We start from the raw sequence: 57671 nt of genomic DNA, 5'->3' as shown, positions 1-57671 counted from the left end.
CCCAGAAGAAGATGATGTCATAGCCCGTGACCAGGACGCTGGTCGGGAAGAACTGCTGGAGATCCGGCGTCTTATCAGGCCAGCCCATTGTCGAGAAAGGCCAGAGGGCCGAGCTGAACCACGTATCGAGGACGTCCGGGTCGCGGTGGATATGTTTGCTGTGGCAGTGCTGACATTCCGTAATGTCTTCACGGCTGACAGACGACTTGCCGCAGTCGTCGCAGTACCAGACAGGGATCTGATGGCCCCACCAGAGCTGGCGGCTGATGCACCAGTCGTGGACATCTTCCAGCCAATGGTTGTAAATCTTGACGAAACGATCCGGGATGAATTTCGTGTGGCCATCTTCGACGGCTTTGAGGGCTGCTTCGGTCAGCGGTTTCATCTTGACGAACCACTGCTTGGTGACGAAGGGTTCGACCGTCGTCTTGCAGCGCGAGCAATGGCCGACGGCATGGGTCAATTCTTCGATATGATCGAGGAGGCCCAATTCTTTCAAGTCAGCGACGACGGCTTTACGGCAATCTTCACGGGTCATGCCGTTGTATTTCGCACCGGCTTTTTCGTTCATCGTACCGTCGAGGTTCATAATCATGATGGATTCCAGGTTGTGGCGCTGGCCCATTTCAAAGTCGTTCGGGTCGTGAGCCGGCGTAATCTTGACGGCGCCAGTACCAAAGCCGATATCGACGTAATCGTCAGCAATGACTTCGACTTCGCGGTCGACGAGGGGGACGACGACTTTCTTGCCGATGTACTTCTTCATGCGATCATCAGCCGGGTTGACGGCAACAGCCGTATCGCCCATGATTGTTTCCGGACGAGTCGTGGCAATCATGATATAGTCGTCTTCACCGACAACGGGGTATTTGATGTACCACAAATGGCCTTGCACGTCGGAATGGTCAACTTCGATGTCCGACAGGGCCGTATGGCAGTGCGGGCACCAGTTGGTAATGCGCTGGCCCTGATAGATGAGGCCTTTTTCATAAAGCGTGACGAAGACTTCGCGGACGGCGCGGGCACAGGTATCATCCATGGTGAAGCGCTTGCGGCTCCAGTCGCAGGAAGAACCGAGGCGGCGGACCTGTTTTTCGATGCGGCTGCCGTACTGTTCCTTCCAGGCCCAGACGCGTTTGAGAAATTCTTCACGGCCGATGTCATAGCGGCTCTTGCCTTCTTCCTTGGCCAGCTGCTGTTCGACCTTTACCTGCGTAGCGATGCCGGCATGGTCTGTGCCAGGGATCCAGGCGACGTTATAGCCTTCCATGCGCTTGAAGCGGACGAGGATATCCTGCAGGGTATTGTCCAGGGCATGGCCCATGTGAAGCTGGCCCGTGACGTTCGGCGGCGGCATGACGATGCTGAACGGTTCTTTGCTCGGATCCGGATCCTGATGGAAGTAGCCATTCTTTTCCCAAAAATCATACCAGGACATTTCAATGTCGTTCGGTGCGTAAGCGCCTAACTGTTCCTTATTCCATTTCATCTGTGTTTTCCCTCCAAAACAAAAAAAGAGCATTCCCTCGCCTAAGGGTATTCCTTAGGACGAAAGAATGCTGAATCTTCCGCGGTACCACCTAATTTGCCGCTTGCGCGACCGCTTCATGGCACAGGTAACGTCTGCTGGACGGGCAGGCCTTTCCTCCTGCCGGCTCCCGGGTGACGCGCCCTACCCTCTTTGGATGCCCTCGCACCATTTCTGGCATCTCGCTGACAAAAAGAAGTAAAGCTTCTTCCGCTCATCGCCTTTATGTGATAAACATTGTAGCAATTTTACCTGGGCCTGTCAAGGTATCTCCGCGTAAAATCAATAGACCCCTTGTTTGAATAAAGTCATCATTTCCATGGTCAGGCTGGCTTTTTCCGTGTCTTCCGGAATGTCCTGGCGATCGATCCAGCTGGCCGTGGCCAGTTCACCGTGGTCGACTTTCAACGTATCATCGCCGTCGAGGTCGCAGAAGAAGCCAAAGAGGAGCGTATCCGTAAAGCACCAGGGCTGGCTCTTGTAGAACTGCAGATTCTTGACCTTGATGCCCACTTCTTCCATGACTTCCCGATGAACCGTCTCTTCGATGGTTTCGCCGACTTCGGCAAAGCCAGCCAGCAAGGCGATATTCTTATATTCCCGGCCGGCGTACTTCGAGACCAGGAGTTTATCGCCGTGACGGACGGCGACGATGACGGCCGGGCAGATGCGGGGATAGATCATGGTATGGCAATGGTCGCAGTGCACCATGCGTTCACTCTCGCTGTGTGCCATGGGACGGCCGCAGTGGCCGCAGAAAATGTGGTTGCTGTACCAGTTATGCAGGGATAACCCGGCGATGCCGGCAAAGGCCAGGTAACGCGGCCGGGCAGCGCGCATGAAATTGATAGAGACGTAAGCAAAGCCATCCCGTTCCGGCAGGGCTTCCTTAGCCAGGTAGAACTGGGCCTTGTCTTCGGCAAAAAGCCAGCGGAACTGGTCTGTATCCACGTCGGCATAATCGCGATAGACCGGGTAGGTAAACTCTTTTTCCCCAGTAATCCGGACCAGGACCTTGCGGCCCTGATAAGACAGAAGAATACCATCCTGCGCCAGTGGCACAGGGTGGTATTCGACATGGTACGTGTGATTTCCAATGTCTTGTATCATTCGACGAGTTTCGCTCCTTCATTGCTGCATTTCAGGATGTGGCCCGTAGCGGCGATGCCGTGGTCGTTGAAGCAATCGATCATGGCATCCATGATCTGTACTTCCTGATTCGTGGCAAAGGCGATGAGTGTCGAGCCGGACCCGCTGATGGTGGCGCCCAGGGCACCGGCTTCGACAGCCTTCTGGATGACCCGGTCACCACTGGGGATGAGGCGGATGCGGTAGGGCACATGCAGTTTATCCTGCAGGCCGTAGGCGATGCGGTCATACTGTTTCGTGAACAGCGAAGATACGAGGAAGCTGACGCGGCTGACATTGAAGACAGCGCTCTGGTAGTCGATGGTCTTAGGCAGGGCCTTGCGGGCTTCTTCCGTCGAAACTTCGACTTCCGGACTGACTGCGATAAAAGACAGGTCATTGTCGATGGGAATGGAATTGGTCAAGGTCTTGCCGTCGACCATAATAGAAACGGACAAGCCGCCGTAAATGGCAGGAGCCACGTTATCGGGATGGCCTTCGAGGACCGTCGCCATGGTCAGCATATCTTCGCGGGTCATCTTATTACCTGTCAGAGCATTGCCGATGAGGATGCCGCCGACGAGGGCTGCCGAACTGCTGCCCAGGCCGCGGGACGGCGGGATGGCATTGACCAGGCGCAGCGTACCTCCTTTGGGCAAAGGCTGGCGGTTCTTGATGGCCACGGCCTTCATGGCCTGGCCGACCATGTTGTCATTGAAGTCGCGCGGCAGGGTATTGACTCCCAGGCCTTCGACTTCAACGGTAATCGTATCTTTATCCGGTTCTTCCGTAAAATAAATGTCATTGTACAAAGTCAGCGCAATCCCGACGGCATCAAAGCCGGAGCCGACGTTGGCCGACGTGGCCGGGATCTGTGCGTGCAGCGTTTTTGTCATTTCTTACACCTCGATTACACGAATGGCATTCGCAATCTTGCGAACGCACGATAACTCTTCGATCTTCTGGAGCGAAGCCTGGACCAGACCGGCTGCCGATTTGTCGATGAGGATGACGATTTCAGCGATTTCTGCCGTTTCGTCTTTCTGGATGAGGGAACGGATGCTGATATTGTTCTCTGCCAGGACCTTGGAGACGGCTGCCAAAACGCCGGGAGCGTTGTTGACAATCATGCGGATGTAGTACGGCGAAGCGATGTCGGCCTGAGGCTTCAATTTTGCTTCGTGCCAGACATAGCCCCGTTTGCCGGTCATCTGCAGGTTACGGTGAAGGATGACGTTCATGACATCGCTGACAACGGCGCTGGCCGTCGGCAGGGAACCGGCCCCCTGGCCGTAGAACATGACGTCGCCGACACAGTTGCCGCGGACGCAGACGGCGTTGTAGGCACCGTCGACGTTGGCCAGCGGATGGCCTTTGCGGATAAAGGACGGATGGACGTTGAGGGAAATGCCGTCTTCATCCTGGCGGGCAATGGCCAGGAGCTTGATGACATAGCCCATTTCCGTGGCATGTTCAATATCTTCTTTGGCAATGTTTTCAATGCCTTCTACGTGGACATCGTTGAAGGTCACAGCCGAATGGAAGCCCAGCGTGGCCAGGATAGCGATCTTGCGGGCTGCATCGTAACCGCTGACATCGTTCGTCGGGTCCGCTTCGGCATAGCCTTTTTCCTGGGCTTCTTTGAGGACGTCTTCATAGGACGAGCCGTGGGCCGTCATGTTGGACAAGATGAAGTTCGTCGTGCCGTTCATGATACCGATGATTTCTTCGATACGGTTGCTGTTGAGCGACGAATACATGGGACGGACGATAGGGATACCGCCGGCGACGCTGGCTTCGAACTGGAAGTCCACGTTGTGCTGCTGGGACAATTTCAGCAGCGGAATACCGTAATCGGCGATGAGGTCCTTATTGGCGCTGATGACGCTCTTGCCGCGCAGGAAGCACTGTTCGATGCAGTCCTTGGCAAAGTCGGCACTGCCCATGACTTCGACGACGATTTCGATTTCATCGTCGTCGATGATGTCGTTGAAATCCGTCGTGAGCTGGATGGAATCGGGTAAGTCTTCCATCTGTTCATACTTATTCAAATCGCGGATGAGGACCCGCTTGATGTTGATTTTCGTATCGAGCTGTTCTTCAATGAGCGGACCATTCATGGCCAGTAAGTCGACGACCCCTTTCCCGACCGTACCGCATCCTAACAAGGCAATGGAAACATTTTTCATGAGCCTACTCCCCCTTTTTTATCTTACGCTTGTCCGATGATATCTACTTTGCTGACACCGGACAGCTTTTCCAACGTTTTGATCAATTCATCGACAGGAACGGTCATATCCTTAGTTTCGATGGATAAGCTGACATCAGCCATTCCCTGCAAGGGAATCCCCTGGTTGATGGTCAGGATACTGCCGTTATTGGCAGCGACCGTGTTGAGTACTTGCGACAATTCCCCGGGCCGGTCGAAGATCATGACCGACAGGGTAACGATTTTCCCCTGCGTAACATCGTAAAAAGGAAAGACATAGTCCTTATATTTATAGTACGCACTGCGGCTCAAATCCATCATGCGGACGGCTTCGTTGATCGTGCGCGTCTGATGATGCTTGAGGATTTCTTTGACCTTGATGGTCTTCTTAATTGCCTCAGGCAAAATGTCTTCGCGGACCAGGTAAAATTTATGGTTGCTGTCTTCTTTCACTCGGCTTCCTCCCTTTCGAGAAAATATTGATACGTCGCCATAAGGCCTGGCATGAGTTTCATCTTCGGCCGCCAGCGAAGCGTTTCGATGGCCTTGCCATTAGCCAGGGACGACCGGAAAATATCACCCTTCCGGGCTTCTCCATAAGAAACGGCCACACCGGCATGAGAGAAATACAAGAGGATTTCTTTCAGCGCATTGATAGTCGTCTCGATTTGCGTGCTGATGTTATAAATCCCTGACGGCACTTTGCCGTCCATAGCGGCGATATTAGCGCGGGCTACGTCTTTGACGTAGACAAAGTCGCGGGACTGTTCGCCGTCGCCGAAAATCGTCAAGTCTTCGCCACGGGCCAAGGCTCTGGCAAAGAGACCGACGACGCCGCCTTCACCGCCATTGCCTTGGCGTTCGCCATATACGTTGGCATAGCGCAGGATAGCATAGGGCAGGCCGAACAGGCTGCCATAGAGCTGGATATACTTTTCTGCAGCCACTTTGGTCAGGCCGTAGAACGACGCCGGTGCCAGCGGTTCCGATTCGCCCAAGGGCACTTTGGGATTATCACCGTAGACGGCAGCTGACGACGAATAGATGAATTTCTGCACGCCCTGACGGCGGCACTGTTCCAGGACGTTGATCAGGCCGAGGACATTCAGTTCCGCATCTTCCCGGGGATGGGCCAGGGAGTACGAGACCTGCGTCTGGGCGGCTTCATGGAAGACGACGTCGAAATGGCCTTCTCCAAAGAGGACCTTCAATGCCGCTTCATCGCGGATATCGCCTTGAACGAACCGGGCCTGTTCCGGGACCTGGTCCCGGCAGCCCGTACTCAGGTTGTCGAAGACCGTCACGTCGTGGCCGGCTTCCAGCAAGGCATCGACGAGGTGGGAACCGATGAAACCGGCCCCACCGGTAACTAAGATATGCAAAGATAAGACCTCCAATCCCTACGGCAGGTCACCGTAAGTAATGAGTTCAATCTGTTTGGCTTCCAGCTGACGGCGGATTTCCGGCGACAGCAGGGCCTGAAATTCATCCTGCCAATGATAGCCCCAGGCAAAGGACTGGCTGAGGACAGCCGTACTCCGTCCTGGATGCATCATGATTTCATGAGTCCCAAAAGGCAGCCTGTCGATGAGATAGTGCAGATTGCTTTCTGTCATATGGCCACCGTCGACCATACCCCAGAAAAAATCGGTCGTCGTGAAGTGCAGGCGCCGGACCGAAGTCATGGCCTTCCGGGACAGATAGGTCAGGCCGTCGCGGCCGGCAATGCGCACGGGATTGGCCGACAGTACCTTATAGGAATACGCTTCCCTGGGGATGCGCAGGCGGTGGATGCCGTATTTCATCATCAGTGACTGGACAATGGACCAGATCTGCGGCAGGACGTGCAGGTGCTGGTGACTGTCCAGGTGGTCGATGGGAAGGCCCGTCGCCATGATCTTTTCCATCTGGGCATCGAGCTCCCGGTAGACCTGGCCGTAATCGAGTTTCCCCTGGCAGGCCCGCTTGATGACTTCCGTATAACTTTCCGGCAGCAGGCCGTCGGACTGGACCAGGGTCGGTACTTCCTTGGCCGACAAGACCGTCGGCAGGGACCCGACCAGGCTGAGATGGATGCCGATGCCCAGTTTCGGACACTTCCGGGCCAGGTCGACGGCCTGGTCAAAAGCCGGGCCGTTGGCCAGCAGGGATGTACTGGTCAGGACACCCTGTCCGCAGGCTTCGATGACGGCCTGATTGACTTCTGTATGGATGCCGAAATCATCGGCATTAATGATGACTCTATTCATCTTGCAAACTCCCCGTCCTTCCAGGACGTACTACATAATGAGCTTAATGACTATTATACATGGACAATCGTATTTTGACAATATCCTTTGCCCATTCTATTCCCTAAATTGCCGGTACGCCGCTTCCTTCACTTTACGCTGCCACTCCTTCAAGGGCGTCCCTGTTTCAGTGGCAGCGGCCCGGCAATCATCGTATTCAGCGGAAATGTTGACGACCTTGCCGCCATAGCGGCAGACCTTGCAGTGCAGGTCGCGGCCGTCGACGCGGACCGTCGTGATGAGCCGGTCACAGGCCAGGCGGGTCACAGGGAAAAAGCGGACGCCGATGGACGTCGTCTCCCTGACGATGACGCCGATGAGGGGGTCGATGAGTTCCTGCCGGCACAAGACGCAGAGCATGGACGCCATGCGCCCTTTCTTCATCATCATGGGCATGGCCCAGACGTCGTTGGCTCCCTGTTCCAGGATGAGGGAAAAGACGTATTCCATATTCTGCGGATTCATGTCGTCGATATTGGCTTCCAGCTGCCATAACGTTTCCATCATCTCACCTCAATCGATTCATCGTATCGGCCAGGCGGCCGGCGCCAAACCCGTTATCGATATTGACGACGGACACGCCGGCAGCACAGCTGTTGAGCATAGCCAGCAGGGCCGACAGGCCGTGGAAATTGGCGCCATAGCCGATACTGGTCGGCACGGCGATGACCGGCTTATCGACCAGGCCGCCGACGACACTGGCCAGGGCCCCTTCCATGCCAGCGACGACGATGTTGACATTGGCCCGGCGGATATCATCAACGCGAGCCAGAAGGCGGTGGATGCCGGCGACACCGACGTCGTAAATGCGTTCGACGCGGTTGCCCATGATTTCTGCCGTCAGTGCCGCTTCTTCGGCAATGGGGATATCACTCGTCCCAGCGGTGATGACCGAAATGAGGCGGTCGCCATTGACGACGTTCTTGTCCTTATGCTGATAGACCATACGGGCCAATTCGTCATATTGGGCAGCAGGATGGCGTCCGACCAGGGCATCGTAAACGGCCTTATCAGCCCGCGTGCCGATGACATTATCATACTTATCCATGAGGACGTCCAGAATCTGTACCGACTGGCCGACGGTCTTGCCGGCACAGTAGACGACTTCCGGGAAGCCGCAGCGCGCTTCACGCTGCAAGTCCAGTTTTGCAAAACCCAAATCGAGGGTCTCTTTCTTGTCTTCCATGATTACTCCTTAAAACCATTCTTTTCCCATGCCTTATACAAGACGATGCCGACCGACATGGACAAGTTCAGCGATTCCGTATCCAGCCGCATGGGAATGGTCAGTACGTCATCACAGCAGGCCAGGAACGGTTCCGGCAGGCCGTTGCCTTCATTGCCGAAGGCCAGGATGACGGGCTGGCTGTAATCGGCATCGACATAAGAGATACTGCCTTCCGGCGCCGTGCCGTAGACCTGGCGGTCTTCATCGGCACAGAACTGGTCCAGCTGTTCGTCTGTCACATCCTGGACAACAGGGACCTTGAAGATGGCCCCCATGGCACTGCGGATCGTCTTATCGTTGTAGACGTCAACACTGCCTTCACTGAGCAGGACGGCACCGGCGTTGGCAGCGGCAGCCGTGCGCAGGATCGTCCCCAGATTGCCCGGATCCTGGATGGAACGCAGGTAAAGGACGGCTTTTTCCGGCGCAATGGCCGGCAGGCTGTCGAAAGTATAGGCAAAGAAAGGCAGCATGGCCGCCAGTCCCTGCGGCGTCTTCGTGTCTTTCAGTTTATCATAGACGCTGTCGGTGACGGCATAAAACGTCCAGCCCAGTTCGATGCCTTTGGCATAGAGGGCTTCAAATCCATCCAGGCCCCGCCCCTTTTCCGAGACGAAGCAGATGGCATCGGGAATGTTCATGGCCGCCGCGTCGGCGATGACCCGCAGGCCTTCGACAAAGACGCGCTGATGGGCCTGACGGCCTTTCTTTTGCTTCAGGGAACAGGCCATCTTGACCCACTGGTTGTCGCGGGACGTAATTTCGTTCATAGTTCCTCCTATCTACCCGCCGTGCGGATAAAAAAAGGGACCTCGCATGATAGTCAAAGCTTTCATGCGACAGTCCCTCTCGTATAAGCCATGGTTACTGCTGATCCGGCTTGTCATCCTGGTGTCCGTTGTTCTTGAGCAGGCTTTCGCGGTTCTGCTGGATGCTGGACAAGGTCTTTTCCAATGTCGATTCAACGTATTTAAGGACATCGCCGGCATAGGTAATGGAGCTGTTCTTCAGCTGTTCCGACGAATCGTTAGCGTTCTGGATGATCTGGTTGGCATGTTCCTGTGCCTGGCGGACCAGTTCACTTTCTTCTGTCAATTTGGCAATATAATCCTTGGCCTGGGCGACCATGCTTTCGGCATGATGCTGGGCATCGGAAATAATCTTATCTTTTTCAGCCAAAACCTTCTTGGCCTGTTCCAATTCGGCCGGCATGGATTCTTTCAAGTCATCGATGATCTGAAGGATTTCTTCTTCTTCGACCATCTTTTTATTGGAAAAGGGCATCTTCGATGCGTTCATTACCAAGCTTTCCAAATCTTCTAACAGTTTATCCGAATTCATGTATTCTCCACTCCTAAGCATTGTACTTGTCTGCAAACTTCTCTTTCAGTTTCTTTTCGACATAATCGGGAACCATGTCATCGAGCTTGCCGCCGAAGCAGGCCAGTTCACGGATACCCGTCGAGCTGATATAGGAATACTGGGTACTCGTCATGATAAATACCGTTTCGATACGCGGTTCTACCTTCTTCATGAGCAGGGCCCGCTGGAATTCGTATTCAAAATCGCTCAGGGCCCGCAGGCCGCGGATGATGATAGTCGCACCGTGTTCAATGGCATATTGGTTGAGCAGGCCATGGAAGCTGACGACTTCGATGTTCGGGATGTGTTTCGTCGTTTCCCGCAACATTTCCTCCCGCTCTGCCATCGAGAACAAGGGTTTCTTCGACGGATTCTCAAAGACAGCGACGATGAGCTTGTCGACAAGCTGGCTCCCCCGTTCAAAAATATCAATGTGTCCATTGGTGACAGGATCAAAACTGCCGGGACAAATACCGATTCGCACTTTTTAGACTCCTTCCTGACGACGGCGGATAAAAGCGATCCGCGTGTCTTTCCCATAGGATTTTTCTCTGATGACCTCATACAATGGGCTCTCCGTTATACCTTCGTTCCGGCTGTATTCCATCAGGATCAGTCCTCCCGGAGCCAGCAAATCGTATTCACCTATCAACGCGATTGTATCGTTCACCAAATTTTTATTATACGGCGGGTCCGCAAAGATGTAATCAAATTTGCGCCCCTGCAGCCGTGCCAGGGCTTTCGCCGAATTAAGGCGCAGCACTTCGACGCAGTCTGCAAAGCCGCAGAGGGCTGCATTCTGACGGATGAGCTGCTGTGTGTAGTGGTCGATAAAGACGGCCGACGCCGCACCGCGGCTCAGCGCTTCCAGCCCCAAGGCACCCGTACCGGCAAAGATATCGAGGACAGCGGCACCACGCAAGCCGCCGCTGCTTTCCAGGATGTTGAAAAGACTTTCCCGTGTACGGTCCAGTGTCGGCCGGGTCAGCATGCCCTTCGGGGACTTCAGGACCCGCCCTCTGGCACTGCCAGATATGATTCTCATAGGATCACCTGCTCGTACATAGTTAATTATACACGTTTTTTAGTACATATCAATCTATTTTTTCTTAATTCGTTCGACCTTCAGTTCCTTGCCGTGCAGGAGGCGGATGATATTATCTTTATGGCGCACGACGACCAGCAGAGCTGCCAGCAGGCCGAAAATCGTCAGCGGCAGGGGTTCGTTGAAAAAGTACATGGTAATGGGGACCAAGATGGCCGCTACGATGGAACCGAGGGAGACGATGCGCGTCAAGGCGACGATGACAGCCCAGACGCAGAAGACGATGAGCGTTTCCCACGGAGCCAGGAACAAGATGATGCCCAGGCCGGTGGCGACGCCCTTTCCGCCTTTGAACTTGAGGAAAATCGAACATGAATGGCCGATGATGGCCAGCAGGCCGCCGACAATCATGAAGTAAATCTGCGTATCTGCACTGCCAAGGCCCATCTGGCTGGCGACCTGGCCGAGGTAGACGCCGAGCATCCCCTTGGCGACATCGCAGATGAGGACCAGCAGGCCGCCGACAGCGCCGAAGACGCGGTAGGCATTGGTCGCCCCCGTATTATGGCTGCCGTATTCCCTGGGGTCCGTATGATACAAGGTCTTGCCGATGACCAGGCCGCTCGGGAAAGACCCGGCGATATAGGCCAGCACCAGGCAGAGGATGCCGAGCATCATAAGCTTTCACCGTCCTTTTTCCCGCGCAGGATGAGCCGGATCGGTGTCCCTTCGAAGCCGAAGGTTTCACGCAGGCGGTTTTCCAGGAAGCGCAGGTACGAAAAATGCATGAGCTGCGGTTCATTGACGAAGAGGATGAACGTCGGCGGCTGGACCGAAGCCTGGGTCATGTAGTAAATCTTGAGCAGCTTGCCGCCCTTGGCCGGCGGCGGATTGGTCAGCTGAGCATCTTCGATGAGTTCGTTGAGGACGCTCGTCGACACGCGCATGTGCTGCTGTTCCGATACGAACTTGACCATATCGGCCAGGCGGTTGATGCGCTGCTTGGTCAGGGCCGAGGCGAAGAGGATGGGCGCATACTGGAGGAAGGCCAGTTCGCGGCGGATATCTTCTTCGAATTTATGGCTTGTCTTGCTATCCTTTTCGATGAGGTCCCATTTATTGACGACGATGATGCAGCCCTTGCCTGCTTCATGGACGTAGCCGGCGATCTTCGTGTCCTGTTCGGTCACGCCTTCTGTAGCATCGATGACCAGGACGGCGATGTCCGACCGGTCGACGGCGCGCAGGGCCCGGACGACACTATAGCGTTCGACAGGCAAGTCGATCTTGGCTTTGCGGCGCATGCCGGCCGTATCGATGAGGACGAAATCCGTCCCTTCATAGGACCAGTGGGTGTCGATGGAATCGCGCGTCGTCCCGGGGACGTTGCTGACGATGACCCGGTCCTGCCCTAAGAGGGCATTGGTCAGGGACGACTTGCCGACATTCGGCCGGCCGACGAGGGCGATGTGGATGGCTTCATCGTCATCGTCTATAGCCGGGACTTTCTTGATATACTTCAGGACTTCATCGAGGAGGTCGCCGAGGTTCATCAAGTTGACAGCCGAGACGCCGATAGGGTCGCCTAAACCGAGGCTGTAAAATTCGTAGATGTTCATTTCTTGTTCGACGCTGTCGATTTTGTTGACGACGAGGATGACCGGCTTGCCGCACGAGCGGAGGATGTGGGCAATTTCTTCATCCTGAGGCTGGACACCGACTTTACCGTCGACAACGTAGAGGATGACGTCGGCTTCGCGGATGGCCAGTTCAGCCTGATACCGCATGCTGGTGAAGATATGGTTATCCGAATCGACAAATTCGATGCCGCCCGTATCGATCATGGTAAATTCCTGGCCGAGCCATTCGGCGTCGAAATAAATGCGGTCGCGTGTTACGCCGGGGATGTCTTCGACGATAGAAATGCGCTTCTTGACGATGGCATTGAAAAGCGTCGATTTACCGACGTTCGGGCGCCCGACGACAGCGACTAGGGGTTTGTACATGGCAGAATCCTTTCTATAGACGAAAAAAGGATAACCGGTACAGCCCGGCTATCCCCTTTTTGTGAAACCTTAGTTGTTTTCTTCTTCTTTATCCTGGTTATCGAGGTAGTTGCGAACTTCCTGTTCTTCTTCATCTTTCTGAATGGCCAAGACGCTGAGAGAAATCTTTTTCTTATCCGTATCGATGCCGATGATCTTGACGTTCATGACATCACCGATGTTGACCAGGTCTTTGACAGCGACGCCGCGTTTTTCCGTCAATTCGGAAATGTGGAGCAGGCCCTGCAATTCCGGATCGATGGCCAGGATAGCGCCGAAGGGCAGGAGCTTCTTGACTTCGCCTTTGACGATATCGCCGACTTCAAATTTTTCGATAGCAGCGATCCAGGGGTTCTTCTGGAGAGCTTTCAAGGACAAGGAAATGCGGTTCCGTTCCTGGTCGAATTTCTGAACGAGGACCTGGAGTTTTTCACCCGTATGGAGAACGGCATCGACAGAGCTGATGCGTTTCCAGGAAATGTCGGAAATATGGAGCAGGCCTTCTACGCCGCCGAGGTCGATGAATGCACCGTAGGGCATGATCTTAACGACAGTGCCTTCGAGGACAGCGCCTTCTTCAATGTGCTTGAGGGCTTCTTCGCGTTTTGCTTCGCGTTCTGCTTCAAGAACAGCTTTGCGGGAAAGGACGAGGCGGTTCTTGTGTTCGTCGATGTCGATGACTTTGACCTGGAAGGTCTGGCCTACGAGATAGTCCAAAGATTTAACGAATTTGATATCGCCCTGGGAAAGGGGAATGAAACCACGCAGGGATTTGATGGAAACGACAAGACCAGCCTTGTTCGTTTCTTTACCTGTACATTCGACGAGCTGGTCGTTTTCAAAAGCTTCGCGGACTTCTTTCCAGTCTTCGACTTTTTTCATCTTGACGAGGGAAACGACGATAGCTCCTTCTTCTTTAATGTTGTTGGCGATTTCGACAGTCAGTTCGTCGCCGACTTTGACAAAGTCACTTGCTTTTTCCGGAGCGGGAACAGCCATTTCCTTTTTCGGCAGGATTGCTTCTGCTTTCGTACCGATGGAAACATAGGCAGCATCATCATTCACAGAAATAACCGTGCCTTTGACCACGTCACCTTTCTTTGGATTTTCTTCATAGTCATACTTGTCCAACAATTCTTCACTCATTACTTCTGTGCCTTCAGCTTGCAAATTTTCCATAATCTTAACAACCTCCTGTATTATCCAATCCGGCGTGGAAGCGCCGGCTGTAATGCCTATATGATTCATACCACGGAACCAGGCCGTATCCAATTCGGCTGCTGTTTCGATGTGGTATGTCGGGCAATCCTGTTCACGGCATACCTGCGCGAGGCGGCCTGTGTTGGCGCTGTTCTTTCCGCCAATGACGATCATGGCGTCCACATGGCCTGCCAGTTCTATCGCTGCCTGCTGACGCTGCTGCGTCGCCGTGCATATGGTCATATGCACATCGAGATGATTGGTCTTTCGTTGCAGGATAGCGGCGATACGCTTGAATTGCTCTTGAGAGAACGTCGTCTGGACGACGACTCCCATAGAATCGCAAAAGGGAATTTTTTCAGCTTCTTCTTCCCTATCTATTATAATAGCACGATTTGCCCCCCATTGTGAAATGCTAATTACTTCAGGATGGGATTTTTCTCCTACTATTATGAGATTTTCGCCCTTTTCGACGATATTTTTAGCGTCTTGTTGGGCTTTTTTGACGTGTGGACACGTCGCATCTATGACTTTTAGTTCTTTTTGAACGGCCTGGTCATAGACATCCGGGCCGACACCGTGGGAGCGGATCAGGACGACAGCCCCCTTGTCGACCTCATCCAACGAGTCGACCGGCGACACGCCATGGGCGGCTAAACGCCCGACAACTTGCGGATTGTGGATGATGGGTCCCAGAGTATGAGTCCCCTTTTCCGCCTTGCCTGCCAGCTCGACAGCCCGGCGTACGCCATAACAAAAGCCACAGGCCGCAGCGAGAGTTACTTTCATTTAGTATCCCCTTTATACTGATTTTGCATAGATATGATAATATCGCGGATTTTGTCGGAAAAACCTTTGACTAAATCGCGATCCGATGCCTTTCCTGCCGGTGCCGGCACGGGTTTTCCAAAGATGACCCGGACGGGACCGGTTTTTTTCGGCAAAAATTCCGAATTGACGATCGCCGCCGGCAGGACCGGAACGCCGGCCTTGATGGCGATACCGGCAAAGCCTTCATGGAAAGGGCCGACTTTGCCGCCCCGCGTCCGCTTCCCTTCCGGGAAAATCCCCAGGACCTCGCCGCTCTTCAAGACCCGGAAGGACTCGATGACGGCTTTGCGGTCGATGTGACCGCGATGGACCGGGAAGGTATGGACATAGCGCAGGAACCAGCCCATGAGAGGATTGCGGAACAATTCCTCTTTGGCCATGAAATGGATCAAGTGACGGCGCATGGCCGTCCCCAGCAGGGGCGGATCAAAATTGCTGGCATGATTGCAGACGACGATGAATGGCCCTTTTTCCGGGATATTCTCTTCGCCGATGACTTCCATGCCCAAGGCGCCATACGTAGCGAGGTTGAAAATCTTGCGGATCATGCCGTATGTAAAGGTATGCATCAGCCTCGCTCCTTCATCAGGCCGAGGATGACGTCGGCGGTCTGCTCTAAATCGAGGTCGCTGTTATCGACGACGATGGCATCGTCGGCCTTCTTCAGCGGCGACACGGCCCGGTGCGAGTCCATATCGTCGCGGGCAGCGATGCTGGCAGCGATGTCTTCATACGTTTCGCTGCCGCCCTTGGCCTGGACTTCCAGGTAGCGGCGGCGGGCCCGGGAATCGACAGAAGCCGTCAGGAAAATCTTGAGGTCCGCCTGGGGCAGGACGACTGTCCCGATATCGCGGCCGTCGAGGATGACACCACCCTCTTGGGCCATGGCCTGTTGTAATTTTACCAGTTTTTCCCGTACTACGGCAAGGGCTGCGACGGCAGAAACATGAGAAGATACGCGCTGGGTCCGGATGGCTTCGGTCACTTCCGTCGAACCGACGTAGACGCGGCACAGATCAGCCTGCGGTTCCAGGCGGATATCAATAGTATCGACCAGGTCGCGGACCGCTTTTTCGTCCGAAAGGTCGATGCCTTTTTCCAGGACAGCCCAGGTAAAGGCGCGGTACATAGCCCCTGTATCGATATACAAATAGTGGACCCGATTGGCCAGGACCTTGGCGACACTGCTTTTCCCGGCTCCGGCCGGCCCATCGATGGCAACCGTTAATTTTCGCATGGTATGCACTCCTTTGTAGCAGCCGCCGTTCCGGCTACGAAGCCCGTCGAAAAGGCTGCTTGCAGATTATAGCCGCCTGTAAAGGCGTCGATGTCGATGACTTCTCCGGCAAAATAGAGATGGGGGACAAGTTTCGACTCCATCGTCTTGGGATTGATCTCCTTGACCGATATGCCGCCGGCCGTGACGATGGCTTCCTCAATAGGACGCGTGCCCGTCACCGTCAGAGACAAGGCCTTGAGAGTATCGGCCAGATCCTGCCGCTGTTCCCGGGAAATCTGATTGACCGGACAGTCCCGGGCGATGCCGGCCTGGTCGAGGACGATGGGGATGAGCCGCTGTGGCAGGAGATCCTTCAAGGCGTTCGCTGCTTCCTTGCGGATGTACTTCTCAAAGTCCCGCCGCAGCCGGGCATCGAGCTTTTCCTTTGACAAGGCCGGCTTGAGGTCGAGGCGCAGCTGCATGGGGAAGGTGCAGGCCTTCTTATGGGCCGCGGCCATACTGAGCATGAGGATGATCGGCCCGGATACGCCGAAATGGGTAAAGAGCATTTCTCCGAAATACGAAGCCATCTTCTTGCCCCGCTTCCACAGCGAGCCTTCCACATTGCGCAGGGACAGCCCCGACAAGGTATGCGGCCAGGTTTCAGCCGTCGTAAAGGGGATGAGGGCCGGCTTCAGTTCCGTCACGCTATGGCCCAGGCTGCGGGCAAAGTCATAGCCGTCGCCCGTCGAGCCGGTGACGGGATAGGACATGCCGCCTGTCGTGATGATACAGGCGTCGCCTTCATAATTTCCGGAGGCGGCGCTGACGACCATGCGGCTGCCCCAGGCCTTGACGGCGTGGACGGCATCGCTCAGATGGAGGTCGACGCCTTTATGGCATAGCTTACGGTATAAGAGCTTGCGCACTTCGATGGCACTGTCGGACTGGGGGAAAATACGGCCGCCCCGTTCTTCCTTGGTGGCCAGTCCCCAGGCATTCAGCTTGTCGAGCAGGTCCTGGTTGGTGAACTGTTCATAAGCGCTGTAGAGGAACTTGCCGTGTCCCGGCGTATGGGCGATGAAATCGGCCATGGTGCAGGAATTGGTCAGATTGCAGCGGCCCTTGCCGGTAATGCCCAGCTTTTTGCCAACAATATCATTTTTTTCAAATAAATGTACCCTGGCCCCTGCTTCTGCCGCGGCCAGCGCAGCCATGATGCCGGCCGCGCCAGCACCAATGACGAGTATTTCCTTCATAGGCACTCCTGTTTATTTATATTTATAGAGTTCAGCCACTTCTTCGCGGGTCAGCTTGCGATAGGCCCCGCGCTTGACGCCGCTCAGGGTCAGGAACGCATACTGGACGCGGCGCAGGTTGTGGACCTGGTAACCGAAAAATTCAAACATGCGGCGGACCTGGCGGTTGCGGCCTTCGTGGATGGTGATTTCCACACTGGTCAGATTGGTCTTCGGGTCATAGCCGATGTAATAGACATCGGCCGGTGCCGTCATGCCGTCCTTCAGTTCGACGCCGTCAGCCAGGTGCTGCAGGACCGAATCGGCAATGCGCCCTTTGACCTTGACTTCATACGTCTTGTCGACGAGGCGGCTGGGATGCATGAGGATATTGGCCAGTTCGCCATCATTGGTCATGATCAGCAGGCCTTCCGTGTTCTGGTCCAGGCGGCCGACGGCATAGATGCGGTCCTTTTCTTTCCTGAAATAATCCATGACCGTCGCCCGCCCCTGGTCGTCGCTCGAAGTCGTAATGACGCCCTTGGGCTTATTGAACAGGTAATAATGCTTCGGCTGCGCTTCCAGGGTCTTGCCGTCGACGGCAATGCGGTCCTTATCGGGATCGACTTTCGTCCCCAGTTCGCGGACGATGACGCCGTTCACGCGGACGCGCCCTTCTAATATCATCTTTTCCGAAGCGCGCCGTGAAGCGACACCGCAGTTACTCATCACTTTCTGTAACCGTTCTTCCATCAGTTGCATCCTCCGTAATATCTGCCGGCATGTGGCCGGCTAAATCGGCCAGGGAATCCATGCCGATACATTCTAAAAAATAAGCGGACGTACCGTATAAAATCGGCCGGCCCGGACTGTCCTTGCGCCCCAGTTCCACGACCAGTCCCTGCTGGACCAGCGACGTCAGGACCCGTTCCGACGAAACGCCGCGCAGCTTTTCGATTTCAGCCCGCGTAATGGGCTGCTTGAAGGCTACGATGGACAGGACTTCCAAAGCCATGGAAGACAATTCCGTCGTCCCTGTCCGCACCCATTGCAGGGCCTCATGGAGGTCCGGCCGCGTGACCAGTTGATAGCCGCCGGCTACACGGATGAGGACCAGGCCCCGCCGCTGGCTGCTGAGCAGATGCTGCAGGCGGCTGGCTGTTTCTTCCGTTTCGGCCTGGGTCCAGCCCGTATGGGCACAGATGGCTGTCACCGTCATGGGGTCGCCGCTCAGAAAGAGCAGGGCTTCCAGCAGAGCCGTCGGCTCTAGGGTATCAGTTTGGCGTGTATCGTAAGGCAACGGTATTCCCATCCTCTCCTTCAGCAACAGTAGCGCATTGACCGACCTTCAGCAATTCCAGGACGGCCAGGAAGGTGACGACCAGTTCGACCCGGGACCGGCAGGTCCGGAAAAGGCCTTCGACGGTCATCGTCCCCTGATTCCGCCGCAGGGCAAAGGTGACGCGGCGCATACATTCTTCGACGCTGTAGATTTCCTTCTGTATCCGGATCTCTACGGCCTCCGGCTCAGGCAGGGCCTGGCAGACTTTATGGAAAGCCTGGTAGAGGGCCTCTGTGTCGATGTGGCCGGCAAAACGGGCCTCATAGGGCATGGCCGTCGGCAAGCGTCCCAGCATCAGGCTGCGGACGTCCCACAAATGTCCCATAGCCTGGGACAAGGCTTTCATCTTCTTGTATTCGACGAGCTGCCGGACCAGCGCTTCCTGCGGGTCTTCTTCTTCCTCTTCCGTCAGTTTCGGCTGTTTGGGCAGGAGAAGGCGCGACTTGATCTGTAAGAGCGTCGCTGCCATGACGAAGAACTTGCTGGCGTAATCGACATCAAACGTGTCGATGTCTGCGACGTAGGCATTGAACTGGTCCGTGATCTCGACGATCGGTATGTTATAAATATCGACTTTGTTCTTTTCGATGAGATAGAGCAACAGGTCCAGGGGACCTTCAAAATCCGATACTTTATACTTGTATTCTGTCATGATTCATTATAACTCATTTTCCCATGAATGTGAATTTAACTGGATTGCGAAAAGGAGCTGTCCTAAGACAGCTCCTTTGTTTTGCAAGGGACTCGTCGGCCACGGCCAACATCGCTTACACGCTCGTTGTTTTTTTGGTGCCGGGGACCGGAATCGAACCGGTACGGATATCTCTATCCGACGGATTTTAAGTCCGTTGCGTCTGCCAGTTCCGCCACCTCGGCATGACGAAAGATGAAAATATGGAGGCGGCACCCAGAATCGAACTGGGGATGAAGGTTTTGCAGACCTCTGCCTTACCGCTTGGCTATGCCGCCATATATGGAGCGGAAAACGAGGCTCGAACTCGCGACCCCCACCTTGGCAAGGTGGTGCTCTACCACTGAGCTACTTCCGCATTTGTGGTGCTCAGGGACGGAATTGAACCGCCGACACGGGGATTTTCAGTCCCCTGCTCTACCGACTGAGCTACCTGAGCAATTGGCGACCCCGATCAGATTTGAACTGACGATCTTCGCCGTGACAGGGCGACATGTTAAACCGCTACACCACGGGGCCACTTTCTTTCGTTCTTTCGAGGCCGCTTCGGTATTTCTTAGTGCCTCGAACAAAAACTATTTTACTACAAGAAAAGGGTTTTGGCAAGTACTTTTTTTATTTTTTTCAAACTTTTTTTGACGGCTAAAAAAGAGACGCCCCGCAATGGCCGAAACCACTACGCGACGCCTCTCTATAGTTCAAAAAAGGTTATTTTGCATAATCCACCATCCGCGTTTCACGGATGACGACGACTTTGATCTGGCCTGGGTATTCCAGTTCCGCTTCGATGCGTTTGACAATGTCATGGACCAGCAGGACGCAGTCCGATTCATCCAGCTTGTCCGGTTTGACCATGACCCGGATTTCTCGGCCAGCCTGGATGGCAAAGCAGTCTTCGACGCCATCGAAGGATTCGGCGATTTCTTCGAGCTTCGTCAGGCGCTTCAGATAGTTTTCCAGCGTTTCCCGGCGGGCACCCGGACGGGCAGCCGAAACGGCATCTGCCGCCGATACCAGGACGGCTTCGACGCTGTGCGGCTCTTCATCACCGTGATGGGCAGCAATGCAGTTGACGACCAGCTTGGATTCGCCATATTTCTTGGCGATTTCCGTCCCAATCGAAACATGGGTCCCTTCCAGCTCGTGGTCCAGGGCTTTGCCGATATCATGGATCAGCCCGGCCCGTTTGGCCAGGTTTTCATCGACGCCCAGTTCAGCTGCCATGATGCCGGCCAGCTGAGAGACTTCGATGGAATGGCGCAGGACATTCTGGCCATAACTGGTACGATAGCGCAGGCGGCCGAGGATCTTGATGAGTTCAGGATGCAAACCGTGGACGCCCGTTTCATACGTCGCCTGTTCGCCAGCTTCGCGGATTTTCTGATTGACTTCTTTGCGGGCCTTTTCGACCATTTCTTCGATGCGTGCCGGATGGATACGGCCATCGGCAATCAGTTTTTCCAAGGCAATGCGGGCGATTTCGCGGCGGATCGGGTCAAAGCACGACAAGATGACCGCTTCCGGCGTATCGTCGATGATGAGATCGACGCCGGTCAGCGTTTCAATAGCCCGGATATTGCGCCCTTCGCGGCCGATGATACGGCCTTTCATTTCATCGTTCGGCAGAGACACGACAGATACCGTCGTTTCGGCGACGTGGTCGGCAGCACAGCGCTGGATAGCCATGGAAATGATTTCCCTGGCCTTGCCTTCGGCTTCTTCCTTGGCCTGTTCTTCCAGGCTCTTGATCATCTGTGCCGTTTCGTGCTTCACTTCGGTCTGGACGTTGTTCAGGAGCAATTCCTTGGCATCTTCATATGTCAAGCCGGAAATCCGTTCCAGTTCAGCCATCTTCTGTTCATGAAGGGCTTCGATTCTTTCCTGCATCTGCGTAACTTCATCTTCTTTACGCTGCAGGGCATCTTCTTTCTTCTCCATGGAATCGGATTTCTTGTCCAAATGTTCTTCTTTCTGCAACAGGCGCCGTTCAAAGCGCTGCAATTCATTGCGGCGTTCCTTGTGTTCCCGTTCTGCGTCGTTGCGCATCTTGTGGACTTCTTCTTTCCCTTCCAGGACGAGTTCCTTCTTGCGGGCTTCAGCGTTCTGCTGGGCCGTCGCAATGATGCGCTGCGCTTCGACTTCAGCCTGGCCGATCTTGCCTTCGGCGATTTTCTTGCGGTAAAGATACCCGGTGCCACCGCCGATGAGACCGCAGGCGACTGCTGCAGCAATAATCGTTAGCATAGTAATGGATTCACCTCCCCTTTCACAAAAAAAAGCCGAACTCCCAGTCCGGCTTTTTTTATGAGTATGTAAAATTTACTTCATGTTCAAAAAACCTACAATTATGCAAAATATAGACCAGTATATCAAACCGGCTCTCTTAATTGTAAATTTTTTTTATATCAATGTCAAGATAGACTTGACGTTTCCGGCACCTTGTAATCACCCATCGTCCTCTTCATCGCCACCGGTGAAGTCTTCCAGGATGTCCCCTATGACAGACGGCGAAAAGCCGCGGTACTGCAAAAAGCGGGCTGCCTTGCGGGCTTCATCGGCACGATAGGAAAATTTCCGCCCTGCCAGAACCTGAGCCAGGGCGTACTCATCAGGCCGCTCGACGTCTTCCGGTACGGGCAGGCCGCGGCGGCGCAGGCGGTTGGCGATGTACAGGTGGCCGTACTGCCCTTTGCGGGCATAATAGCGGTACACGTCGCCGGCCAGACGCTGGTCGTCGAGGAAATGTTCTTCCTTCAGGGCGGCGACGACTTCGTCCAGGACGGCGTCAGCGGCACCGCGGCGGCGCAGCTTGTCCCGCAGTTCCCTTTCGCTGAGAAAGCGGACATTCAGGAGCTGCAAGGCCTTTTCATAGGCTTCGCGGTACTCCATTTACGCTTCGTCGCTACCGGCTGCCGGCGTATCCGGCGTTTCCAGTGCTGCCGTATCCTCTTCTTCCATGGCTTCGTCGAATTTTTCCGGTTCCGCTGCCAGCGTATCGCGGATGATCTTTTCGACTTCGTCTGTGATTTCAGGATGTTCCTTCATGAATATCTTGACGTTTTCCTTGCCCTGGCCCAGGCGTTCGCCTTTATAAGAATACCAGGTGCCGCTCTTTTCGATGATATCCATGGACGTGCCCAGGTCGAGGACGGTGCCTTCGCGGGAAATTCCCGTGCCGTACATGATGTCGAATTCGCAGTGTTTGAAAGGCGGTGCCACTTTATTCTTGACGACTTTGACCCGCGCCCGGTTGCCGATGACGTCGCCACCGGATTTGATGGCTTCGCCCTTGCGGATTTCCATGCGGATCGACGCGTAGAACTTCAGGGCCCGGCCGCCTGTCGTCGTTTCGGGATTGCCGAACATGACGCCGACTTTTTCACGCAGCTGGTTGATGAAGATGACAATGGCCTTGGACTTGGAAATGATGCCTGTCAGTTTGCGCAGGGCCTGACTCATGAGACGGGCCTGGAGGCCAACATGGGAATCGCCCATTTCCCCTTCGATTTCCGCTTTCGGGACCAGGGCGGCTACGGAGTCGACGACGATGATGTCGACAGCGCCGCTGCGGACGAGTTCTTCCGTGATTTCCAGGGCTTGTTCGCCATTATCCGGCTGGGAAATGAGCAGTTCATTCGTGTCGACGCCGAGGTGGCGGGCATAGACCGGATCCAGGGCGTGTTCGGCATCGATGAAAGCGGCAATGCCGCCGCTCTTCTGGGCCGAAGCGATAGCATGCAGGGCCAGTGTCGTCTTGCCCGACGATTCAGGGCCATAGATTTCGATGACGCGGCCTCGGGGATAGCCGCCGACGCCGACGGCCAGGTCGACGGCCAGGGAACCCGATGAGATGACTTCCAGGTTCATCTTGTCGGCGACGTCGCCAAGGCGCATGATGGCACCTTTGCCAAAATCCTTTTCAATCTTGCGCATTGCATTTTCAAGTGCTGTCTGTTTTGCGTCCAACTTCATTCCTCCTAACTAGGCTTTCTTTGTATGATTCACTACATAGTGTACTAAATAATAGATGGCCCGCAGGGCAGCCCGCCGTTTAACTTCGGCCCGGCCGCCGTGATAGACGTCGCGGTGGGTCACGGTCCCCCAGGGGCCGCTGATGCCCGTATAGACCAGACCGACGGGCTGGTCCGGCGTACCTCCGCCGGGACCGGCGATACCCGTCGTACTGACGGCCAGATTCGTCCCATACAGGCGCCGGCTGCCATCGGCCATTTCGGCCGCCGTCTGGGCACTGACAGCCGTATACGTTTCCAGCGTATCATGCGAAACGCCGAGTATCTTTTCTTTCATCTCATTGCAGTACGTCCCGGCAGAACCGCGGAAATAATCGGAAGCGCCAGGGACATCGGTGATGAGCGAACCGACGAGTCCGCCCGTACACGATTCGGCAGCACTGACGGAATAGCCGCCCTGACGGACGACGTTCCCCAGGACATGGGCCATCGTGTCGTCATCAAAGGTGACGATCTGTCCGGCCAGCCGGCGGCGGACTTCCTGTTCCAAGGGAGCCAGCAGTTCCCGGGCCTGGTCTTCGCGGTCAGCCCGGGCTGTCAGGCGGACTTCGACGAAGCCCGGCCGGGCATACATGGCCAAGGTCGGGTTCGATTGCCCCTGGACCAGATCCATGAGCTGTTCTTCAATAAAAGCTTCGCCCAAGTCGTAAATCTTGATGTACCGCGAAGCGATGCATCCCTGGCTGCCAAAGGTCTGGAGCAGCCACGGTTTCAGACGGTTTTCATACATCCAGCGCATCTCTGTCGGCGGCCCCGGCAGGTGGACCAGGGTCTTGCCGCCTTGCTGCATGGCCACGCCCGGTGCCGTCCCGGCGCCGTTATCGAAGAGTACCGCTCCTTGCGGGACCATGGCCTGGCGCTTCTGGTTCTCGGTCATGGCCGCGCCGCCATGATGGATGCAGACCCATTGGCGGACCGACTCGGCAATAGCGTCGTCATAGACGAGGGGCATCCCCATGAGGCGGGCGCCGATGATTTTGGTCATGTCGCCCTGGGTCGGTCCGAGACCGCCCGTCGTGATGACCAGGTCGACGCGGGACAGAGCCACTTTCAGCGCTTCTTCCATGCGCTGCGGGTTGTCGCCGACAGTCGTATGATAAATGACAGAATAGCCTATTTCATTGAGTTTCTTCGATAAGTAAGCGGAATTATAATTGGTAATTTCACCTAATAACAATTCGGAACCTGTCGTAACCAGTTCCACTAACATACGCCATCACCTCGGTTAATCGATCCGTTCGGCTACGAGATCGTAAGCAAAGCCCTGGGCAATGCGGACGGGAATCATATCGCCTGGCTGCACGCCCTGGGCATCTTCCAGATAGGTCAGGCCATCGACATCGGGAGCCTGGATTTCAATGCGCCCGACGGCCTGACGGATACCCTTTTCTTCTTCTACTTTTTCGACGAGCATCGTATGGACAGAGCCTTCCAGTTCCTGGTTGCGGATTTCCGATACCTTGGCCTGGATGGCCATGAGCTGGTGATACCGTTCTTCCTTGACTTCTTCCGGTATCTGATCGTCCATAAGGGCGGCCGGCGTCCCGTCTTCCTGAGAATAAGTGAAGACGCCGACGTCGTCAAATTCCGTTTCCTTGACAAATTCACAGAGTTCCTGAAATTCTTCTTCCGTTTCGCCGGGGAAGCCGACGATGAACGTCGAGCGCAGGGTCAGCTTGCGGCCGTGGCTGCAGAGCTTCTTCATGAGACGGCGCACATCCTCTTCCGAATCGCGCCGGTTCATGCGCTGCAGGACGGTCTGGGAAATATGCTGGAGCGGCAGATCGACATAGGGACAGATTTTTTCTTCCTTGACGATGAGATCCATCAATTCGTCCGTAAAGTAATGGGGATAGAGATAGAACAGGCGGATCCAGCGGATGCCATCGATTTTCACCAGCTGGCGCAGCAATTCCGGCAGCAGGGAGTGCCCGGCCAGGTCGACGCCATAACTCGTCGTATCCTGGGCGATGAGGTTGATTTCTTTGACGCCGTCAGCAGCCAGCTGCTGTACTTCGGCTACGACAGAGTCGACAGGACGGCTGTACAGCTTGCCCCGTACATGGGGGATGATGCAGAAAGAGCAGCCGTTGTTGCAGCCTTCGCCGATCTTGACATAGGCACTGTATTTCGGCGTCGTCCGCAGGCGGCTCGTATTCTGGTTATAGAGATGACTGACGTCATCCATGTAGCAGGCTTTGCGGCCTTTCTTGACCGTATCGATGGCTTCCCAGATGCGGTCCCACGAACCGGTCCCCAACAAGGCATCGATTTCCGGCATTTCTTTCATCAGGTCCTGTTTATACTGCTGGCTCAGGCAGCCCGTGACGATGAGGATCTTACATTTCCCTTCTGTCTTGTAGCGGGCGGCCTGCAATATCGTATCAATGGATTCCTGCTTGGCTTTTTCAATGAACGTACACGTATTGACGATGATGATATCCGCCTGGGACAGGTCTTCCGTAATCTCCATATGGCGGTCACGAAGGATGCCCAGCATGACTTCCGTATCAATAAGGTTTTTGGAGCAGCCTAAGCTGACAAATCCGATTTTTTCCATGTATCTTTACTTTTCCTTTCCGAAGCGAACTGATTTGATCCACCAGGCCTGCAAATCGCGGCGGCCTTGATCAGAATATTGTTTTTTTACGGGGAATAAAGCGATTTCCTGGCCTTTGGCATCGACTTCCGCCTTAGCCGGCGGCAGGGCATCGCTCAAAAAAATGTGTTTTTGCCACAAGACGGCATTGGCATTGGACGAATAGAGCCAGTCGATGAAGGCATTCGTCAATTCACCGTCTTCGCACCAGTTGGTAACGGCCACCCCGGTCAGCCAATATGACGTGCCGTCCCGGGGATAGAGAATATAGATAGGCGCCCCGTCATGGCGGTACTGCCGGGCGACGGCGGCGTCGGCTACGCCCATATCAGCTTCGCCGCTGGCTACGCGGCGGACGTTGGCCGACATCGATTTCGAATAGGACGCTACATGGCCCTGGAGGGAGCGCAGGTAGCGTTCACTGTCTTCAATGCCTCTCATTTCTACGAAAGAACAGAGAAATTCGCCAGCCATGTCCATAGACGCCAGGTCCGGGAAGGCCAGGACCATTTCGGGATCCGTCAGGAGGTCGTCCCAGGTGCGGATCTGCATGCCCCGCCGTTCATAATAAGACTGGCTGACGATGAAGACCATCGGGTTATACCACAGGCCATTCCACAGCTGTTCCGGGTCCTTCATGGACGGCAGCACCTTATCGGTGACGGGCGACGCATAGGGCTGGAGGATGCCGTTTTTCTTCTGTTCCCGCAGATTGTCTTCCGACACGATGAGGATATCCGGCTTGACGCCGCTGTCCGTTTTCAGGGCCTGGCGGATATCGCCGTCGCTCTTGGAATAAATCTGGACGCGCAGATGTTTCTGTTCATAAAAAAGCTGAGCCAGTCCGTCGTTGACATCCTGAGGCAGGTCGGAAAAGACGACGAGATGGCGTTCCGCTTCATAAGCCCGCTGAGCCTCTTCCTGCTGGCGCTTCGTCAAAATCGGGCCGCACAAGCTGAGGAGCAGGATGACGAAAAGGCTGAGGACAATAAAAGGCACGAATTTCTTCATTAGATTCACCTGAATTTTCTAGTCTTAGCCGTTCCCCTTCCCTGCCTGCGGGATGGGGCAGCAGGACGGCCGGCTTTATCAGGCCGCCGTCCTGCCTGATGGCGCCGCGGCGCAATAAGGCATTTCGGGCCATAACCGATGAGGTCCCGCCGGCCGGCCAGGCACAGGGCCTTATAGACAATATCATAATTGGCCGGGTTCTTATACTGCATGAGGGCCCGCTGCATCTGTTTTTCTTCCGGCCGGCGGGCGACGTAGACCTTTTCCCCCGTCAAGGGATTGAGGCCGGTATAATACATGGCCGTCGACAGGCTCCCCGGCGTCGGGATGAAGTCCTGCACCTGTTCCGGCTGCATATGCATGTCCCGCAGAAATTCAGCCAGGGCCACGGCATCCTTCAGGGTACAGCCGGGATGGCTGGACATGAAATACGGGACGAGGTACTGTTTCTTTCCCAGTTCCCGGTTGGCCTCATCGAACCAGTCCTTGAACTTCAGGAAAGCCTGGACGTCGGCCTTTCCCATGAGGTCCGTCACGTGTTTGACGACGTGTTCCGGAGCCACTTTCAGCTGACCGCTGACGTGGTACTGGCAGAGTTCCTTGACGAAGGCCTTGTTGTGATCGGCCAGGACATAGTCATAGCGCAGGCCCGAACGGACGAAGACCTTCTTGACGCCCTTGACGCTGCGGATTTCCCGCAAGAGCTTGACATAATCATCATGGGACGTATCGAGGTTCGGGCAGGTCTCACTGCCGATGCAGTGGCGGTTGCGGCAGGCGCCGTCCTTGAGCTGCTTGGCACAGGCAACGTGACGGAAGTTCGCCGTCGGGCCGCCGACGTCATGGATATAGCCCTTGAAGCCCGGCAAATGGGTCATGCGCTCCGTTTCCCGGACGAGCGATTCATGGCTGCGATGCTGGATGATACGCCCTTGATGGCTGGCGATGGCACAGAAATGGCAGTGGCCGAAACAGCCGCGTTGGCTGGTCAGGCTGAACTGCACTTCATGGAGAGCCGGTACGCCGCCGGCGGCATCGTAATCGGGATGCCAGCGCCGCTGGAAGGGCAGTTCGTAAATGGCATCCATCTCTTCCGTCGTCAAGGGCAGGGTCGGCGGCGTCTGGACGACGAAGCGGTTCTCTGACGGCTGGATGAGAGTCTTGCCGTAAAAGGGGTCCTGCTCTTCATACTGCATCTTGAAGGCCCTGGCAAAAGCCAGTTTATCGGCCTTGACCTCTTCATAGGACGGGCAGACGACGGTCTTATCCGAAATGGGCGGCCTGCTGGTCACGTAGCAGATACCGCGGATATCGTACATTTCAGCGACCGTCTTGCCTTCGGCCAGGGCGTCGGCGATTTCGACTACGGAATGTTCCCCCATACCATAGCTGAGGATGTCAGCCTTACTGTCCAGGAGGATAGAATGACGCACTTTATTGGACCAATAATCGTAGTGGGCAAAACGGCGCAGGCTGGCTTCAATGCCGCCGATGATGATGGGCACGTCTTTATAAGCTTCCCGCATGCGGTTGGCATAGACAATCGTCGCCCGTTCCGGCCGACGGCCGGCTTCTCCGCCGGGTGAATAACTGTCGTGGCTGCGGAATTTCTTGGCCGCCGTCTTTTCATTGAGCATGGAATCCAGATTGCCTGCCGTAATCAAGGCAGCCAGCCGCGGCCGTCCCAATTGCTTGAACGGTTCGTCACTGTGCCAGTCGGGCTGGGAAATGATTCCGACACGATAGCCCCGGCTTTCCAATACGCGGCCGATGAGGGCTGCGGCAAAACCGGGGTGATCGACATAGGCATCGCCATTGATGTAGACAAAATCGAGTTGGTCCCAGCCGCGGCGTTCCATGTCTTCCCGGCTGGTTACTAAAAATTTCTCGCGCATATTGCTCCTTATTTAAATTAAAATCCAAATGATGAGCAGCAGGAAAATGATGATACCGGCAATGATAGTGATTTCCGGCCATTTCCCCTGGCGCTGCTTCTTCTTTTTAGTACTATCTTTACGGATTTTCTTCTTTTTCACGGGCATAATAGTCCGCACTTCCGGCTGCGGGGTCCGCTCTTCGACGTTTTCCTTATATTCCCGGGCCAGGGCAACGCCGTCCAGTTCCAGGAAATTGCCATAGTTGCGGAGGAAACCTTTGACGAAGACGGCACCGGGGATGGCATCGTATTCGTCTTTTTCCAGGGCTTCCAGGTATTCCCGCTTTATATTGAGGGCATAAGACACATCCTGCAGCGTCAGCCCCTGTTGTTCTCTTGCCAGTCGCAATACTTCGCCAATCGAAGATTCATTCACGGTTATTCCTCTCCCTACTCTCTATAATCGTATCTTTTATTATATAACAGATACGGCAAAGGGTACAGGGGGTCAGCTCAAATACTTCTGCTGGACCTCATCGGCCGTCATGAGGATTTCCCGCGGCTTGCTGCCGTTATTGGGGCCGACGATGTGCATGGCTTCCATCATGTCGATCATGCGGGCTGCCCGCGTATAGCCGACGCGGAAGCGGCGCTGGAGCATGGACGTCGATGCCTGCCCCGTTTCCAGGACCATGTCGATGGCCTGGCGCATGAGGTCGTCTTCAAAGAAATCGACGCTGTCTTCGGGATTTTCCGACTGGGCCTTCTGGACAGCTTCATCATACTGAGGACCGCCCTGGGCTTTGATAAATTCTACCATCTCATCGATTTCCGAATCAGAAATGAAGGCCCCTTGGACGCGGAGCGGCTTGGATGCGCCAAGGGGATAGAAGAGCATGTCACCCTTGCCGATCAGTTTTTCGGCACCGGCCATGTCGAGGATGGTCCGCGAATCGACCTGGCTGGAAACGGCAAAGGCGATACGGCTGGGGACATTGGCCTTGATGAGGCCGGTCAGGACATCGACAGACGGCCGCTGTGTAGCCAGGACGAGGTGCATCCCGCAGGCCCGCGCTTTCTGACCCAGGCGGATGATCGACTTTTCGACGTCGTCCGATGCCGTCATCATGAGGTCTGCCAATTCGTCGATGATGATGACGATGAAAGGCATGGCATCTTCCGGATGGAGTTCATTATACCGGGAAATATCCCGCGTATGAGTGATGGCGAAGCGCTTGTAGCGGTCGTCCATTTCCCGGACAGCCCAGCGCAGGACGCTGGCGGCTTTCTTCGGATCCGTGACGACTGGCGTCAGCAGGTGAGGAATACCGTTGTAATTCGATAATTCGACGACCTTCGGATCGATGAGGATGAGCTTGACGTCTTCCGGCCGCTGTTTAAAGAGGATGCTGGCGATGAAGGTGTTGATGCAGACACTCTTGCCGGAACCGGTCGAGCCGGCTACCAGGAGGTGAGGCATCTTGGTCAGGTCGGCGACGATGGGATTGCCGGCAATATCCTTGCCCAGGCAGACCGGGACGCCGCCAGCGGCCTTGCGGAACGTATCCGTGTCGATGACGTCGCGCAGATTGACGCCGGTCAGCTTCTTGTTCGGCACTTCGATGCCGACGGCAGCTTTGCCGGGAATCGGCGCTTCGATACGGATATCCGTCGCAGCCAGTTTCAAGGCCAGGTCGTCGGCGAGATGGACGATTTTGCTGACCTTGACGCCAGCCGCCGGTTCCAGTTCATAGCGCGTAATGGACGGCCCCTGGCTGGCATTGAGTATCTTGGCGTCGATATTGAAGCTCTGCAGCGTTTCCTGGAGGATGCGGGCATTTTCCCGGACTTCATCGCTCAGGCCGACGGCGTGCTGCGGACCCGGTTTCAACATGCTCACCGGCGGCAGATGGTACGTCTTTTCACCGGCGGCTTTGGGAACGGCACTGCTCCCTTCTTCGCTCGTATCGACGGCGACGCTGCTCTTTTCGACTTCGATGGGTTTGAGGTCGTCCATGTCATGACGAAGGACATCCGTTTCCTGCGCCAGCGGCGTTTTTACTGGGGCGGCAGGCTGGACATCGTGGGCCGTCGGTTCCGTATCGCCGACGATGGTTTCATGGATCTGGCTGAGCTTTTGCGGTTCCGGTGAAGATTCTGCTTCTTCAAAACCGTCGCTGGCCCAGTCATACGGGACGTCTTCTTCGATGGGGCTGGCGTCGAAACGGACTTCTTCCACGCCGTTGCCCAGGTCGCGGGCGTCGGATATGGTTGTCGCTGCGGGATGGTCCGAGTTCTCGGGATGATTGTCGATTACGGGATTCCCACAAGCGGGACGCCCTAACGGGTCGTCCCCTACAACCGCCTGCAAATCGAAGATGCGGCGGCGTTCGTGCCACTGTTTCAAGGACTGGGATGCGTCCTGCAGGCCTTCGACGGCCTTGCCCGATACTTTGGCCGCTTCCTGTCCGGCCTTATCGGCTACGACAGCCACAGGCTTAGAAATAGACCAATTCTTCCAGACCAGGAAGGTGACGATGCAGGCGCCGGTAATAGCCATGACAGCCCCAAAAAATCCGAGAAACCGGCGCAGGACCGAGGCCATGACAGCCCCGACGACACCGCCGCCGACGGACAGACTGTGCGGCAGAAATTCCGTCCCCTCCGGAATGACCAATAAATGGACCAATCCCAGGAGGAGGACATAGATCCAAGTCCCGACGGCCCAGGATTTCGTAACCGGGCAGGCCTTGCGGATGACGATATACTTCAGTCCCAGGACGATGAGGGACAAACTGACGACAATCCGGCCCAGGCCGAAAATATACGCTAAGATATCATCGACGCTGTGACCGATGCGGCCTGTATCGACGCCGATGAAACCGACCGTCGCAAAAAGGCCTACGAGAATACAACAGATACCAATGATTTCATATTTCAAAAGCGGCGATGTCCCTGCCTTCCTGGCAGTCTTCGCCTTCTGACGCGTACCAGCAGTCCGCTTGGAACGGCTGGTTTTACGAGTCTTTCCTTTCGCCAAAACATTTCACCTTCTACTAATAGATTACTTGCCGCCGCGGCGTTTGTGCCAGGCAGCCGTCATAGATTGTTCCTGCCCGTAAGGCCGTTCCTTGTAATACGACGCCTCTTTCAAGGCATCTGGCAGATACTGCTGGGCCACCCATCCCCCATCGAAATCATGGGGATACCGATAGGTCAGACCATTGCCCAGAGCGGCTGCGCCGCTGTAATGGCTGTCGCGCAGATAATCGGGCACATCACCGCAGTCTTTGTGGCGGACATCGGCCAGAGCCGCATCGATGGCCAGATAGGCACTATTGCTCTTCGGCGCACAGGCCACGTAAATGACGGCTTCTGACAAGATGATGCGTCCCTCCGGCCAGCCGACGAACTGGACGGCCTGGGCAGCGGCATTGGCAATGACCAGGGCCTGAGGATCGGCCAGTCCGACGTCTTCGGCTGCACAGATGACCAGGCGGCGGGCAATGAAGGACGGCTGTTCGCCGGCTTCGATCATACGGGCCAGGTAGTGCAGGGCCGCATCGGGGTCGGAGCCGCGCATGCTTTTGATGAAAGCCGACACCGTATCGTAATGGGCATCGCCTTTTTTATCATACGTATAGACTTTATGACCGGCTACCTTTTCAATGGCGTCGTGCGTGATATGGCCGCCAGCCGGTACGACCAGGCAGACCTGTTCCAGCAGGTTCAGGCCGACGCGGGCATCGCGGTCAGCCAGACGGGCCAAGGTCCCTAGCATCTCATCGCTGGCGGAAATCCCCAGCGAACCCAGGCCTTTCTCCCTGTCCGTCAGGGCCCGCCGCAGGACGGCTGTGACGGCCTGTTCCGACAGGGGTTTCAATTGGATGACGCGCAGGCGCGACAATAAGGGGCGGTTGACTTCGAAATAAGGATTTTCCGTCGTCGCCCCGATGAGGATGACCGTCCCGTCTTCGACATACGGCAACAGGACGTCTTGCTGACTTTTATTGAAGCGGTGGATTTCATCGATGAAGAGGATCGTCCGCCTTTGATATAGATGGATGGCATCCTGCGCAGCGGCAATGACCTTGCGAAGTTCTGCCGTGCCTGCCGTGACTGCGTTGAGTGTTACGAAACGGCTGTCCGTTTCATTGGCAATGACATGGGCCAGTGTCGTCTTGCCGACACCGGAAGGACCGTAAAACAACAGGGACGGAATGGTGTCCTTTTCGATGAGGGTCCGCAAAAAACTACCGGGCCCGATGAGGTCGTCCTGGCCATAGATGTCATCCAGAGATTCCGGCCGCATGCGGACGGCCAGCGGTGCATAGCCCTGGCCGCTCCGTTCATCAGCCATAGAAAATAAATCGTCTCCGCTCATTTGTTTGCTCTCCAGACTAAATAGAACGCCGCTAAGTCTCCTCAGCGGCGGACAAGTAACTAAATTCTCAAATAAGAAAAGAGCCCCACCATGCCGTTTATAAACCGAGTTTTGAGCCTGCCTAAGCAGGTGGGTGTTCTCCTATAAAGGTCGACAGTCCAGTGAAGGCATTGCCTAACGATATAGAGCCCGAACTCCCAATGTAAAAAGTGTTGGTTCAAAACATCGAGACCATTTACGCACACAGTAGGGTTTCTTCTTGTTCTTAGTATAATAAAATACGCAAGAAAAATCAAGCCTTGACAAATAGAAAAGGTGCTCCTGCATAAGCAGAAGCACCTTTTCGTGGTTCGTGGTTCGTTTGGCGTTTGGCGAAGTGGCACACAAATACCGTTTTTGGATGTCCACAGGACTCAGGCGGGCCGCCGCTATGGCGGCCCCTACGATCCACGAGCCACGAGCCACGAGCCACGATTATTTCACGACTTTCTTTACAGCGGCTACGACGTTTTCAGTGGTGAAACCGAATTTCTTGAATAAAACGCCAGCCGGAGCGGACGCACCAAAGGATTTCATAGAAACCGTCGTTCCGTCGAGGCCAACGTATTTACCCCAACCGAAGTCCGAAGCGGCTTCGACAGCGACGCGGGCGCGGACGGCTTTCGGGAGGACCTGTTCTTTATAGGCTTCGTCCTGCTGTTCAAAGAGTTCCAGGCAGGGCATGCTGACGACACGGACGTCGACACCTTCTTTAGCCAGTTCGTCTTTGGCGTTGACGGCCAGTTCGACTTCCGAACCACTGGCCATGATGATGGCATCGGGAACGGCTTTCTTGGCATCGGCGATGACGTAAGCCCCTTTCAAGGCTTCTTTGCTGCTGCCGGCGAGCTGCGGCAGGTTCTGACGAGTCAGGACGAGGGCCGTCGGCGTCTTCTGGCTGGTAGCAGCCAGGTACCAGCCGGCAGCCGTTTCCGTAGCGTCAGCCGGACGGAAGACGTTGACATTGGGAAGGGAGCGGAGCATGGCCAGCTGTTCGATCGGTTCATGTGTCGGACCGTCTTCGCCGACGCCGATGCTGTCGTGCGTGAGGACGTAGGTCGTCGGCAGGCTCATGAGGGCAGCCAGGCGGATCATGGGTTTCATATAATCGCTGAAGACGAAGAACGTACCGGCATACGGACGGACGCCACCGTGGAGGGCCAGGCCGTTGGTGATGGCACCCATGGCCAGTTCGCGGACGCCGAAGTGGACGTTGCGGCCGCTGTAATCGGCTTTGCTGAAGAAGCCTTCGTCTTTCATTTCCGTCTTGTTCGACGGAGCCAGGTCGGCACTGCCGCCGAAGAGCTGGGGCATGATGTCCTTCAGACGATTGATCATCGTGCCGGACAAGCTGCGCGTAGCCTGCGGCTTATCTTCATAAGCCCAGAAAGCTTCATTATTCAAGAGAGCCTTGGCATCGACATCGCTGTGGAAGGCATCCCATTTGGCCTTCATTTCCGGGAATTTAGCAGCGTAGTCGGCAAAGAGTTTCTGCCAGTCCGCTTCGGCTGCGCCGGCTTTCTGGCTCAATTCAGCATAATGCGCATAGACTTCGTCGGGAATGTAGAACGTTTCCTGCGGTTTCGGCCAGCCCAGGTTTTCTTTCATGGCGACGATGTTTTCTTCACCCAACGGCGAGCCATGAGCGGCAGCCGAACCCTGTTTAGCCGGGCAGCCATAGCCGATCTGGGTCTTGATGGTGATGAACGACGGATGTTCTTTATCGGCTTTTGCTTCTTCGATAGCTTTGCCGATGGCGTCGAGATCCGTGCCGTCTTCGACGGTGATCGTCTGGAAGCCGAAAGCAGCCATGCGGGCCTGGACATTTTCGGTAAAGGCGATGTCCGTGTTGCCTTCGATGGAAATGTTGTTGCTATCGTAGAGGACGATGAGTTTGGACAGGCCTAACGTCCCGGCCAAAGAGAAAGCTTCCGAAGAAATACCTTCCATCAAGCAGCCGTCGCCGCAGAGGGCGAAGGTGTAGTGGTCGACGACGGGATAGCCCGGTTTATTGAAAACAGATGCCAAGTGAGCTTCTGCCATAGCCATGCCGACAGCCATGCCCAAGCCGGCACCGAGGGGGCCTGTCGTCGCTTCGACGCCCGTCGTGTGGCCGTATTCCGGATGCCCCGGAGTCAAGGAGCCGTCTTGACGGAACTGTTTAATATCGTCCATGGTCAGGCCGTAGCCGTAGAAATGGAGCAGCGAATACAGCAGCATCGAGCCGTGGCCCGCCGACAGGATGAAGCGGTCGCGGTTCGCCCATTTCGGGTCCTTTGCGTTGTGGTTCATGTGGTTTGCCCAGAGTTCGTATGCAATGGGAGCTGCGCCGAGGGGCAGGCCGGGATGGCCGGAATTTGCCTTCTGGATGGCGTCAGCTGACAATACACGAATGGCATTTACACAAGTCGTATCAATGGTGCTCATTAGTCAAATCGCTCCTTTTTATGTAATCGAAGATAAATAGACATTCACCTTATTATGTAAAAAAAGGACCCCTTCTGTCAATGGCAAAAGGGGATTTTGAGAGAATTTTATATATGCTATAATAAAGCAGTTTATGAATTTTTCGAGAAAGGATAGACTCATGACGAAAAAATACTTTTTCTTCGATATCGACGGGACCCTGGGGCTGGGGATTTCCAGCATCATCCCGGCCGATACGCTGTACTGCCTGCGCCGCCTCGTCCAGGAAGGCCATTTCATCGCCATCGCTTCGGGCCGCCTGCAGCACGACACGCAGACCTTTGCCGACCGCTATGGCATACCGGCCGTCGTCGCCGACGGCGGCAACAGCCTGTCCCTGGACGGCAAAGTCCTGGAAATGACCGGCCTGCCCCTGGAGAACTGTAAAGCCCTCCTGCGCGACTTGACGGCCCGCCACTACCCTTGGGCCGTCGTCACCGATAATACCATCAACCGTTATACGCCTTATGTCGATTTCCCTCACGACGACCCGAGGAACTACATGGAAACCGTCGTCCGCCCAGTCGACATCGAGAGCCTGACGGCCGTCTATAAAATCATGTACGCCCGGCCGCAGCGGCCCGAAGATGAAGTGCCTGCCTACGGATTGCCCCACTTGGAATACATCGACCACACGTACCTCATCGAACCGACGGACAAGAGCCGCGGTATCCTGCGCATGCTGGATCTCGTCGGCGGCAGGCCGGAAGACGCCGTCGTCTTTGGCGACGGCCTGAACGACATTTCCATGTTCCGTAAGCCCTTCTTCTCCATCGCCATGGGCAATGGCCGGGATGAATTGAAAGCCCGCGCCGACTACGTCACCGGCGACAACGACAAGGGCGGCATCCTGGAAGCCTGCAAAAAATTCGGCTGGCTGTAAGGGATAGTCCATAGTTTGTAGTTTGTAATTTGTAGTTTTTAGTTGTGACCGGCGCCTTTTAACAGGGCTTCCCGCAGGCGGTCTTCGATCTGGACCAGTTCTGCTTCCGCTGCCTGCCGCTTCTGGCGGCCTTCCTGCTGGATGCGCAGCGTATCTTCAATGGTGCTGATCAAATCTTCGTTGACCTGTTTGACCGTTTCGATGTCGACGATGGACCGTTCATTTTCAACAGCCGTATCGTGGGAGTTCTGCTTGAGCATGGCCGCATTGCGCTTGAGGAGCTCATTCGTCGTATTGGAAACGGCCTGCTGCATTTCCAGGGCTTCTTTCTGCCGTCCCAGGCCCAGGGCCAGGACCATCTGGTTCTTCCACAGCGGGATGGTGTTGTAAATGGCACTCTGGATGCGGTCGACGAGGATCTTGTCATTGTTCTGGATGATGCGGATCTGCGGTGCCGTCTGGATGGCGATGGTCTTGCTGATCTTCAGGTCGTGCACTTTCTTTTCAAAACGGCTGACAGCATCCTTGAAATCCTGGACGACCTGGACGGCCATGGGATTATCCGATACCTGGGCCTGGGCTTCCAGCTTGGGAATCGTCGTCTGGTTCAATTCCTGTATCTTTTCTTCGCCAGCCTGGATATAGAGCTGGAGCTGCTTGAAATATTCCAGATTCTTGTCGTAAAGGCCGTCGAACATGGCAATGTCCTTCATGAGGGTCATCTTCTGGTTGTCCAGGCCGGCTTGTATCTTGTCAATCTGGGCGGCCAGCGTCGTGTAGGATTTGGTCAGGGCTTCACCTTTCTTGAACAGCGAGCCGACGACGGGCAGGCTGGCAAAAAAGCTCTTGTCTTCATCGTTTTCGTCTTCAAAGGCTTTGACCCGCTTGACCAGGTCGTTGAGCAGGTCGCCGGCTACGGCCGGATCCGTACTCTTGACAGTCGACAAGACGCTGTTGGAAAAGTTGGCAATGTTCTTCTGAGCGCCGCTGCCATACTGGACGATGGCGTTAGAATTGACCAGGTCGATAGAATCCTTGATGGTGTCGATCTGCTGCCGTTCTTCCGGCGTCAGGCTTTCGACCTGAGCATTGAACTGAGCCACTTCATGGCCCTGATCGACGACGGGTACAGCCGGCTGGCTTTCAGCATGCCGTTTTTCTAAGAGGTCATTCAAATTGATATCAGCCATACTATTTACCTACTTTCTTTTTGTATTCAAAAACTGGTCGGCCAAATCGATGATCGTCCCGACCAGGTCATCACTGTGCTTAGCCTTGCTTCCGGAAGACGACGTATCCTGCCGGGGGGCTTCCGTCTGGATGCCGTCAGCGGCCATGTTCTGCTTCATGACCTTCATTTCGGCGTCGAGGTCCATGAGCTGGGCGTTGAGGACTTTGGAGAACTGGTCTTCATAGGCTTCATCGAAATTATCCAGGAGCTGTTTGATTTCCTCTTTCGCCTGCTGCACTTCCTGCGCTTCCAGGCCCGTCTTTTCCAGTTCCTGGTATTTGCGAACCAAGAGCAGGGCCCGGTCCTGATAATAGTCGACGAAGCGGCGGGCCAGGCTCATCCGTTCCGGATGCTGCTGGAGATAAGTCAGGAAATTATTGGCAATGCCCTGCATCTTGCGCAGCTGTTTACGCAGCTCGTTATCCTGGACGCGCTTCAATTCCTTCTCCAGGGCATTGAAATCGTCGACAGCCTTGTTGAAAAGTTCATCATTGAGCTTGTCCAGTTCCTCATTACCGCTGGAAAAATTCAATTGCGGCTTGGCATGTTTCTTTTTCCGGCGATGAGCCCAATAAAGCATGAGGATGCCGAAGATGATGCTGAAGGTCCCGGACAGATGGCCCGTAGCGAACCAGTTATAACCAGGAATGGCAAAGCAGACAAAGGCGATGAGATATAAAAAAATGTTCACAGTCGTCCCTCCTAAGTGAAGAATGTCTTTTCTTAATCATAGCATTTTTCGACATCTACTACAAACTGCAAACTGCAAACTTAATAGTCGCCCCCACCCGTAAAACGGGTGGCTCGGCTGACGGCTATAAGCCTTTGTTGCTGAAAGCCAGCGTCTCAAGGCGCTGGCTTTCACTTTGTTCAAGCCACTGTGCATTTCACTCGTCACGTATCCCTAAAGGGATTGCCCCAACACAAATTAGGACTTGAACGGATCTTCATATTCTTTTACACTTAATTTATCCTGAATAATATCTGCTCTTTCTTGGTCTTGGATATATTTTCGGATTGTTTTTTCATTAAGCCCTACGGTGCTGACGTAATATCCTTCTGACCAAAAATGACGATTCCCAAACTTATACTTGAGATTAGCGTGCCTATCGAACATCATCAACGCCGATTTTCCTTTTAAGTATCCCATGAAAGAAGAAACGCTCAATTTCGGAGGAATGCTTACTAACATATGTACATGGTCGGGCATAAGATGCCCTTCTATAATTTCGACCCCTTTATAATTACACAGCTGCCTTAAGATACTTCCCAAATCGCGCCTGTATTGATTATAAATAATTTTTCGTCTATACTTAGGAGTGAAGACGATATGATATTTGCACATCCATTTGGTGTGTGCTAAATCATAGGCTTTCTTCGCCATATAAATCACCTTTCCTTATTTATTATAATAGTGGCTTGGACACCTCTATTATACAGGAAAGGTGATTTTTTTAGTATAACTAACACCGCGCACCCGCATAGCGGGTGGGTTATATTTCGCAGGCTTCGCCGGCTCAACAGGGTAAACCGGCAACTCAAAAAGGCACTGTCTTCATGAGACAGTGCCTTTTTCAGCTTGTTTGGCTTTATATCTTTTTGTCCATTTCCAGCGGTTGTGCAGCCAGAACCAGTCTTCCGGATACTTGCGGATATGGGCTTCCAGGCGGTCGTTCAATTCCTGTGTCGTTTCGTACATGATGCGGTCCTTCTCTTCCTTGGAGAGCTTGTGGTCCGCCGTGTACGGCTTGATAGGCGGCAGGACTTCGACGACGTGGTGGTACGGCCGGTCTTCATGGATGAAAGTCGACACGATGGGGTAGTTGGCCAGGCCGGCCATCTTGGCCGGTCCGTCCGCCGTCAGCGTGTCCATGCCGAAGAGCTTGACCATAATGCCGGCATAGCCCGGGTCCTGGTCCATGAGCAGGCCGATGTAGTGGCCTTCCCGAAGGAAGCGGACCATGTCGCGGATGCCCGTCTTATAGGTGACGTGCTGTTTCATCATGGCCCGGTACTCGTTGATGAAGGCATCGGCGCTCTTGCTGTTCTGTTCCTGAGCGACGGAAATAAGGGGATAGCCGTTCATGGCCAGGACGGCCCCCAGGAGTTCCCAGTTGCCGGCATGGGAGGCCATGAAGACAGCCCCTTCGCCGCTGGCTTTGAGCTCGTCCAGGTATTCCTTGCCGTGCCAGGTAATCTTTTCGTCGAGGAGCTCCTTCGTATAGCGAGGATACGACAGGACTTCGACGATCATCGGGCCAAAGCGGACCGTACTGGCCCTGGCAATGGCCATGGCCTTGTCCGGGTCCTCTGTCAGGCCGCAGTCCAGGATCTGCTGCTGGGCCAACACTTTTCGTTTCTTCGGGACGAAAGTCCAGAAAAAGGCACCTAAAAAGGTGCCCAGGGCCCGGCGACAGCCTTCGGGAATGTGGCAGATGATCCAGCTCAGACATTTCATAAAGGTGTACATAGGCAAATCCTCTTACTGTTGCTCTAATTTCTTTTCCAGTTCGGCGATTTTTTTCTGCAAGGCCTTGACGGTCTTGGCCATTTCCGGCAGGTGCTTCAAATAGACCTGGGTACGGCTCCATTCCATATGGGGACGGGCCGGGAAGCCCGCATAGACCTGATTGCCCTTGATATTGCCGGTAATCCCGGTTTTCCCGGCAAAGACGGCATTGTCGCCGATGGTGATGTGGCCGGTGCAGCCGGTCTGGCCGGCAAAGATGACGTGGTTACCCGCTTTGGTGCTGCCGGCAATGCCTGTCTGGGCGATGAGGAAGCAGTCTTCGCCGATTTCGACGTTATGGCCGAGATGGACGAGGTTGTCGATTTTCGTCCCCCGCCCGACTTTTGTCGAACCCAGCGTGGCATTATCCAAGCACGTGCAGGCCCCGATTTCGACGTCGTCGCCGATGGTGACATTGCCGATCTGGGGGATGCGGGTATGCTTGCCCTTTTCCGTGGCAAAGCCGAAGCCTTCACCGCCGATGACGGCATGAGCCCGGATGACGGCCCGCTTGCCGAGGACGCAGTTTTCGTGAATGACGGCGCCAGGATAGATGACCGAGCCTTCGCCGATCTTGACGTTATCCCCTAAGAAGACATAGGGATAAATCGTCGAACCCTTGCCGATTTCGACGTTCTTGCCGATGACGGCATAGGGCATGATGGCCACGTCTTCGCCAACGGCAGCACTGCTATCGACGATGGCCGTCGGATGGATGCCCGGCGTAATCGACTGGCGGGGATGAAACAGCACGAGGAGCTGCGAAAAAACCAGGCGGGGATTTTCTACGATGATGAGCGTATTATCTCCGGCAGGAACTTCTTTTTCGACAATGACGGCGCCGGCGTGGACCTGCGGCAAATATTCCGTATACGGATCGACGGCGAAGGTAATGTCCTGCTGGCCGGCTTCGGCCAGGCCCTTCACGTCTTCAATGACGGCGTCACCCTTGCCGATGACCGTACCGCCTAGCAATACTGCTAATTCCTGTACTGTTTTCTTCACGATATACAACCCCTTTTTTTACTGCAATTTGGCAATTAAATCGTCGGTGACGTCGATTCCGCCGGAAGGAACGGCTTCTTTGACGACGATGATGCCGACATTTTTATCCTTGGCGATGTCGCCTAACTTGCTCTGGATGTCCGACATGAACTGACGCTGCATGCTGGCGCCGAAAATATTGAGTTCCTGCTGGGCCTGCTGCTGTTTCTTCTGGAAATCTTCAGCCGACATATTCTGCTGGGCATCTTGTAATTCTTTTTCGATGGATTTCTGTTTGTCCTCGGTTTTCTGTTTATACTGCTGGACCAGGGGCGCTTCTTTCTGTACGCGCGACATATCGACGACGCCTACATTATCCTTGCCGCCACAGCCGGCGAGCATGCCCGTCAGGGCCAGCATTGCTGCGACGATTCCTAAGCGCTTCCAAACTTTTTTCATTGCTAAAAGCCTCCTGTTATGCCAACTTGGCAATAATATCATCTGTGACATCCGTAGCCGTGCCGATGCCTTCATAGTTGGAGAAGATCATATCGTAGCCCTGTTCCTGGGCGACATCGGCGGCTTTATCGCGGATATCTGCCATGATGGCGTCTTTCACATCTTTCATTTCTTTTTCTTTCGCATCGAGCTTGTCTTTCCATTCCTTGTTCCACACAGCCGGTTCCGGCCGGTCCTGCAAGACGCCCAGCTGCTGCTGGAAGACCTGCTGGCTGTCGGTCTTGCGCCCTTCCAGGTCTTTCTTGACCTGCTGGGCATAGTCGTCGAGTTCCTTCTTGGCCTGGGCCTTGGCCGGGGCCATGAGGGCGGCGATTTCATCGGCAGTCCGCGTCGTCACCCGGACGTCGGCCTGGCTGCCTTTGAGCAGGGCCTGGAGCTGTTCTTCTGTCGCTGCCCGCTCTTCTTTGGACAGGGACAGGGTCTTCAGTTTCAACTGGAGATTGACGATCTTCAAGGTATCGGCCTGGGAAATGACAGGCGTCGTCGTCTTCTTTTCCTGGACGAGCGAATCGTACCGCTGCTTCAGGCGATTGTTGAGCTCATTCTGTTTGAGGGCGACTTTGGCCTGTAATTCCTGGTCGAGGGCGGCAGAACCGGCGGCATCGGCTGCGGCGAAGTTCTGGACTGACCTCCCTTCGGCGGCTGCCTTCTGGGAATAATTCCACTGTTCAAACTGATATTGGGCAACCATAGCATTGTACTCCAATTCTAAATGGTGATACTCGCTATAGCGCGGATGGCTCATGACGACGTGTTCCAGGTCTGCATAGGCATAGACCGGCGTCGCTGCTGTCGAAGGGGCCGGATGGCTGCGATGGCTGAAGAACCACCCGCCTGCCACAAGACAGGCCATGAGGACCGCGGCACCGGCTGCCGCATATATCCGTTTCATAAAGACTCCTTACTGGTTGCTGCTGGAGCTGTCCGAACTGCTGGAATTGCTGGAGCTGCTGTCGGAGCTGCTGGAACCGGAGTTCTTGTTCAGTTCTTTAGCGACCTGGTCGGTAATGTCCGTACCACCATAGAGGACGACGCTCTTGTCGACGACGAGGCTCAGGCCTTTGGTCTTGGCGACATCGCTGACGGCGTTGTCGACTTTATCTTTGATGCCTTTGAAAATTTCCTGGCGTTTCGTGGCCAGTTCCCCCTGCATTTTCTGGAAGAGCTGCTGTTTCTGCTGGTCATCCATGCCGGCCGACTGCTGTTCGAACTGTTTCTGCATGTCTTCGCCAGCCTGCTGGAGCTGTTTCTGTGCCGCAACGGCATCCTGATTATCCGGCGTAATGATCTTGCTCGTATCGACGACGCCGATGTTGCTCGACGGAGCCGCATTGACAGGGTTGCCCGTCTGCATGATAGCCAGGCCGGCGACACTGAAGACGAAGATAGCTGCGATGACAGCCGAAAAAATCTTGATATTGCGTTTCTTACCCATTTCAGACATCATAATAAAACTTCTCCTTTGTATTACAAATAACCGATAATCCGGAGCCAAGCATCATGGTCGGACACGATATATTCCAAACCGACATAATCATCGACGCGATAGTGAAGGCCCACTTCGGAATCGTCATGGGTCAGATCACGGTCATAGCGCAAGGTCCAGCGCCCTCCCAAGGGCTGGCGCAGCCACAGGTGCTGGCTGTCGTCGAGGCTTTCGAACTGGTATCCCGCCTGGGTCCCGCTGCGGAAGCGGTAAAAGTAGCCGGGCATGAAGTTCCAGTCCAGGGAAGACGGCATGAACTTGACGGCACCGTACACTTCGTGATGGCTGCCAATCTTACGGCCCACATGGGCCATGAGGACCGTATCGTCGTCGCTGCTGTGGTCACGGCCGGCGTCGATATAGGCGCCGCCGCGGATGTCGTAAAAAGCCGTCTGTGACGTAAGGTCGATGGCCGTATCCTCACCGAGCGACAAGGACGGCGTCACGTGCAGTCCGTAGTTCTTGACGACCCACTGGCGCTGGACATCGCCCTGCAAGGCTTCGGCAATATCCCGTTCATGGCGCCGGACAAAAGCCACGGGCAGGCCAGCCAGGCCGGCATAGGTCCGTTCCAGCTGGTTGCGGGCGCTGAGGAAGATGACCTTCGGTACATCGTCGCCCTTGATAGCCACGCGGACGTTGCGCACGACAGGCAGCTTGGGCAGCATGTAGACGGTGACGTCCGTTTCCGGACCGCCGTGGATGACGATGTGCGGATAAAATTCCGGCACCCGTTCTTCCAGTTCATTTTCCAGGACCGATTTGACGGCGCCGTTAGCCCAGTCCAGGGCATCGACAGGCAGGCCGATGAGCAGGCTTTCGGCCATGTCCCCGGCATGTTCCAGGTCTTTATCGACCAGTTCCTGCCCCATTTTCGGCAAGGCTCCGTAGTCGACGGCGAAGCGGACGTTGCGGATCGTATCGCCCCAAGGGCGGATGCGTACATCCAAATCTGTCCGGCTGCCCGGCCGGATGGCAATGGATTCCACCGTATAGCCGATGAGGACGCGATTGATGATATCGTTGACGGTTCGCTCGTATGCCTCATGACGGCTGGCGATTTCATCGCTGTCGTGATTGAGGAATACGTGGTTCCCTACAGTTTGGATGCTGGCAGCAATTCGTTTCTCTACTAATGGCGGAATCGCCTCCTCTACGGAGGCGACATGGACCGTCACTTGTTCTACCGATGCTGCTATAGCACTACTAAGACTAGCACAGACGGCACAGACAGTCAATAAACAAGTGCGGATTTTCATCATCCACGACCTTTCATTGTCTTAGAACTTACCGCCAAAGCTGAAGTGGAACTTGCCGCCATCCTGGCCTACGGCATAATCCAGGCGGATCGGACCGATCGGCGTCGTAATGCGGAAGCCCAAGCCTCCGGAGTAGTGGAGTTTGTTGTTTTCATGGTACCAGGGGATGTTTTCTACGCCGCCCCAGGCATTGCCCACGTCGGTAAAGACGACGCCCTGGATCTTCTTGGCAATGGGATAGCGGTATTCGACAGTCGCTTCGTACATCTTGTTGCCGCGAAATTCGTCATCTTCATAGCCGCGCAGGTTGTCGGCGCCACCGAGGGTGAACAGGTCGTTGTACGGCATATCGCCGGTAGCGATACCACCCATGAGGCGGACGGCGATGACGTGGGCCCGGCCGACTTTATAGTACAGGCGGTTTTCGGCGATGAACTTGAAGTAGTCGAAGTCGCCGCCCATGCCGTGGCCAGCCCAGGTCCCCGTAAAGGACAGGCGCTTGCCTTTCGTCGGATCGTAGACGTTGTCGCGGTTATCGAAGACGTGAGACCAGGTCATGCTGTTCGTGCGGCCAAAGTTATTTTTCAAGTAATTTCGGTATATTGAAGGAAATTCTGGATCTGTATTATTCTGCCAATCGCGGTAGTTGTATCCGCTATCCCAACTAACATATTTTGTCCGCTTCGTTTCCAACGTGATGTAGTCGCTGACGTATTCGCTGCGGACGCGGCCGTACGTGACGTTAAAACCATTGGTCCGGCGGTCGTATTCAGCCTTAGAATCACCTTTTTCATCATAGTCGTCGTATTCCGATTCGCGGTCGAAGATGCTGAAGCCGATGGAGTCGCCGGCATCGTTGAGGTAGGGATGGGTATACGAGAAGATATAGTTCTTATTGGTATCCGTATTGCCGCCAAATTCCCAGCTGATATTGGCCTTATCGCCCGTACCGCGCAGGTTCGTTTCAGCCAGGCCGAGGATACCGACGAGGCCATCCGAATCGGAGTAGCCGGCACCGATGGTGACCGACCCGGTCTTCTGTTCGGTGACATCGATTTCGACGATGACGTCTTTCGGATTGCGCTGGCCCGGCAGGAGGCGGACGTTGACGTCTTCAAAATAGCCCGTGTTATAGACGCGCTGGATACTGCGGCTGGCGGCGTTCTTGTTGAAGATATCGCCTTTCTTCATGCGCAGTTCGCGCATGATAACTTTATTCTTGGTCTTGGTATTGCCGCGAAGGTTGATATTTTCAATACGCGGTTCAGAAATCGCCAGATGCAGCGTCCCTTCATCGTCGAGGCGGACATCGGAGACGCGGCTCATCATATAACCGGCATTGGCAAAGGCCGAGTTGATATTGGCCACGTCATGGCTGACGACAGCCGTGTTGAGCGTCGTTCCCGGCGTCGTGGCGACGAGTTTCATCAAGTCCGCCGTGCTGATCGATTCGTTGCCGACGATGTCGATTTTCTTGACGACCGGATTCATCTGGACTGTATAGTTCAGGGCAACGCCTTCCGGTATGGTCGTAAAGGCCGGCTTGACCGTCGAGAACAGGCCCGTCGCCCCGATGACGTTGAGGTCGTGGCGGATGTAGTCCATGTTGATGGCATCGCCGACGCGCATAGCCAGCTGAGGCAAGAGTTTCTGTTCAATCTGGGCTTCCGGGACGGGACCGACGGTAACGGCCGTAGCTACCTTGTCGACATAAGGTTTCAAATCGGCATCGCTGACGGCTTCACCATAAGGCAGGGATACATCCTGGCCAGGCTGGATGACCGCCATGGGATAGCCAGGGATGGATGTATCGAACTGCATATCGCTGGTACCGCTCATATAGCTGACTTTATCGCCGCTAATCTTCGGCGTCGTATCGACAGGAGCCGGATTGAGGATTTCATTTTCCTTGTGGACGGCTTCGGCTGTTTCCTGCTGAACCGCTTCCGGACTCTTGCCGGCGGCAATGGCAGCCAGTTCTTCTGCCGTTTCATAACCGGTCAGGCCCGATTTAGCAGCCTTCATGGCGTCTTCTTTCGTCGCATCATCGGGAGAGGTCGTCACGGTATTGACGGCCGTTTTCTGATCGTCTACCGGAGCGGCTGCCGAGCCAGACGTAACAGTCTGGCTGCCGGACGACTCGTAACCGGTCGCCGCAGTCGTATCTTCAGCCCAAACAGGGCAGGTCATCATCGCACTGGTTACCATCAGGGCGAGGAGTTTCTTTTTCCGCATATTCATAAAAATCCTCCATTATCTATTTTGTCGTACTCGTACCGCGCAAAGTATGACGTGCTTCTTGTACCGTAGCTTGTACCTGGCGGTCCGATAAGACTGCCTTCGTTTCTGTCCGCACCGGAGCCGGCGCTGACTGCACTGGCGTCGCTGGTGCGGTGACAGCCGTCGCGGCGGGCTGTACCATAGGTTCGTCCCTATCCGGGGTGGCAGGGGCTGCTGGCTCCGCTGGCGGTGCCGGTATGGCCGGGGCAGGAGGCGGTACCTCCTCGGCCGGGACTGGCTCTGCTGCAGGCGCGGCCTTAGCTGCCGAGCCCTGGCCAGCTGCCTTCCCGACTGCCGGCGCAGGGGTGACAGTTCCCATGACAGGTGGCGATGCCCCCTGTCCATACAGATGGAATCCATACCAGCCGCCCAGGGCCAGGAAAAGAGCTGTAATGACGGCACCGGTCCGCAGCCAGCCTTTGCTGACGGGATGGTGTTTGCGCAGATTCTTCATTTCTGCTTCGGCCAGCATCAGATTGAGTTCGCCTTTGATATCGGACTCTTTATCAAACGAAGCTTCCGCCTTTTCCAGCCAGGACCGGACGGCCCGGACCCGATGAACCGTATCGCGCTGGGAATGTTTCATACAGCCCTCTCCTTTCTGCCTAAACGAATACCCTTATAAAGTCGGGAAGGGCTATATGATTTTATACCTGCAAAAGGGCGCAAAAACATGCCATAATCTATATTTTACAGCATTTTCCGATTCTTTTCACCTAAAAACGGGCCAATTTTAAGAAAATGTAAAATTTTTTTAGTGGCGGCTCTCATGGATGAACCGGCTGAGCATGCCGCGGACGCGGCGGATACCCCGTTTCTGCAGGCGATAGACATAAGGCAGGCTGATGTCCAGGCTCTTGGCCAGGTGCTTCTGTTCGACATCGTTCAGGTATACGCCTTCGACGACGGCCTGCTCCTTTTCGGGCAGCCGTTTCAGGACATGGCCGACCTTTTCCAGCAGCAGCTGGCGGCTCGTCGCCTCTGCCGGGTCCTGTTCCTCGTCGCAGAGCGTATCCTGCAGGGTCACGCCTCGTTCATCGGGTTCGTCGAGGGATACGGCGCTGACGGCACCTTCGCGTTTCAAATAATCGAGGATGGCCCCGCGGATACGATGGACGGCAAATAAGGGAAAGGCCACGCCGCGGCGGTAGTCATAACGTTCTACGGCTTCCATGAGGCCCAGCGTCCCTTCCTGCAGGGCGTCGGACAAGATGTCGCGATGGATGTGCCAGCGCATGGTTTCCTTGAAGACCAGCGGCTGGTACTGTTCGATGAGGCGGCTCCGGGCCATCATATCCCCATTGTCCTTATATGCCTGCCACAAGGCCCGTTCTTCGTCGGGTTCGAGGAGGGTTATTTTTTGCAGTTCTTTCAGATAATCGTCTAACATGGCCTTTCACCACCTTTTCATTCAAATGGAATTCACACATATACAGGGACGGGCGCCCCACGCAGGCGCCCCTACAAAGGCAATGGCGTATCCACACATATACCGAGGAAGCAACGGTGTACCCAACGCCTGTGTCCCAGCTGTAAGGGCTTGCACGTGGCAAGCCCGCTTCAGGACATGTTGCTTTCCCGTTATTCCTGTATGGCGTCCTGCAATCAATCGCCGGATGCAACGGCATGACCACATATACGGAATCAAAATGAATATTTGTATACGCCGCCGATGAATTGGTTATCGTCCGATGTCCAGGCATTGACGCTGAAGTTCCGCCCCAAGTCGTACATGACACCGAAGCGGTCGTCGCCGTGGTTGAGGCCGAAGGCCGCTGTGACCATGAAGTCGTTGAACAGGTATTTCCCCATTTCAATGTTATAGTAGTTGCGGCTCATATCCGTATTGCGGTCATTCAAATCGAGTGAGCCATTGGTCACGGTGAGCATATCTAACGACAAGGCCCTTTCCAGACTCTGGGTAATGCCCAAGCTGTTCAGGGTCATGCGGATACCCGAGCCGATAAGGCTGTCTACATCTTCGGCATTGAGGGAACTCTGAGGCCGTTCATCACCGTTGCGCAGGGTAATGAGCGATACGATCTGCGGTTTCGTCAGCGGCGGGTCAGACCGGAGCATGAGGTCCATGTTATCGGCCCGGCCGCGCAAAGTCAGCATGACGTTGTACTGGCCGACGCGGCTGAATCCTTCGGCATCGATATAGGGCAGGAACGAGTCATACCGCGAGAAATCGGCTTTGGCCTTGGTCACGCGGAAATTGGTATCCAAATAGTGAACCGTGCCCCTTGTCGCTTCAAAACGGCCCGATGGCTGTGGATGATTGAGGTTCCCCTTAAAGGTAACCGACCCGTTGACCATCAAGTCATACAAGGCCGGACTGTAAAGCCGAACTTTGTTACCCAAAGTCAGGGTAAAGTCCAGATCCAAATCGGGGCCGTCACTGCTGCTGGCCAGGGACAGGGGGATGTCGACAGTCGTATTGTCAACCTGCATGAGGCCGCTGACTTTCGGCCGCCCGTCGCCCGGTTCGACACGGAGATACCCGGTCAGGGGCCCTTCGTAATAAGGGCAATCCAGGTAAAGGCCGGAAAGGTCGGCAGCCAGGGAATACGTATCCAGGCTGCGGCCGCTCCAGGAGGCCTGGCCGTCGAGGCTGACACGGCCGGGGTTCTTCTTCCCTTTTTTGTCCATAGTCCCGCTGCCGCTGAGGACGGCTGAATTTCCCTTAAAGGCCAAATCAGCGTTGATGTCCGCCAGGGGATACTGGGTATCTTTGAAGCGGATTGTCCCATTTTTAATGGCAATATCGCCGTTGACCCGCGGTGCATCGAGGGTACCGCTGACTTTGATGCCGCCCTGGATGGGGCCGGAGGCTTCCGTGACATAGGGTGTCAGGAAGGTCAGGATATCGAGACCGGCGTTGTCGAGGCGGACGTCGAGGTCCATGGATTCACTTGTCTGGCCGCCTTTCAAGGCACTGACAGGAATGGTCCCGCTGGCGCTGACCTTATAGGGATCGCGGCTGCCGCTGGCCTGCTGGACCGTAATCATGCCGTTGCGGATGTTGAACAGGGCATAGGCGCCGCTAAAGGCAATGCCATTGGCCGTGCCGCTGCCTAATTGCGCCGATACGTCGGCCTGGAGGTCATCGCCGGTACCGCTCAGGTCGGCTGCAAAATCGATGGGCGCATCGACGACGAACCCGTTCTGGCCGAGAACATCGGTCAAGGCTTTGGCCGGGAACTGTTTGGCTGCGACGGACAATTTCACTGGGCCGTGCAGGGCATAGGTCCCTTGGGCCGCCAGGACGCTGTTGCCGATGTGCAAGGCCGCCTTGTTCAGATGGACAACACCGTTTTCCATCTGGACATCGATATCGGCCGGTTCGACAGGCTGGCCGCCGAACGAGCCGTCGCGGATATTCCCTTTCATGGAGACCGTCGGATTGTCACTGGTTCCGCTGATGTCGATCTGACCATTCAGCTTGCCTGCCACATCCTGTACGGGCAGGGCTGCCACCTTGAGAAGGCCGGCAATATCACCATTGACGACGGTCGCCTTGCCCCGCAGGAGAGACGACTGCGTGTTATACAGCAGATTGCCGTCATACACCCCGCCGAGCTGGGCGAAATGAAGGTCCGTCAGGCGCAGCAGGTCGTCGTAATAGGCGAAATCGCCGTGGATATCGTTTAAGACCATGTGGTTGATGACCAGGTTCGCTGCCTTCAGGGAACCGGCCGCCGTCGGATTGTCCAGGCTGCCGCCGATATGGGCCTGGATGTCGAAGTAACCGCTGCGGGGCGTCTTATTCTGGGGAATCAGGCGGGCGATGTCGACATGTCTGCCGGTCAAATCGAGATCCAGCGTATCGCCGACAGAACCGGACAGGGCCAGGGACGCCGTATAGGAGGAAATATCCCCGTTGGATAAATAGACCGTACCATTATCCAGCCGGTAGTCGGCGCTGATATTCTTGTACAGATAGCCGGCATAGGAGCCGCTGGACAGGCGGAAAGATCCGGAAGCCGTCGGATTATCCAAACTGCCGCTGAGGGTAATCGTGTTGTCAGCCCAGCCCGTCAGGGGCAGGTCTTCTTTGCCCACTGCCGGCAGGAGCTGTTCGATGCGCATATGCGACGTCGTCAGCACCGCCTGTACCGTGCGGGCATCGAGGTCGGCCTGACCGGTCAGGACATGGGTCCCGTCGCCGCGGCGCCAATAGAGGGCGGGAATTTCGATGCGGCTGCCCTGACCGCGAGCCGTACCATCCAGGCTGTCAAAGGGAACGCCTTTGATCTGGCCCTGGCTGGCACTGAAGGCCACATCCCATTGCGATCCGTCGACATGGCCGGAAAGGTCCGCTGTCCCCGATAAAGGAAGGGATACGAAAGGCGAAGCCATATCCAGGGGCAGGTCATGGCCGGTAAAGGTCAGATGCGGCGTCTGGCTGTCGACGTCATAGGAACCGCTGACGTCGACACTGCCCCCGCCTGCCTCAGCATGGCCACTGCGCAAGGTCACGATACGACCATCATAGGCCACGTCGCCGGCTGCCGTATCGACAGTCAGACCATTATAGGACAGATCCGACGCCTTCACCTGGCCCGTCGCCACGATAGAACCGTCCTGGCTGTTGCCGGCTGCATGGAGCGAGGCTGACAAGTTTCCCATGACAGCTGCGGGCACACCGGGCAGGGCCGATAAGTCCAGGCCCTGGACGTCAGCGTCAGCTTCGTAAGCCCCGCTCCGGACGTCATAGACGCCCTTCCCCGTCAGGGAGGCGCCATAAGCCTGGGCTGACAAGGAAGCGATGTCGACGCGGTCGTGGCTATACGCCAGGTCGGCCCGGACTTCATCGACAGTATAGCCGTCATAGGTCACGTCATGCAGGGACGCCGTACCGCGGGCGCTCACATCTTGTGGCGTTCCCCAGACCGTCCCTTGGAAACCAGCGGTTCCGCTGACGGCCGCCGGCAGGTAATCGGCAAAGGCCGTCACATCAGCACCGGGGACGTCGACATTCAAATTAAACACGGGCGTGTCACCGTTGGTCACGATGGTCCCGCCGACGCGGAAATCCTGGCCGTTGACGCGGCCTTCGACACCAGACAAGGTAATATCCTGGGTCGTCAAAGCGGCATGACCTTTCAGGCCATCCACATCGAGTCCCTGGACAGTGACATGGCCGTCGGTCACATCGGCCTGGCCGGACAGGAAAAAGCCGTTATGACTGTCGGCGACGCGCACCTTGACGTTCTCTACAGTCCCGCTGCGAATGACGACATCGGCCGACGCCGGGATGAACGACGAGGCGTAGGTCCCATTGACAGCATCGGCGCTGAAGGTGAAGTCATACTGGCGGTTCGAGGCATACGTACCGTGGGCCGTGACCTTCTGTCCATCGACGGTCATGGACGCATCGATAGCCATGGACGGATATCCGGCAAAGGAGACGCTGCCGTTGACGTTCTGCCCCATGACGGCCGTACTGTCCGGCAGCACAGCATCAATGGTTCCGTTGTGGACGTTGATGGCCCCGCGGAAGCCGGCATCGGTCTGGCGCTGGTCTTTCTTGATGAGCGAGGCCATGTTCCACGTACCGTCGTCTTCATTCTGCCACAGGTGCAGGACCGGATTGTCGACGTCAGCCGTATCCAGGGCCTGCAGGATTTCGCCCTGCTTCAAGGCATTCACGATTTTTCCGGGATTGACGTAGACCCGGACGGCATCCCCTTCGATGACGACCCGCCCTTGTGTATCTCTAATGACCGGCTTGGCCAGGACCAGCTGGCCTTTCAAGGATATATCCAGTGAAGAAAACGACAAGGTTCCGTTCAATTTACTGTTTGCAGTTGTCGTAATTGCCTGGCCCGCCATCTGGGTCAATGCCGGCTTTTCCATCCACAAGGCAATCCCTGCAGACAGAAAGAAGGCCGTGACCCCGCAGGCAGCCATCCATTTTTTCTTCATAATTAATCTCCGCATATAAAAAAGAGAGAATCGTACGTTACAATTCTCTCTTTATTCTACCTATGGAGTTGAAGAAAATCAAGGAATAGATGACAAATGGCAAGTAGTCCCAGTGAAATTGTTAAAAACCTGCCACGCCTTCTTTAAAAATCATTTAACCGCGATAGGTCGTCGCCGTCAAGGACGGATGGATGACGCCCGATTCGACATCGACGCCCATGACCTGTTCCAGTTTGGCAATGCCGACGTTGTAGTCGTACAAGGCCTGGATATGGTTGACCTGGGCTTGGTTGAGGCTCAACTGGGCATCGAGGACGTCCAGGTTGATGCCGACACCGGCCTGGTAACGGATGTTCTGGATACGGTAATTTTCACGGGCCTGGTCGACGACGGTCTGCGTTTCTTCAACCTTCTGGGCCGCACTGCGGATGTTGAGGTAGGCCTGCTTGACCTGGAGCTGGACCGATTCACGGGTCTTCTGTTCCGTTTCCCGGGCGACGAGGAGGTCCTGTTTGGCCTGGTTGACTTTAGCCTTGGTAGCGCCGCCATCATAGAAATTATAGGTTACGCCAGCTGCTACCTTCCAGCTTCTCTTATTGGCATCGATGCCGGGGAAGGTGTTGTCAGCCCAGTCATTGCCGCCAGTAATGGCTACAGTCGGTTTATTGCCGGCATCAGCGATGTCGATACTGCGTTCCGCTTCCTGGACGGCAATGGCTGCCTGGAGGACTTCCGGCCGATACTTCATGGCGTAGTCCATCGCTTCCTGAAGGGAAATATTATAGGTATCGAAAGGCAGCTGATGGTCGGCCAGGTTGAGCTTCGTTTCCAAGGGCAGGCCGAGGATATTGTTCAAGTTCGATTCGGCAATGGCCACGTTGTTGTCTGCCGTAATGGCCGTCGTCTTGGCATTGGCCAGGGAAACATCCGACGAGAGGACGTCGACTTTGGCCTTGGTGCCGACGTTGTACTGGGCCTGGACGTTATCCAAGTGTCCCTGGAGGTTGTCGACGGCTTCGTGGTAGACGCCTTGCAGTTCCTGATAAGCCAGGAGGCCATAGTAGCCTTCGATGGCCGAATATTTCGTCGCCTGTTCGACGCGCAGGATTTCTTCCTGGGCATTGGTCTTGCCTAATTTAGCGACGTCAATTTTACCTTCAACGAGCCCGCCGGTATACAGCGGAATGTTGACGGAAATGCCATTAGAAAAAGCATTGCTGATACTATTGGCGCTCCCCATCAGGCTGGCAGCACGGCTATAGGTAGCAGCATCCGTAGCCCGGCTGCGCTGGGCGCCAAAGTTATAATCGACAGTCGGCTTTTTGCCGGCCTGGGCCTGATTAATGGCATATTCTGCCTTTTTCAGGGCGTACTGGGAGTTCTTGATATCCCGGTTATAGTCGAGGGCCATCTGGACGGTCTTAGGCAGATTCAAATCGACAGTGCCATTGGTCGGTACGCGGCCGATGACGATGACCGGATCGATTTCCTGATTCTTTGCCCGCTTGTCAGCTGCCTTTTCAGCGCTCTTAGCGGCATCGTCAGCGATTTTCTGAGCCAGTTCTTCGCGCAGTTCCGGCGTAATGTCGACAGGGCGGACAGCATCGGCGGCTTTCTTAGCCTTGGCTTCGGCTCTGGCAGCCTTCCGCTGCTGGGCCTTTTCGGCCTTGATTTCCTGCTGTTCTGCCTTGGCCCGGGCCTGGATGCTTTCGGCCTGAGCTAAGTCGACAGGACGGACAGAGGCCGTCGTATCCGCAGCCGAAGCCGCGGCGACGGCGCTTATGGTCGTAATCATCATGGCGATGACCAATTTCTTGTACAGTTTGTTGTTCATCATGGGTACCCCCGTTTATTTCTATAATCTGCTAAAAAGCGTAACTAATACCATAATAATTGCCACCGTCACTGCGACTCATAGGCCGCGTGAACTGGCTGAAGAGATAGAGGTCCGGCGTCAGGCGGTACTGGGCTTTCAGGCGGAAGCGCCAGTCATCGGGATCGTATCCTTCCAGGGACAGGCGGAAAGGCCCGTCCTGGAAGAAGTCGAAGCCGGCACCGAGGTCGCCGTTGATCAGGCCGGCCCGCGTGTCGAACAGGCGGCCCCGGCGGCCATACTGCAGGTTGAGGTTCGTACCGTTGCCGATGTTCTCTGCCCCGACGAGGCCAAACGTATCGCCACGGTACACCTTAAAATTTACAGTGCCGCTGGTCTCATTCTTCGTCGTATTATATAGGAGTCCGGCCTCCCCCTGGACTTTGATGTCCGAAGTGCCGCCGAGGATTTTATTCACTTTCGTCGTAATCTGGGCCGTGTTATTCAGCGTCGTCTGAATATTGGCCTGGGTCTGCGGATCCGTCGTCATCTTTTCCATCGACTGGGCAATGGTCTGGAAACGGTCCGTAATCTGCTTCATGTTGGCCGCCGTCGCCCGGACATTGGCCGAAGCCGCGCCATCGCCATCGAGGTTCTGCATGGACGCGTTCATCTGAGCTGTCATGGCCGCCATATTGGCCGTAATCTGCTGGATATTGCCGACATTGGCATCCATCATCTGACTGGTCTTGCCCGTAATGGCATCGATGTTCTGGATGGAACCGCGCATGGCAGCCTGTGTCTTTTCGTCGCCGATGATGGCATTGATGTTCTTCACCATGTCGTCGGCACTGCCCATGAGCTTGCCGGCACTGTCCATCATATCGTCCATGGTCTTGCCCTGGCTGCCGTCGATGTAATCGCCATCGGCGAGGAGGTGGTTCTTGTCATTGCCCGGCGTAATGGCTACGATTTTTTCACCGAGGAGGCCATCCGTCGTAATCGTCACTTTGGAATCACGCGGGATTTCCGTCCCCTTTTCCAGCTTCATAGCCACATCGACGCCGTCGCGGGACGGTTTCACGCTTTCGACTTTGCCGACATGGACGCCGACATAGCGGACGGAATTGCCCTTTTGCAGGCCATTGGCATCTTTAAATTCCGTATGGATGACGAAGCCCGGCTTGCCGAAGATTTCAGCATGGGCCAGGGTCAGGACGACAAAGGTAAAGATGAGGACGCCGACGATGGTGACCAGGCCGACCTTCGCTTCTGCACTCCACTTCATAGGCTATCCCCTCTTTCTTCCGGAAGACGCCCGCCGTGGATAAAGCGCTGCACTTCCTCATCTTGTGTATGGGCAAAGGTCTTTTTATCGGCTATGAGCCGGAAGCGCCCATCTTGTAAATAAGCCAGGCGGTCAGCGACGTAAAAAGCCGAGTCCATATCATGGGTGACGATGACTGACGTCGCATGGATCTGCTTCTGCATACTGACGACCAGACGGTTGATATCCATACAGCGCAGCGGGTCCAGGCCGGCTGTCGGTTCGTCGTAAAGGATGACCTGCGGGTCCAGGGCGATGGCCCGGGCCAGGCTGACACGCTTCTTCATGCCGCCGGACAAGTCGTTGGGCATCATGTCTTCAATGCCTTCCAGGCCGACGAGGCGCAACTTTTCCTTGACGATGCGCTGAATCGTCGCTTCATCGTCTTTCGTATGCTGGCGCAGGCCAAAGGCGACGTTCTCGCCGACGGTCATGGAATCGAAGAGGGCCGAATACTGAAAGACCATGCCCATGTGGCGGCGCACGGCTGTCAGCTGTTCTTCATCGAAAGCGGTAATGTCTTCATCATGAAAGAAGACCTGCCCTTTCGTCGGCTTCTGCAACCCGATGATCAGGCGCAGGATCGTACTCTTGCCCGAGCCGCTGGCACCGAGGATGGCCAGCGTTTCGCCCTGATGGATGTCTAAATTGATGTTGTCTAGTATGACCCGGTCGCCATAGGCGACGGTCACATCGCGAAGACGGATCATAGCGCTCCTCAATACAATAGAACCGATAAGATATAATTGCAGATAAAAATAAAAATAATCGACGTGACGACGGACTTCGTCGTCGCCTGGCCGACTCCTTCAGCACCGCTCTTGGCATGCATGCCTTCATTACAGGCGACGAGAGCGATGATGCCGCCAAAGAACATGGCCTTGATGAGACCGTAGACGACATCGCTGACTTCGGTAAAGATTTCAATGGAATTAATATACGTAAAATGCGTGAGCCCGGCACCCAGCGTCGCTACACCGTAGCCGCCGGCCGTACCGATGACATAGCCGTAAAAGGCCAGGATAGGCACCATGACGACACAGGCCACGAAGCGCGGTACGACGAGGTAGGCAATGGGATTGACGGCCATGCAGCGCAGGGCATCGATCTGTTCCGTAACCTTCATCGTCCCGATTTCTGCCGTCATGGCCGCACCGACGCGGCCGGCCATGACGACGCCCGTCAAAATCGGGCCGAGTTCACGGCCCATGGCGACCGACATGACGCCGCCCAGCGTCGACTGGGCGCCATAGCGCAGCAGGATATCGACGATCTGCAAGGTCATGACCATGCCGGCAAAGAGCAGGGTCAGACTGACGATAGGCAGGGAATTGACGCCGAGATGAGCCATCTGGGCGATGGTCAGGCGGCGCTGGATCTTGGGCAGCTGACGCAAGGTCTGGCCAAAGAGGATGGCAATGACGCCGACTTGTTCAAAGACATGGAGCGTAAACTGGCCGATGCCTTCCAGGATTTCCTGCATGAAAGACCGTCCTTTCTGTAAGTATGATACTACTTTACTATACCATATAAAAAATGGATGTAAAACATTTGGATTCAATTGTGCCTAAATTGTGAGAAACAAAAGAAGAAAACTCAAATTTAAATTTTAGTTTTCCATAGCTAAAATAATAGCATTTTATGCGAAAAATGGCAAGGGAAAAGGCGCTGTCATATGAAGACAGCGCC

Annotated in this window: 51 protein-coding genes, 5 tRNA genes and 1 other RNA gene (1 of these 57 running past the window's edge); 1 reads left to right on the top strand and 56 read right to left on the bottom strand. The window is 55.3% G+C overall.

The genetic code is table 11. The features are described 5' to 3' along the window. From NOS26_RS06425 to tkt, 39 genes are all read right to left on the bottom strand, one after another. Positions 1-1489, bottom strand: the 5' portion of a protein-coding gene (locus NOS26_RS06425) for a valine--tRNA ligase (RefSeq protein WP_255917429.1). 1175 nt of this gene lie to the left of the window's left edge; the window shows 1489 of its 2664 coding nt (coding positions 1-1489); its start codon is at positions 1487-1489; its stop codon lies off the left edge, out of view. A 321-nt stretch (positions 1490-1810) separates the two neighbouring features. Continuing rightward, on the bottom strand, positions 1811-2638 hold the full coding sequence (gene nudC / locus NOS26_RS06420) for an NAD(+) diphosphatase (RefSeq protein WP_027894916.1): 828 nt from the start codon (positions 2636-2638) through the stop codon (positions 1811-1813). Next, on the bottom strand, positions 2635-3552 hold the full coding sequence (gene thrB / locus NOS26_RS06415; protein WP_255917428.1) for a homoserine kinase: 918 nt from the start codon (positions 3550-3552) through the stop codon (positions 2635-2637). The genes nudC and thrB overlap by 4 nt, the downstream gene beginning before the upstream one ends. 3 nt (positions 3553-3555) lie before the next feature. Then, complete coding sequence (locus NOS26_RS06410) at positions 3556-4845, bottom strand: homoserine dehydrogenase (RefSeq protein WP_054336251.1); 1290 nt, start codon at positions 4843-4845, stop codon at positions 3556-3558. Positions 4846-4868: 23 nt separating this feature from the next. Further along, the gene (locus tag NOS26_RS06405; RefSeq protein ID WP_014015913.1) at positions 4869-5318 is read right to left on the bottom strand and encodes an ACT domain-containing protein; all 450 of its coding nucleotides are present in this window, start codon (positions 5316-5318) and stop codon (positions 4869-4871) included. Beyond that, positions 5315-6247, bottom strand: a complete 933-nt coding sequence (locus tag NOS26_RS06400; protein WP_255917427.1) for an NAD-dependent epimerase/dehydratase family protein — start codon at positions 6245-6247, stop codon at positions 5315-5317. Before NOS26_RS06400 ends, NOS26_RS06405 begins: the two co-directional genes overlap by 4 nt. An 18-nt stretch (positions 6248-6265) precedes the next feature. Continuing rightward, positions 6266-7114: a ChbG/HpnK family deacetylase gene (locus NOS26_RS06395; protein WP_027894919.1), complete on the bottom strand. Its 849-nt coding sequence runs from the start codon at positions 7112-7114 to the stop codon at positions 6266-6268. A 96-nt stretch (positions 7115-7210) separates the two neighbouring features. Further along, positions 7211-7660 carry a nickel insertion protein gene (gene larC, locus NOS26_RS06390; RefSeq protein ID WP_036203513.1) on the bottom strand — a complete coding sequence of 150 codons (450 nt, stop codon included), beginning with the start codon at positions 7658-7660 and terminating at the stop codon, positions 7211-7213. Between the two features lies 1 nt (position 7661). Continuing rightward, positions 7662-8339 (bottom strand): nickel pincer cofactor biosynthesis protein LarB, encoded by a 678-nt coding sequence (gene larB, locus NOS26_RS06385; protein ID WP_255917426.1) that lies wholly within the window; start codon positions 8337-8339, stop codon positions 7662-7664. 2 nt (positions 8340-8341) lie between these two features. Then, on the bottom strand, positions 8342-9151 hold the full coding sequence (locus NOS26_RS06380) for an RNA methyltransferase (RefSeq protein WP_014015908.1): 810 nt from the start codon (positions 9149-9151) through the stop codon (positions 8342-8344). 94 nt (positions 9152-9245) lie between these two features. Continuing rightward, positions 9246-9722, bottom strand: coding sequence for a hypothetical protein (locus tag NOS26_RS06375; RefSeq protein WP_014015907.1), 477 nt, complete (start codon positions 9720-9722; stop codon positions 9246-9248). A 13-nt stretch (positions 9723-9735) separates the two neighbouring features. Continuing rightward, on the bottom strand, positions 9736-10227 hold the full coding sequence (coaD, locus tag NOS26_RS06370; protein ID WP_014015906.1) for a pantetheine-phosphate adenylyltransferase: 492 nt from the start codon (positions 10225-10227) through the stop codon (positions 9736-9738). Positions 10228-10230: 3 nt separating this feature from the next. Next, positions 10231-10788, bottom strand: coding sequence for a 16S rRNA (guanine(966)-N(2))-methyltransferase RsmD (gene rsmD, locus NOS26_RS06365; RefSeq protein WP_014015905.1), 558 nt, complete (start codon positions 10786-10788; stop codon positions 10231-10233). A 54-nt stretch (positions 10789-10842) separates the two neighbouring features. Beyond that, on the bottom strand, positions 10843-11466 hold the full coding sequence (plsY, locus tag NOS26_RS06360; RefSeq protein ID WP_036203509.1) for a glycerol-3-phosphate 1-O-acyltransferase PlsY: 624 nt from the start codon (positions 11464-11466) through the stop codon (positions 10843-10845). Further along, complete coding sequence (der, locus tag NOS26_RS06355) at positions 11463-12794, bottom strand: ribosome biogenesis GTPase Der (protein ID WP_014015903.1); 1332 nt, start codon at positions 12792-12794, stop codon at positions 11463-11465. Before der ends, plsY begins: the two co-directional genes overlap by 4 nt. 69 nt (positions 12795-12863) lie before the next feature. Next, positions 12864-14822: a bifunctional 4-hydroxy-3-methylbut-2-enyl diphosphate reductase/30S ribosomal protein S1 gene (locus tag NOS26_RS06350; RefSeq protein WP_014015902.1), complete on the bottom strand. Its 1959-nt coding sequence runs from the start codon at positions 14820-14822 to the stop codon at positions 12864-12866. Continuing rightward, complete coding sequence (locus NOS26_RS06345; protein ID WP_255917424.1) at positions 14819-15433, bottom strand: 1-acyl-sn-glycerol-3-phosphate acyltransferase; 615 nt, start codon at positions 15431-15433, stop codon at positions 14819-14821. Before NOS26_RS06345 ends, NOS26_RS06350 begins: the two co-directional genes overlap by 4 nt. Next, complete coding sequence (gene cmk, locus NOS26_RS06340) at positions 15433-16101, bottom strand: (d)CMP kinase (protein ID WP_022497086.1); 669 nt, start codon at positions 16099-16101, stop codon at positions 15433-15435. The genes NOS26_RS06345 and cmk overlap by 1 nt, the downstream gene beginning before the upstream one ends. Further along, positions 16089-17342: an NAD(P)/FAD-dependent oxidoreductase gene (locus NOS26_RS06335; RefSeq protein WP_014015899.1), complete on the bottom strand. Its 1254-nt coding sequence runs from the start codon at positions 17340-17342 to the stop codon at positions 16089-16091. Before NOS26_RS06335 ends, cmk begins: the two co-directional genes overlap by 13 nt. 12 nt (positions 17343-17354) lie before the next feature. Beyond that, positions 17355-18074: a pseudouridine synthase gene (locus tag NOS26_RS06330; RefSeq protein ID WP_014015898.1), complete on the bottom strand. Its 720-nt coding sequence runs from the start codon at positions 18072-18074 to the stop codon at positions 17355-17357. Then, positions 18043-18621, bottom strand: a complete 579-nt coding sequence (gene scpB / locus NOS26_RS06325) for an SMC-Scp complex subunit ScpB (RefSeq protein ID WP_027894924.1) — start codon at positions 18619-18621, stop codon at positions 18043-18045. Before scpB ends, NOS26_RS06330 begins: the two co-directional genes overlap by 32 nt. Next, positions 18596-19315, bottom strand: coding sequence for a ScpA family protein (locus NOS26_RS06320; protein ID WP_022497084.1), 720 nt, complete (start codon positions 19313-19315; stop codon positions 18596-18598). Before NOS26_RS06320 ends, scpB begins: the two co-directional genes overlap by 26 nt. Before the next feature lie 135 nt (positions 19316-19450). Further along, a tRNA-Leu gene (locus NOS26_RS06315) sits at positions 19451-19539 on the bottom strand. A gap of 19 nt (positions 19540-19558) precedes the next feature. Then, positions 19559-19632 (bottom strand) — tRNA-Cys (locus NOS26_RS06310). Between the two features lie 5 nt (positions 19633-19637). Continuing rightward, positions 19638-19712: transfer RNA gene (locus NOS26_RS06305), tRNA-Gly, on the bottom strand. Positions 19713-19717: 5 nt separating this feature from the next. Further along, positions 19718-19793, bottom strand: a tRNA-Phe gene (locus tag NOS26_RS06300). A 3-nt stretch (positions 19794-19796) separates the two neighbouring features. After that, positions 19797-19873: transfer RNA gene (locus NOS26_RS06295), tRNA-Asp, on the bottom strand. Between the two features lie 189 nt (positions 19874-20062). Further along, positions 20063-21598, bottom strand: coding sequence for a ribonuclease Y (rny, locus tag NOS26_RS06290; RefSeq protein WP_014015895.1), 1536 nt, complete (start codon positions 21596-21598; stop codon positions 20063-20065). A 201-nt stretch (positions 21599-21799) separates the two neighbouring features. Beyond that, positions 21800-22243, bottom strand: coding sequence for a regulatory protein RecX (locus tag NOS26_RS06285; RefSeq protein WP_255917423.1), 444 nt, complete (start codon positions 22241-22243; stop codon positions 21800-21802). After that, positions 22244-23326, bottom strand: a complete 1083-nt coding sequence (gene recA / locus NOS26_RS06280; RefSeq protein ID WP_255917422.1) for a recombinase RecA — start codon at positions 23324-23326, stop codon at positions 22244-22246. Between the two features lie 9 nt (positions 23327-23335). Next, positions 23336-24595 carry a competence/damage-inducible protein A gene (locus NOS26_RS06275; RefSeq protein ID WP_255917421.1) on the bottom strand — a complete coding sequence of 420 codons (1260 nt, stop codon included), beginning with the start codon at positions 24593-24595 and terminating at the stop codon, positions 23336-23338. Positions 24596-24610: 15 nt separating this feature from the next. Continuing rightward, complete coding sequence (gene rimO, locus NOS26_RS06270; RefSeq protein ID WP_022498202.1) at positions 24611-25945, bottom strand: 30S ribosomal protein S12 methylthiotransferase RimO; 1335 nt, start codon at positions 25943-25945, stop codon at positions 24611-24613. 6 nt (positions 25946-25951) lie between these two features. Beyond that, a complete protein-coding gene (locus NOS26_RS06265; protein ID WP_014015890.1) occupies positions 25952-26995 on the bottom strand; it encodes an ABC transporter substrate-binding protein in 1044 nt (347 codons plus the stop codon). A gap of 5 nt (positions 26996-27000) precedes the next feature. Continuing rightward, the gene (locus NOS26_RS06260) at positions 27001-28890 is read right to left on the bottom strand and encodes a YgiQ family radical SAM protein (RefSeq protein ID WP_014015889.1); all 1890 of its coding nucleotides are present in this window, start codon (positions 28888-28890) and stop codon (positions 27001-27003) included. Positions 28891-28902: 12 nt separating this feature from the next. After that, positions 28903-29307: a RodZ family helix-turn-helix domain-containing protein gene (locus NOS26_RS06255; RefSeq protein WP_014015888.1), complete on the bottom strand. Its 405-nt coding sequence runs from the start codon at positions 29305-29307 to the stop codon at positions 28903-28905. 72 nt (positions 29308-29379) lie between these two features. Then, complete coding sequence (locus tag NOS26_RS06250) at positions 29380-31911, bottom strand: DNA translocase FtsK (RefSeq protein WP_255917420.1); 2532 nt, start codon at positions 31909-31911, stop codon at positions 29380-29382. Between the two features lie 24 nt (positions 31912-31935). Next, positions 31936-33255, bottom strand: a complete 1320-nt coding sequence (locus NOS26_RS06245; RefSeq protein WP_255917419.1) for a replication-associated recombination protein A — start codon at positions 33253-33255, stop codon at positions 31936-31938. 78 nt (positions 33256-33333) lie between these two features. Then, a non-coding RNA gene (gene ssrS, locus NOS26_RS06240) (6S RNA) lies at positions 33334-33511 on the bottom strand. Between the two features lie 218 nt (positions 33512-33729). Further along, positions 33730-35721 (bottom strand): transketolase, encoded by a 1992-nt coding sequence (gene tkt / locus NOS26_RS06235; RefSeq protein WP_255917418.1) that lies wholly within the window; start codon positions 35719-35721, stop codon positions 33730-33732. A gap of 160 nt (positions 35722-35881) precedes the next feature. Here tkt and NOS26_RS06230 point away from each other — a divergent pair, with 160 nt between their 5' ends. Beyond that, the gene (locus NOS26_RS06230) at positions 35882-36643 is read left to right on the top strand and encodes an HAD family hydrolase (RefSeq protein WP_014015884.1); all 762 of its coding nucleotides are present in this window, start codon (positions 35882-35884) and stop codon (positions 36641-36643) included. A gap of 38 nt (positions 36644-36681) precedes the next feature. On the opposite strand, the gene NOS26_RS06225 is transcribed toward NOS26_RS06230, so the two are convergent. From NOS26_RS06225 to NOS26_RS06145, 17 genes are all read right to left on the bottom strand, one after another. Beyond that, positions 36682-37833 (bottom strand): toxic anion resistance protein, encoded by a 1152-nt coding sequence (locus NOS26_RS06225; protein ID WP_095340260.1) that lies wholly within the window; start codon positions 37831-37833, stop codon positions 36682-36684. Between the two features lie 9 nt (positions 37834-37842). Further along, on the bottom strand, positions 37843-38565 hold the full coding sequence (locus NOS26_RS06220; RefSeq protein ID WP_014015882.1) for a 5-bromo-4-chloroindolyl phosphate hydrolysis family protein: 723 nt from the start codon (positions 38563-38565) through the stop codon (positions 37843-37845). 237 nt (positions 38566-38802) lie between these two features. Beyond that, positions 38803-39258 carry an IS200/IS605 family transposase gene (gene tnpA / locus NOS26_RS06215; RefSeq protein ID WP_054335782.1) on the bottom strand — a complete coding sequence of 152 codons (456 nt, stop codon included), beginning with the start codon at positions 39256-39258 and terminating at the stop codon, positions 38803-38805. Positions 39259-39429: 171 nt separating this feature from the next. Continuing rightward, positions 39430-40344 carry a lysophospholipid acyltransferase family protein gene (locus NOS26_RS06210; RefSeq protein ID WP_170101534.1) on the bottom strand — a complete coding sequence of 305 codons (915 nt, stop codon included), beginning with the start codon at positions 40342-40344 and terminating at the stop codon, positions 39430-39432. A gap of 12 nt (positions 40345-40356) precedes the next feature. After that, a complete protein-coding gene (gene lpxD / locus NOS26_RS06205) occupies positions 40357-41388 on the bottom strand; it encodes a UDP-3-O-(3-hydroxymyristoyl)glucosamine N-acyltransferase (protein ID WP_255917417.1) in 1032 nt (343 codons plus the stop codon). Between the two features lie 18 nt (positions 41389-41406). Beyond that, positions 41407-41826, bottom strand: coding sequence for an OmpH family outer membrane protein (locus tag NOS26_RS06200; protein WP_072983006.1), 420 nt, complete (start codon positions 41824-41826; stop codon positions 41407-41409). A 16-nt stretch (positions 41827-41842) separates the two neighbouring features. Next, positions 41843-42778: an OmpH family outer membrane protein gene (locus tag NOS26_RS06195; RefSeq protein WP_255917416.1), complete on the bottom strand. Its 936-nt coding sequence runs from the start codon at positions 42776-42778 to the stop codon at positions 41843-41845. A 9-nt stretch (positions 42779-42787) separates the two neighbouring features. After that, complete coding sequence (locus tag NOS26_RS06190) at positions 42788-43333, bottom strand: OmpH family outer membrane protein (RefSeq protein ID WP_255917415.1); 546 nt, start codon at positions 43331-43333, stop codon at positions 42788-42790. A gap of 20 nt (positions 43334-43353) precedes the next feature. Then, entirely contained in the window at positions 43354-44634 is a 1281-nt protein-coding gene (locus NOS26_RS06185; protein ID WP_255917414.1) for a hypothetical protein, read from the bottom strand. A gap of 18 nt (positions 44635-44652) precedes the next feature. Further along, a complete protein-coding gene (locus NOS26_RS06180) occupies positions 44653-46872 on the bottom strand; it encodes an outer membrane protein assembly factor (RefSeq protein WP_255917413.1) in 2220 nt (739 codons plus the stop codon). 16 nt (positions 46873-46888) lie between these two features. After that, positions 46889-47497 carry a hypothetical protein gene (locus tag NOS26_RS06175; protein WP_255917412.1) on the bottom strand — a complete coding sequence of 203 codons (609 nt, stop codon included), beginning with the start codon at positions 47495-47497 and terminating at the stop codon, positions 46889-46891. A 168-nt stretch (positions 47498-47665) separates the two neighbouring features. After that, entirely contained in the window at positions 47666-48301 is a 636-nt protein-coding gene (locus tag NOS26_RS06170; protein ID WP_014015873.1) for a sigma-70 family RNA polymerase sigma factor, read from the bottom strand. Between the two features lie 254 nt (positions 48302-48555). Then, positions 48556-52842 carry a translocation/assembly module TamB domain-containing protein gene (locus NOS26_RS06165; protein WP_255917411.1) on the bottom strand — a complete coding sequence of 1429 codons (4287 nt, stop codon included), beginning with the start codon at positions 52840-52842 and terminating at the stop codon, positions 48556-48558. Positions 52843-52996: 154 nt separating this feature from the next. Further along, positions 52997-54679, bottom strand: coding sequence for a TolC family protein (locus tag NOS26_RS06160; protein WP_240936546.1), 1683 nt, complete (start codon positions 54677-54679; stop codon positions 52997-52999). A gap of 28 nt (positions 54680-54707) precedes the next feature. Further along, on the bottom strand, positions 54708-55943 hold the full coding sequence (locus NOS26_RS06155) for an MlaD family protein (RefSeq protein ID WP_255917409.1): 1236 nt from the start codon (positions 55941-55943) through the stop codon (positions 54708-54710). Continuing rightward, positions 55940-56692 (bottom strand): ABC transporter ATP-binding protein, encoded by a 753-nt coding sequence (locus NOS26_RS06150; protein ID WP_022498223.1) that lies wholly within the window; start codon positions 56690-56692, stop codon positions 55940-55942. The genes NOS26_RS06155 and NOS26_RS06150 overlap by 4 nt, the downstream gene beginning before the upstream one ends. 8 nt (positions 56693-56700) lie before the next feature. Next, a complete protein-coding gene (locus tag NOS26_RS06145) occupies positions 56701-57465 on the bottom strand; it encodes an ABC transporter permease (protein ID WP_014015868.1) in 765 nt (254 codons plus the stop codon). Between the last annotated feature and the right edge of the window lie 206 nt (positions 57466-57671).

The organism is Megasphaera sp. SC8-1, from assembly GCF_024436295.1.
Taxonomy (GTDB): Bacteria; Bacillota; Negativicutes; order Veillonellales; family Megasphaeraceae; genus Megasphaera; species Megasphaera elsdenii.
The sequence above is the reverse complement of the archived record's forward strand: the minus strand, read 5'-3'. Positions and strand labels throughout refer to the sequence as shown.

Bases quoted from the DNA above. Each gene is read 5' to 3' on its own strand.
- NOS26_RS06225 (WP_095340260.1), bottom strand. From the start codon at position 37,833: ATGGCTGATATCAATTTGAATGACCTCTTAGAAAAACGGCATGCTGAA.
- NOS26_RS06175 (WP_255917412.1), bottom strand. From the start codon at position 47,497: ATGAAACATTCCCAGCGCGATACGGTTCATCGGGTCCGGGCCGTCCGG.
- NOS26_RS06165 (WP_255917411.1), bottom strand. From the start codon at position 52,842: ATGAAGAAAAAATGGATGGCTGCCTGCGGGGTCACGGCCTTCTTTCTG.
- NOS26_RS06265 (WP_014015890.1), bottom strand. From the start codon at position 26,995: ATGAAGAAATTCGTGCCTTTTATTGTCCTCAGCCTTTTCGTCATCCTG.
- recA (WP_255917422.1), bottom strand. From the start codon at position 23,326: ATGAAGTTGGACGCAAAACAGACAGCACTTGAAAATGCAATGCGCAAG.
- NOS26_RS06170 (WP_014015873.1), bottom strand. From the start codon at position 48,301: ATGTTAGACGATTATCTGAAAGAACTGCAAAAAATAACCCTCCTCGAA.
- NOS26_RS06185 (WP_255917414.1), bottom strand. From the start codon at position 44,634: ATGATGAAAATCCGCACTTGTTTATTGACTGTCTGTGCCGTCTGTGCT.
- rsmD (WP_014015905.1), bottom strand. From the start codon at position 10,788: ATGAGAATCATATCTGGCAGTGCCAGAGGGCGGGTCCTGAAGTCCCCG.
- plsY (WP_036203509.1), bottom strand. From the start codon at position 11,466: ATGATGCTCGGCATCCTCTGCCTGGTGCTGGCCTATATCGCCGGGTCT.
- larC (WP_036203513.1), bottom strand. From the start codon at position 7,660: ATGATGGAAACGTTATGGCAGCTGGAAGCCAATATCGACGACATGAAT.
- NOS26_RS06335 (WP_014015899.1), bottom strand. From the start codon at position 17,342: ATGAAGGAAATACTCGTCATTGGTGCTGGCGCGGCCGGCATCATGGCT.
- NOS26_RS06275 (WP_255917421.1), bottom strand. From the start codon at position 24,595: ATGTTAGTGGAACTGGTTACGACAGGTTCCGAATTGTTATTAGGTGAA.
- thrB (WP_255917428.1), bottom strand. From the start codon at position 3,552: ATGACAAAAACGCTGCACGCACAGATCCCGGCCACGTCGGCCAACGTC.
- NOS26_RS06345 (WP_255917424.1), bottom strand. From the start codon at position 15,433: ATGCATACCTTTACATACGGCATGATCCGCAAGATTTTCAACCTCGCT.
- rimO (WP_022498202.1), bottom strand. From the start codon at position 25,945: ATGGAAAAAATCGGATTTGTCAGCTTAGGCTGCTCCAAAAACCTTATT.
- NOS26_RS06155 (WP_255917409.1), bottom strand. From the start codon at position 55,943: ATGAAGTGGAGTGCAGAAGCGAAGGTCGGCCTGGTCACCATCGTCGGC.
- cmk (WP_022497086.1), bottom strand. From the start codon at position 16,101: ATGCGAAAATTAACGGTTGCCATCGATGGGCCGGCCGGAGCCGGGAAA.
- NOS26_RS06210 (WP_170101534.1), bottom strand. From the start codon at position 40,344: ATGTACACCTTTATGAAATGTCTGAGCTGGATCATCTGCCACATTCCC.
- NOS26_RS06330 (WP_014015898.1), bottom strand. From the start codon at position 18,074: ATGGAAGAACGGTTACAGAAAGTGATGAGTAACTGCGGTGTCGCTTCA.
- NOS26_RS06245 (WP_255917419.1), bottom strand. From the start codon at position 33,255: ATGAGCGGAGACGATTTATTTTCTATGGCTGATGAACGGAGCGGCCAG.
- NOS26_RS06380 (WP_014015908.1), bottom strand. From the start codon at position 9,151: ATGAACGAAATTACGTCCCGCGACAACCAGTGGGTCAAGATGGCCTGT.
- NOS26_RS06190 (WP_255917415.1), bottom strand. From the start codon at position 43,333: ATGATGTCTGAAATGGGTAAGAAACGCAATATCAAGATTTTTTCGGCT.
- der (WP_014015903.1), bottom strand. From the start codon at position 12,794: ATGTACAAACCCCTAGTCGCTGTCGTCGGGCGCCCGAACGTCGGTAAA.
- tkt (WP_255917418.1), bottom strand. From the start codon at position 35,721: ATGAGCACCATTGATACGACTTGTGTAAATGCCATTCGTGTATTGTCA.
- tnpA (WP_054335782.1), bottom strand. From the start codon at position 39,258: ATGGCGAAGAAAGCCTATGATTTAGCACACACCAAATGGATGTGCAAA.
- NOS26_RS06350 (WP_014015902.1), bottom strand. From the start codon at position 14,822: ATGAAAGTAACTCTCGCTGCGGCCTGTGGCTTTTGTTATGGCGTACGC.
- NOS26_RS06260 (WP_014015889.1), bottom strand. From the start codon at position 28,890: ATGCGCGAGAAATTTTTAGTAACCAGCCGGGAAGACATGGAACGCCGC.
- NOS26_RS06160 (WP_240936546.1), bottom strand. From the start codon at position 54,679: ATGATGAACAACAAACTGTACAAGAAATTGGTCATCGCCATGATGATT.
- NOS26_RS06230 (WP_014015884.1), top strand. From the start codon at position 35,882: ATGACGAAAAAATACTTTTTCTTCGATATCGACGGGACCCTGGGGCTG.
- rny (WP_014015895.1), bottom strand. From the start codon at position 21,598: ATGCTAACGATTATTGCTGCAGCAGTCGCCTGCGGTCTCATCGGCGGT.
- NOS26_RS06150 (WP_022498223.1), bottom strand. From the start codon at position 56,692: ATGATCCGTCTTCGCGATGTGACCGTCGCCTATGGCGACCGGGTCATA.
- NOS26_RS06145 (WP_014015868.1), bottom strand. From the start codon at position 57,465: ATGCAGGAAATCCTGGAAGGCATCGGCCAGTTTACGCTCCATGTCTTT.
- larB (WP_255917426.1), bottom strand. From the start codon at position 8,339: ATGGAAGACAAGAAAGAGACCCTCGATTTGGGTTTTGCAAAACTGGAC.
- NOS26_RS06200 (WP_072983006.1), bottom strand. From the start codon at position 41,826: ATGAAAAAAGTTTGGAAGCGCTTAGGAATCGTCGCAGCAATGCTGGCC.
- NOS26_RS06375 (WP_014015907.1), bottom strand. From the start codon at position 9,722: ATGAATTCGGATAAACTGTTAGAAGATTTGGAAAGCTTGGTAATGAAC.
- NOS26_RS06285 (WP_255917423.1), bottom strand. From the start codon at position 22,243: ATGGAGTACCGCGAAGCCTATGAAAAGGCCTTGCAGCTCCTGAATGTC.
- NOS26_RS06320 (WP_022497084.1), bottom strand. From the start codon at position 19,315: ATGACAGAATACAAGTATAAAGTATCGGATTTTGAAGGTCCCCTGGAC.
- NOS26_RS06395 (WP_027894919.1), bottom strand. From the start codon at position 7,114: ATGAATAGAGTCATCATTAATGCCGATGATTTCGGCATCCATACAGAA.
- NOS26_RS06195 (WP_255917416.1), bottom strand. From the start codon at position 42,778: ATGAAACGGATATATGCGGCAGCCGGTGCCGCGGTCCTCATGGCCTGT.
- NOS26_RS06180 (WP_255917413.1), bottom strand. From the start codon at position 46,872: ATGAATATGCGGAAAAAGAAACTCCTCGCCCTGATGGTAACCAGTGCG.
- NOS26_RS06410 (WP_054336251.1), bottom strand. From the start codon at position 4,845: ATGAAAAATGTTTCCATTGCCTTGTTAGGATGCGGTACGGTCGGGAAA.
- nudC (WP_027894916.1), bottom strand. From the start codon at position 2,638: ATGATACAAGACATTGGAAATCACACGTACCATGTCGAATACCACCCT.